We start from the raw sequence: 57,671 nt of genomic DNA, 5'->3' as shown, positions 1-57,671 counted from the left end.
TGGAGCGCGGCGCCGACCCGTTCCTGCGGGGCCAGCGCGGGGAGACGGCGTGGGACTGGGCGCACAGGCAGGGACACGTGCTGGCGATCGCCCGGTTCCGGCGGTGGGCCGCCGAGCGGGGGGTGGACCCGCCCCTCCCCGCCGCGCGGTGGTGACGCCCGCGTCCTGGTGTGGTTCCCGCGCGGGCGCCGGACCGCCCGGCGCGGACCGTGAGCACCCCCGTGCCAGGCCCTCACCGGCCGCCGGGTACGAGGGGCCCGGCGAGCCGGGTCAGTGGTTGGCGTGGTACTGCCAGGAGACCTGCTGGGCGCTCAGGGCGGTGGTGTTCCAGACGGCGACCTCGTCGAGGGAGCCGGTGAGGTACCCGGGTGCGGGCCAGGTGGTGCCCGCCACGTCACCGCCCCAGCGCCACACCCCGCTCCCGGTGGGCACCGCGGTGTGCGTGCCGGTGGCCCTGAGCACGCCGTCCACGTACAGCCGGACCCCGGAGGTCGCCTGCCCGGCGGTGGGGTTCACCGTCACGACGACGTGGTGCCAGGCACCGTCGGCCCAGCCACCGGTGCCGCTGCGGGTGTGCGAGACGGTGTTCGCCGTGCCGCTGTCGGTGCCGAAGACGAGGGCGCCGGTGCCGGAGAGGTGCAGGCGGCGGCTGACCGTCGCCGAGAACCCGTCCGGTTCGCTGCCGAAGCTGACGAGGGTGCCGCCGTTGCCCCCGGTGGCCCGGAACCAGCACGCGACGCTGAACGTCGTGGGCCCGGTGGGGCGGCGCGTGGCGTTGTAGCCGCCGGTGACCGCGGAGTGGGTCGTGCCGGTGTGCGCCTGCAGGCCCTTCTGGGCACCCTGCAGCGCACCGGTGACGCGGTAGGTGGTCCCGGCGTGGGTGGTGGCGCCGGTGGAACCGGTGGTGGAGCCGGCGAGGGCGGTGACCTCGCCCGCGGTGAGGACGCGCTGCCAGGTGCGGACCTGGTCCACGCCGCCGGAGAAGAAGTCCGCCTGCGCGCCCGCGAAGATCCCCTGCCCCACCGTGAGGGGGCCGTCGGCGCGCCAGGGGGTGGCGGGCCGGTCGACCGTCTCGGCGTGGACGCCGTTGCGGTAGAAGGAGATCTTCTTCTGTTCGGCGTCGTACACGCCGACGAGGTGGACCCAGGTGGTGCCGTTGGCGTCGCCGGTGCCCAGGGCCGCGCACGCCCACGCGCCGACCGGGGTGGCGGAGGCGGTGTCGCCGTCGGGCATGGTCAGGCACCACTTGCCCGTACCCGTCCAGTACTGCAGGAAGAACCCGCTGATCCTCGGGCTGCTCTGGCTGACGGCGGTGTAGGTGGCCGCCGTGTCCGTGATCCGCACCCGGGCCGCGACGGTGAAGCTGCGGGTGGTGTCCACGGCGGGCACCCCGCCGCGCACGTGGCCGTTCGCGGTCTTGTTCAGGGTGACCGCGTTGCCGTGGCCGGTGGCGCCGGAGGCGGCGAGGGACGCCCCGGAGCCGAGGGCGCCGGTGTTGCCCGCACCCGAGGAGTCCCCGGTCGCCGTGGTCCCGGCGGCCTCGGAGAAGTCCCAGGCCGTGGACGGGTTCGCCGTCACGCCGGCGTACAGCTCCCGCACCTGCGCGGCCGAGAGGGTGCGCTGGTAGACGCGCACGTCGTCGATCGCCCCCAGCCACTGGTCGACGCGCGTGTTGGCGCCTCCCGTGGGGAACTTCGCCCCGCCGACGACCAGGGAGTTGGGGGCGTTCCAGCCCGCTGCGGTCCGTGCGGTGGTCGCCGCCCAGATCCCGTTGACGTACAGGCTCATCGTGGCCGCGGCGCTGTCGTAGTTCCCCACCAGGTGCACCCACGTGTCGCGGGCGGCGGTGCCGGGGGCGCACGCCTGCTCCGCGAGCGGGGGGTTCGTCGCCGTGTCCACGGGCCGCAGGCTCAGGCACCACTGGTTCAGGAAGGCGTCGTACTGCAGGTAGAAGCCGCTGAGGAACTCCCCGTCCTGGGAGACGGCGGTGCGGTACCCGGTGGCGGCCGAACTGAGGTTGACCCACGCCGAGACCGTGAACGACTGGCTGGTGTTCACCACGGCGCCGCCGGAGGTGTACATGTCGCGGGCGCCGTCGAAGGCGGCCGCGGCACCGCCCGAGCCGGTGCGCCCCGGGGTGACCCAGCCCGCGGCGGGGTAGAAGGCGCCGTTCTGGCGGGTGGTGTCACCGGAGACGTCGTTCACGACGCCGCCGGCGCCCTCGTCGAAGGACGCCATCCACACCGGCTGCACCGCGCTCGCCCCGGCGTGCACGCCCGGGGAGGCGTTCGCGGAGGAGTCCGCCGCCGTCGGCGAGCCGGAGGCGTCCTCGAGGCGGTGGTAGAACGACGGGGAGGCGGCGTTCACCGCAGCGGGGTGGTTCGGGAAGGACGCCGCCACGGTCAGCGGCGAGGAGCTGGCCACGGAAGCGCTGAACGCGGCCCACGCCAGGGGCGGCGCGAGCATCCCGAGCGCGACCAGCACCGCCAGCAGCGCACCCGTCCTGCCCAGCCCTGGCAGGCGGCGTGGTGCGCCCGCCAGGGAGCCGGGACCGGGGGAGCAGGACACGGGCGTTGCGTCGGCCGGTCCGCCGCGGCGCTTGAGCACACGACCCGATCGATGGCACCTGTCCATCACCGGTGCCCGGGGAGCCGCCGCCGGCGGCCGTGACGGGCGAGGTGCAGGTCCGCCCCGCCTCGGACGCACGGCGGCCGCCGCCCCGGCGGGGACGGCGGCCGCAGCGGGGCGGGGCTCAGGAGATGGGCTTGCCGCCGGTGACGCCGAGGACCTCGGCGGTGATGTAGCTGGACTCCTGCGAGGCGAAGAACACGAACGCGGGCGCCAGTTCGGCGGGCTGCCCGGCGCGGCCGAGCGGCACGTCTTCGCCGAAGCTCTCGACCTTCTCCTCGTCCATGGTGGCGGGGATGAGCGGGGTCCAGATCGGGCCGGGGGCCACGGAGTTCACGCGGATGCCCTTCTCGGCGAGCATCTGCCCCAGGCCCTTGGTGAAGTTTACGATGCCGGCCTTGGTGGTGGCGTAGTCCAGCAGCGGGGGCGAGGGCTGGTAGGCCTGCACCGAGGAGGTGTTGATGATGCTGGAGCCCTCCTGCATGTGCGGGACGGCCTTCTTGCACAGCCAGAACATCGCGTACAGGTTCGTCTTGAGGACGCGGTCGAACTGCTCGGTGGTGATGTCCTCGATGCCGCCGGGCTGTGCCATCTGGTAGGCGGCGTTGTTGACGAGCACGTCGATGCGGCCGAACTCCTGCACGGCGCGGTCGACGATCTGCTGGCAGACGTCCTCCTCGCGGATGTCGCCGGGGAAGGCGACGGCCTTGCGCCCGGCCGCCTCGACGAGGCGGACGGTGGCCTGCGCGTCCTCCTCCTCTGCGGGCAGGTAGCTGATGAGGACGTCGGCGCCCTCGCGGGCGAAGGCGATGGCCACGGCGCGGCCGATGCCGGAGTCCCCGCCGGTGATGACGGCCTTCTTGCCCTCCAGGCGGTTGCTGCCCTTGTAGGACTCCTCGCCGTGGTCGGGTTCGTCGCGCATATCCCCGGTGCGGCCGGGGTGCGGGATCTGCTCGCCCTCGCGGTCGGGGTGGTCGTACTGCTGCTGCGGGTCCTGCGGCTCGGTCTGGTCCTGGGGCACGGGTGCTCCTCTTCGGGTCGGCTCCGGCGGATCGGGCGTCGCCCGCCCCCTACCCGCGACCCGCCGGCCCATGCGCGAGGACGCCCCGTCTTGCGCGACGGGCGGGAGTCGGGCACAGTAACCGGATTCTCAGGCCTTACAACGATGTACAGCCTGGGAGGGCCTCCGCGCCGGCAAGCGCACCGGGCCACCCCCACCACTCGACGAGGAGCTGTGGATGACCTCCCGCCCCACCCGCCGCCTGCGCGGCCTGCTCGCCGCCGTCGCGGCAGCCACCCTCTGCCTGGTCAACCCGGGTACCGCCTCCGCCTACCCCGGCCCCGGACACGTCACCGGCGACGTGCGCACCCACGACCCGTCGATGGTGAAGACCGCCGACGGGCGGTACTACGTCTACTCCACGCACAACCTCGTCGAGGTGCGCACCTCCACCGACCGGACGAACTTCACCCGTGGCGCGTCGGCGCTCTCGAAGCCGCTGACGTGGTCGTCGTCCTACGGCACCACCACCGATCTGTGGGCGCCCGACGTCTCCTACCGCGGCGGCAAGTACCTCATGTACTACTCGGTCTCCTCGTTCGGCTCGAACAACTCCGCGATCGGCCTGGCCACCAGCCCCTCCGGTGCCCCGGGAACCTTCACCGACCAGGGCCGCGTCTACTCCTCCAGCACCAGCGACAACTACAACGCCATCGACCCCGCGCTCACCGTCGACGCGAACGGCCGGTGGTGGCTGTCGTTCGGCTCGTTCTGGTCCGGCCTCAAGATGATCCAGATCGACCCGGCCACCGGAAAGCAGCTCGCGAGCAACACCCGCCGCTACGACCTGGCCACCCGCCCCAGCCCCGGCGCGGTCGAGGCGCCCTACATCCACCACGCGAACGGCTGGTACTACCTGACCGCCTCGTTCGACAGGTGCTGCCAGGGTGCGGCCAGCACGTACAAGACGGTCGTCGGCCGCTCGAGGTCCATCACCGGTCCCTACCTCGACAAGGCCGGCGTGGACATGCGCAACGGCGGCGGCTCCGTGATCAACGCCACCCAGGGCAGCGTGCACGGGCCCGGTGGGCAGTCCGTCATGAGGGACGTGGACGGCGACCTGATCGTCTACCACTACTACCAGGACAACGGTGTGGAGAAGCTCGGCGTCAACCGCCTCGCCTACGACTCCGCGGGCTGGCCCTACCTCACCTGAGGCCGTACCCCGTTCCTGCCCGTCCCCCGTTCCCCGCCCGTCTCCCGTTCCCCGCCCGAACCCGGAGATGGGCGGGGAACGGGGTGCCCGGGAGCGCCCGAACCCGGAGATGGGCGGGGAACGGGGTGCCCGGGAGCGCCCGTCAGGCCTCCGGGTCCGGGATCAGCCCGGCGTCGTGCGCGACGATCGCGACCTGCACCCGGTTCGTCGCGTCCAGCTTCGTCAGCAACCGCGACACGTGCGTCTTCACCGTCGCCTCGCTCATGTAGAGCTGCCTGCCGATGTCGGCGTTCGACAGCCCCAGCCCCACCGCGGCCAGCACCTCCGTCTCGCGCTCCGTCAGCAGCCGCAACCGCTCCTGCGCGCGCTGGCGCCGCGGGCTCGCCGAGTCCGCCGCGAAGTGCCCCACCAGCCGCCGCGTCACCGTCGGCGACAGCATCGCCTCGCCGGCGGCCACCACCCGCACCGCCGAGACCAGCTCCCGCGGCGGGGTGTCCTTCAGCAGGAACCCCAGCGCCCCCGCCTGCAGCGCCTGGAACACGTACTCGTCCAGGTCGAACGTCGTCAGCATGATCACCGCCGGGGCGTTGGGGCGTCCCGTGATCTGCCCCGCCGCGGTCAGCCCGTCCATCACGGGCATCCGCACGTCCATGAGGACCACGTCCGGCCGGTGCGCCGCCACGGCCTCCACCGCCTCCGAGCCGTTGCTGGCCTCACCGACCACGTCCAGGTCCTCGGCGCTGGACAGGATCATCCGCAGCCCCGCCCGCACCAGGGCGTCGTCGTCCACCAGCAGCAGCCTCGTCGGCCGCGCCGGTGCCGTGGTGCCCGCCTCGCTCATCCGTCCCCCTCGCTCCGCGTTCACTCGTCGCCCGGCATCGGCCGCAGCGGCGCCACGATCCTGGCATCCGGCGGCGCCCACGTGGGCCGTTCCCCCACCTGGGCCCCGTCGCCGGTCCCCGGGTCCGGCGACGGCCACGGCAGCCGCGCCCGCACCGCGAACCCGCCGTCCGGCTCCGGGCCGCTGACCAGGGTGCCGTCCGCGATGCCCACCCGCTCCGACAGGCCCACCAGGCCCGAGCCGCTGCCCGGCAGCAGGGGCGCCCCGCCCGCGGGCCGGCCGTTGACGACCTCCACGCAGAGGAACGAGCCGGGCCGCCCGCCCAGCGTCACCACCGCCTGCGCCGAGCGGGCGTGCTTGTGCACGTTCGTCAGGGCCTCCTGCACGATCCGGTACACCGTGCGGCCCAGGTCCACGGGGACCTCGGTGTGCAGGCTCACCTCCGTGCGCAGCTCCACCGGGACCCCCGCCGCCCGGGAGTCCGCCACCAGGCGCTGCAGGTCCGCGAGCGTCGGCTGCGGCACCAGCTCCGCCGCCCCCGCCGAGTCCGCGGGGCCGTCGGTGCGCAGCACCCCCAGCACCCGGCGCAGGTCCTCCAGCGCCGCCCGGGACGTCGCGCGGATCGTGGCGGCCGTCGCCTCCACCTGCTCGGGGCCCACGTCCGGGCGCACCTCCAGCCCGCCCGCGTGCAGCGCCACCAGGGAGATGCGGTGCGCCAGCACGTCGTGCATCTCCCGCGCGATCCGGGTGCGCTCGGCGAGCCGGGCCTGGTCCGCGCGCAGCGCCTGCTCCGACTCCGCCCGCTCGGCGCGCTCGCGCAGGCTGTGCACGAGGGCGCGGCGGGCCCCGATGTAGGCGCCGACCGCCACGAAGAGCCCCGCGAAGACGGCGGAGCCCCCCAGGGACAGCCAGAACGACTCACGCCCCAGCAGCCACGTCCCGACGGTCGTGGTGGTCACCGACAGCACCGACACCAGCAGCAGCACCCGGTCGCGGCGGCGCACCGCGAGCGTCATGAGGGCGATGAAGGAGCTGGCCTCGCTGAAGCTGACCAGCGCCAGGAGGGCGGTGACCACCGCGACGGTCACCGGGCGGCGGCGACGCCACCACAGCAGCGGCGCGGACAGCAGCGCGACGACCGCCGACAGGGCGAGGGCCGGCTCCGGCACGTCCGCGAAGCCGGCGTCGCCCTCCAGGTAGGCGCCCGTGGTCACGGCCGTCGTCAGGACGCAGAACAGGATGGCGAGCAGGTCCCGCACGCGCCCCGCCTGTGCGGGGGACATCCCTAGCACCCGTCGCCCCCCGCCGGCCGGCGGCACGGCGGGGTCGGGGGCGCGGTCCGGCAGGGGAGGGTCCGCGCTGGTGCGGTGGGGGAGGGCGGTCGCCACCGGAGCAGGGTAGGCAACCGGTGCACGTCCCGGCGTCGTCCCTTGGTCGGCGCCCGCGCTCCACCCGACGGGTGACGAGCACCGGCGGCGGCCGGGCGGGTGTGCGCAGTCGCTACGGCTGGGCACGTGAACGGCCGATGTTCCCGAGGTGGAGCAGCCTTCCGTGCCGACCGTGGCACAGGTGCGTGCCGCGGGCCCGGAGGAGCTCGCGGCGCTTCTGCTGCGCCTGGAACTGGACCGCTCCCGCACCCTCAGGGCCCAGGGACCCGCGCTGGAGGCCGCCCGCCGCCGGGCCGCCGAGCTGGAGCGGCCGGACCTCGACGTGCGCGCCGAGCTGGCCGACTGCGACCGGCGTGCCGCCGAGGGCGACGTCGCCGGTGCCGCCACCCGCGTCCTGCAGCTCAACGCGTGGGCGCTGGAGCAGGCCCAGCCCCTCGTGCTGGCCCGCAGCCACGCCCTGCTCTCGCTGTTCGCCGCGTCCGACGGCGACATGGCCGACGCCCGCTGGCACGCGCTGCAGGGTGTCGAGGCCCTGCCCGACGACTGCCCGCCCGGCCTGCGCGTGCAGCACCTCATCGCCGCGACCGCCGTCATGGACGGCCTGGCCGACATGCAGCCGGTGTACGAGGAGATCCTGCGGATCACCGCGGACACGGGCGACGTCGCCCAGGAGATGGCCGCCCTCAACAACATGGCCTACGACGCCGTCGAGGCGGGCGACGTGGCGCTGGCCGCCCGCACCGCGCGGCGGCTGCGTGCCCGCAGCATCTCCACGGGACTGCCCCTGCGGGCCGGCCAGCTCGACACCCTCGCGTGCATCGAGGAGGCGCAGGGCCTGCTCGACGCGGCGGAGGCCACCGCCCGCGCCGCCGTGGAGATCGCCCGCAGCGAGCCGTCGCAGCCGCACCAGCTCCCCGAGTGCCTGCTCACCCTCGCGCGCGTCCTCGACGGCCGCGGTGACGAGCTGGGCACGCTGGAGGTGCTGGAGGAGACCGGGAAGCTGTGCGAGGTCTCCGGCATGGACCTCATGCTCGCCGCGGTGCTGGAGCTGCGCGCGAAGGTGCACGCGCGGGCCGGGCGCTGGCGCGAGGCGTACCAGGAGCACGTCTCCTTCCACCGGACCACCGAGGCGCTGTGGAGCGCCGAGCGCGAGGAGCGCGCGCAGCGGGCGCAGGCGCGCTTCGACGCCGAGCGGGCGCGCCGGGACCGCGACCACTACCGCGACCTCGCGCTGCACGACCCCCTGACCGGGCTCGGCAACCGCCGGTACGCCGAGGCCCGGCTCGGGGACCTGCTGACGTCCTTCGCCGCGGGCGGGGACACGCTCGCCGTGGGGCTGCTCGACGTCGACCACTTCAAGCGGATCAACGACACCCTCTCCCACGACGTGGGCGACCAGGTCCTCACGGCCCTCGGCGGCATCCTGCGCCGGGAGCTCACGGGCGGGGCGTTCGCGGCCCGCCTCGGCGGTGAGGAGTTCCTCATGGTGTGGCCCGACACCGAGGGCGACGCGGCGGTGCGGCTGGCGGACGCGCTGCGCCGCTGCGTCGAGACCCACGAGTGGTCGGAGGTCGTCGAGGGGCTGCGGGTGACCGCCAGCATCGGGGTGGCCTCCCCCTCCGCGGAGTGCCTCACCTACCGGCAGGTCATCGCCCTCGCCGACCGCCACCTCTACGCCGCCAAGGACGCCGGGCGCAACAGGGTCGTCGCCGGCTGAGCCACCGCCGGCCCGGCACCCGGGCGCCCCCGGGCACTGCGGGGGCCGGCACGCGCACCGGGCCCGGCGGCGCCATGCTGGGGGGAGCGGGTGAGGGCGCCCGGGCGGGACGGGGGACACGGTGCGGGCCGACGGCGGCGGGTACGCCGGGCGCGAGCGCGGCGCCCTGGGCAGGGAGCTCGACGACGCCGCGGCCGCCGAGCGGGAGCGGGCCGCCGAGGCGGACCCGGAGGTGCTGCTGCGCCGCGCGCGGGCGCTGGCAGCGGTGCGCCGCCGCCGCGCGAGGGTGCTGTGGTCGGCGTTCCTGGTCGTGGTCGTGGGGGTGCCGCTGGCGGTGTCGGCCCTGCGGGGACCGGACCCGGCGCAGGAGCGTGCCGGGGGTGGGACGCCGGCCCCGGCGCGGACCACCGCGGCGCCGCCCGCGGGGGCGGCAACCCCCGGCACCCCCGGCCCGTGGCGTGCCCCGGGGGCCCCGGGGGCCGGCGGTGCCCCGGGGGCGTCGGGTCAGGACTCCCCGCTGCTGCCGGACGCGCAGGTGGCGGTGGTGCTGCCGGGGCTGGTGCCCGTCGGCGAGCCCGTCCGGGAGCCGCCGGGTGCGCCCGTGGAGGGCGGGATCTGCGGCGACGACCCGATCCCCACCGCCGGAGCGCTGCTGGGCGGGCGTCGGCAGGCGTGGCGGGCTCCCGCCGCACGGGGCGGGAAACCCGTGCAGGAGCTGGAGGAGCGGGTCCGCCGCTTCGACGGCGACGGCGCCCACGAGTTCCTGCGGGGGGTCCTCGACCTCTCCCCGAACTGCCTGACCCCGCCCGAGCGGCTCGGGGAGTGGCAGTTCGACGAGGCGCGCGCGTACCGGGCGGAGGAGGTCCTGGCGGCCTGGTCCAGCATCTCCCAGGGTTTCGACGTGTTCGCCACCTCGGCGGTCCTGCGGGAGGGTTCCGTCGTCGTGGAGGTCCGCCTCGTGGTGCACGGCAACCTGAACCACGCCCGCGACGTGACCCGCACCCTCGCGCAGCAGGCCCTGTTCCAGGCGCTGGCCGCGGAGCCGGGCTGGTGACGCGCGCGGGCGCCGGGCGGCAGGCCGGGGAGGAGGCCCCCGCCCGGGGTTTCGACGAGTACGTCCTGCGGCGCGGTCCGGAGCTCGTGGCGCTGGCGCGTGTCCTGCTGCGCGAGCCGGACGCCGCCGAGGACGTCGTGGTCTCGGCCCTGGCGAGGGCGCTGCCGCGGTGGGACCGCCCGGGGGAGGAGGACCCGGAGGTGCTGACCGTGCGCGCCGTGGTCCACGCGTGCACGTCGTGGCGACCTGCGCGGCGCCCGGCCCCGGCGGACCCGGGGGAGGACCCGGGTGAGGACCCTGGTGAGGACCCGCGGGAGGACCGGGGGGTGGTTCCGCGGGTGCAGCCGGCGGTGGACCCCGCGGCGTGGCGGGCACCGGTGGGGACCGGCGACGCCCCGGCGGCCGGCGCGGCGCGGGACGGCTCCCGCGAGGAGCTGCTGGCCCGGGTGCGCCGGCTGCCCGCGCCGCAGCGCGCCGTGCTCGCGCTGCGGCACGTCGCCGGCCTCGACGACCAGGAGATCGCCGAGGTGCTGGAGGAGGACCCGGCCACCGTGGCGCAGCGCGCCGGGCGCGCGGTGGAGACGCTGCACCGGAGCCGGCCGTGAGCCCGGCGGGGGGCGCTGGCCGGCGTCCACCGCGCGTGCGCGCCCCCGCGCTGCAGGGCCGGCGCTGGCTCGGCACCGGCGGCACCGAGCCGTCCCCGTCCTCCCTGCGCGGGCGGTTCGTGCTGCTGGACCTCTGGACGAGCGGCTGCGTGAACTGCCTGCACGTCCTGGCCGAGCTGCGGCCGCTGCAGGAGCGTTTCGCCGACGTCCTCGTCACGGTCGGGGTGCACTCCCCGAAGTTCCCCCACGAGGCCTCCCCCGCCGCGCTCGACGCCGCCGTGGAGCGCCTCGGCATCTCCCACCCCGTTCTCGACGACCCGGAGCTGCGGACCTGGCGGGCGTACGCGGCACGGGCCTGGCCGACGCTCGTGCTGATCGACCCCGAGGGGTACGTCGTGGCGCAGCGTTCCGGGGAGGGGCACGCCACCGGGCTCGCCGCACTGCTGGAGGAGCTGGTCGCCGAGCACGAGGCCCGCGGGACGCTGCGCCGCGGCACCACCCCGGGGCCGGTCCCGGGTCCTCCGGGGCAGGTGCCGGGGCTGCGCTTCCCCGCGCGGGCCCTGCCCCTGCCGGGCGGCACGTTCCTCGTCGCCGAGCCCGGCGCGCACCGCCTCACCGAGCTGGCGCCCGACCTGCGCACGGTCCTGCGCCGCACCGGCTCCGGGGTGCCGGGCCGCGCCGACGGGCAGGGCGGCGCCGCGGCCCTCACCGCCCCGCAGGGCCTGGCCCTGCTGCCGCCGGAGGTGGCCGCCCGCGCCGGCTACGACGTCGTCGTCGCCGACACCGGAGGCCACACCCTGCGCGGGCTGCGCCTGGCCGACGGCGCCGTGCGCACCGTCGCCGGGACGGGCCGGCCCGCGCGGCGGCGCTCCGGCGGGGGACCGGCCCTGGCGGAGGACCTGTCCAGCCCGTGGGACGTCGCCTGGTTCGACGGGCAGCTGGTCGTGGCGATGGCCGGCACCCACCAGCTCTGGGCGTTCGACCCGGCCCCGGACCCGGACCCCGCCGGGGGTCTCGTGCGGGTCCTGGCGGGCACGACGGCCGAGGGGCTGCGCGACGGCCCCGCGGAGGAGGCGTGGCTCGCGCAGCCCTCGGCGCTGGCGGTGGAGCCGGGCGGGCGCCGGCTGTGGTTCGCCGACGCGGAGACCTCCGCCCTGCGCGTGCTGCGGCGCACCGGGTCCGGTCCCCTCCCGCGGGTGGTGCCGGTGGTCGAGGACGGGCGCATGGCCAACGTCGCACCCGTCGCCGCACCCGGGTACGCGGTGGGGACGGCCGTGGGGCTGGGGCTGTTCGACTCCGGCCTGCGCGACGGCCCGGGCCGGCCCGGGCCGCAGGACGGGCAGGAGGCGGCTCTGCTGCAGCACCCCCTCGGGGTGTGCGTGGCGCCGGGGGGAGCGGTGCTCGTCGCGGACACCTACAACGGGGCCGTGCGCCGGTACGACCCCTCCACCGGGCAGGTCACGACGCTGCTGCGGGACCTCGCCGAACCCTCGGACGTCCTCGTCTCCGGCGCGGGGCTCGTCGTGGTGGAGGCCGCCGCGCACCGGCTGTCGTGGTTCCCCCTGCCGCCGGGGCTGGGTCCCGGCGGCGGTGCGTGCGGGCCGCCGGGCGGTTGAGCGGCGTCCCCGGCCCGCGCCCCGCGCCGCTCCCGGTGGCACCCGGCGCGACGAGCGGCCGCTCCCCGTGGTGAGCTACGGGGATGGATGACCGTCGTCACCGGGTCGAGCGCCGCAAGGTCCTCGACCTGACCCGCTCGGAGCGGGGAGAGCCGGAGCGTCGCGCGTTCCCCGGCGTCGAGCGCCGTGACCTCGAGCACCGCGACCCCCCGGCGCCACCCCCCGCCGACGACCTCCCCGCCGACGAGGCGGGCGACGGGCCCGGCACGCCCGGCGGCTGAGCGGCACGCCCGGCGGCCGGGGCGCGGGGCCCCGGTGGCGCCGGGCGCTCAGGTGATCTCGCTGAAGCGCTCCACGTCGCGCGTGGCCCCCGAGACGATGATGACGTCGTCGGGGCCGAGGACGGTGTCCGGCGTGGCGTAGGTGAAGGGCTCCCCGGGGCGGTGGTGCGCCACCACCGTCACCCGGTGGTTGCTGCGCAGCCGCGCCTGCTGGAGCGTCAGTCCCACCAGCGCCGGCGGTGTGGCGGACTTCACCATCGCGAAACCCTCCTCGAACTCGATGAAGTCCTGCATCCGGCCGCGCACCAGGTGCGCCACGCGCCGGCCCGTGTCGTGCTCGGGGCGGATCACGTGGTGCACGCCGATCTGCTTGAGGATCCGCGCGTGGGAGTTGCTCACCGCCTTCGCCCAGATATGCGGCACGCCGAACTCCACGAGGACCGAGGCCGTGAGGATGCTGGCCTCCAGCTTGGAGCCGATCCCCACCACCACCCGGTCGAACTCGTGCACCGACAGCTGCCGCAGCGCCGCGACCTTCGTGGAGTCCGCGACGACGGTGTGCGTGAGCCGGCCCGCCACCTCGTCCACCAGGCCGGGGTCGGAGTCGATGCCGAGGACGTCGATGTCACCGCTGGAGGCGAGCTCCAGGGCGAGGGACCGCCCGAACCGCCCCAGCCCGATCACGGCCACGGCGTGGGGCCGCCGCGTGTCCGTGCGGTTCCTCCAGCTCATCCCTGCTCCTCCTCCGTGCGCAACGGCGCCGTGCCCGGCGGGCACCCGCGGCCACGGGCTCAGCCGATGATCGGCCGGCCCTCGGGGTACTCGTAGAGCCGGTGCCGCTCCCGCAGCGCCAGCGCGGCGCCCAGCGTGATCGGTCCCAGCCGCCCGGTCAGCATGAGCAGCACGAGCAGCGCCTGCCCCGCCTCCGGCAGGTCCGCCGTGATGCCGGTGGACAGCCCCACCGTGCAGAAGGCGGAGATCACCTCGAACAGGACCCGGTCGGTGGTGTAGCCGGTCATCTCGGTGAGCAGCAGCGTGCCCACCGCGATCGCCGCCACGGACAGCAGCGCGACCGTGAGGGCCTGCCGGTGGACGCGCTCGGGCACCCGGCGGCCGAACACGGTGACGTTCGGCTCCCCGCGCAGCTCCGCGATGATCACCATGAGCAGCAGCGCGAACGTCGTGACCTTGATGCCGCCGGCCGTGCCCGCCGAGCCGCCGCCGATGAACATCAGCACGTCCATCGCCAGCCAGGACCCGGTGGTCATCTGCCCGATGTCGATGCTGTTGAACCCCGAGCTGCGGCACGCCGCGGCCTGGAAGAAACCGGCCAGCAGCCGCGCCGGCGCGCTGAGCCTGCCCAGCGTGCCCGGGTTGGTCCACTCGTGGGCGGTGAGGAACACCGTCCCCAGCACGTACAGCGTCACGGTGGTCGACAGGGTGAACTTGGTGTGCAGGCTCCACGTCCGGGGCTTGCGCCAGTGCCGCCGCAGCTCCAGCAGCACCGGGAAGCCCAGCCCGCCGAGGATGCTCGCGAACGCCACCGGCAGGCACATCCACGGGTCGGCGACGAAGTCGACCATGTTCGTGTCGCGCAGGACGAAGCCGGCGTTGTTGAAGGACGACACCGCCAGGAAGACGCCCTCCCACAGCGCCTGCCGCAGCGGCGCGTCGTAGGCGGTGGCCAGCCGCACGCTGAGGAGCACGGCCGTGACCAGCTCCACGACGATGCTGACCCGCACGACGCCCAGCAGGACCTGCCGCACGTCCCCGATGCCGAGGCCGCGGGTCTCCGTCGCGGTCACCAGGCGGGTGCGCAGGCCGAGCCGGCGGAACGCCAGCAACCCCAGCAGCGACGCCGCGCTCATGATCCCGAACCCGCCGATCTGGGCGAGCGCGAGGATCACGACGTGGCCGGCGGTGGACCAGTGCTCCCCGGTGTCGACGACGACGAGACCCGTGACGCACAGGGCGCTGACCGCGGTGAACAGCGCCTCGACGAACGTGGCGGCGCCGGGGCCCTCCCGGGAGAACGGCATCCACAGCAGGGCGGTGCCCACCGCCGCGACGGTGGAGAAGGCGAGGACCACGATGCGCGCCGGGTGCCCGAGCACCACCTGGCGCCGGCCGGACCTCTTCACCAGCCGTCCTCCCGTGCGTCGTGCACCGGGCCGCTCGTGGGCGGTCCCCGGTGCTGGAATGCCCACGGCACAGTAGTCCGCCCGCGGCGCCGGTGCGTGCTCGGCGGCCCGGGAGGGCGGGGAGGGCGGGGAGGGCGGGGACGACGTGGACGAGGGCGCGGGGCTGCCGGAGCCGGACTTCCTGGCGGTGTTCGACGAGACGCCCGCGCCCCTGCTGCTGCTCACTCCGGACCTGCGGATCGTGCACGCCAACAGGGCGCGGCTGGAGGCGACGGCCACCACGTTGCAGGGCACCGTCGGGCGCCACCTCTTCGACGTCTTCCCGATCAACCCGCAGGACCCCGCCGCGGACGGCATGGTGAACCTGCGCGCCTCGCTGGAACGGGTCCGGGACACGGGCCGCGCGGAGACGATGCAGATCCAGAAGTACGACATCCCGATGCCGGGCGGCGGGTACGTGGAGCGGTACTGGAGCCCCCGCAACGTCCCCGTCCTCGACCGGCAGGGCCGCGTGGCGTTCCTGCTGCACCGCGCGGACGACATCACCGACTACGTCCGCGACCGTGACGACGCCCGGCTGGAGGCGGCCCGGGGGGCGCGGTGGCGCGAGCGGGCGCACCAGGTGGAGGCGGACCTGTTCACCCGCACCCGTGAGCTGGAGGCGCTGAACGCGGAGCTGCGCAGCACCGCGGAGCAGGAGCGGCGCACCGCCCGGCGCCTGGCGGGGCTGGCCGCCACGGTGTCCGCCCTGGCCGCGGCCGACACCACGGAGGAGCTGTGCGCGCGGCTGTTCCGGCACGGGTGCCCGGCGATGGGCGCGGACGCGCTGGTGCTGGCGCTGCGGCGCCCGGACCGCGCCGTGCTGGCGCTCACGGACGGCCTCGGGGGGCGCTTCCCCGCCGGGGACGGGTGCCTGCCGGTGGGTTCGCCGCTGCCCGTGGCGGCCGCCGCGCGCGGGGAGCGGCTCCTGGCCCGGGACGAGGCGGAGTCCGCCGCGCACGGCGCCGAGGCCGCCCGGGTGTTCGGCTCGGTGGGCCTGGTGGCGTGGGCGGCGCTACCGCTGCGGGCGGGTGGCCAGCTCCTCGGCTCCCTCACGCCGGGCTGGGCGCAGCCGCGGTCCTTCGACGCGGAGGAGCTGGACGTGCTGGAGGCGTTCGCCGCGCAGTGCGCGCAGGCGGTGGAGCGCACCGGGCGGCTGGAGACCGAGCGCCGCCGCGCCAGCGACACCCGCACCCTCGCCGAGACGCTCCAGCGCTCGATGCTGACGGACGTGCCGCAGCCGGACCACCTGCAGATCGCGGTGCGCTACCGCCCGGCGGCGTCCGGGGCGCACGTCGGCGGCGACTGGTACGACGCGTTCCTCGACCCGGACGGCTGCACCACGCTCGTCGTCGGGGACGTCACCGGCCACGACCGCGCGGCGGCGGGGCTGCGCAGGCTGCGGTGGTCCAACGCCGGGCACCTGCCGCCGCTGCTGCTGGAGCCGGGCGGGCGTGCCTGCTGGAGCAGCCGGGGGACGTGCTGCTGGGCCTGGCGCCGGAGCTGTCGCGCACGGAGCACGTCACGACGCTGCACCCGGGTGGGACGGTCGTCCTGTACACGGACGGCCTGGTGGAGCGGCGGGAGGAGTCCCCGGAGGTGTCGCTGCGGCGGCTGCGCGACACCGCCGCCCGGGTGGCGGAGCTGCCGCTGGAGGCCCTGGGGGATGCGCTGCCGGCGGAGCCGGCGCCCGACCCGGACGACGACATCGCGATCGTGGCGCTGCGCGCCCACCCCGAGGACGCGCCGCGGCCGGACGCACCGCGACCCGGCGCCTGAGGGGCGGCCAGGTCGTCCCGGAGCACGCACGCCGGGTCCGCACTACGGTGAGTGAGTGCACCCCCGCTACTGGGTGACGGCCCTGGTCGCCCTGCCGCCGCTGGCAACGGTGGTGCAGTCCCTCGTGGGGACGCGGTTCCTGTCCCTGTCGGTGTTCGTGCTCGCCCCGCTGATCGCGAGCACGTGGCTGCGCTGGCGGGCCGTCACGGCGCTGGGCCTGTACTCCCTGGCCGTGGCCGCCGCCATGGCGTTCACGGACGCCACCTTCGACACCGCGCTCGACGTCTCCCGCCTGGCCTCGGTGTGTCCCGTGCTCCTCTTCGCGGTCGTCAACAGCCGGGTCCGCGAGCGCCGGGAGACCCAGCTGCGGAGCATCTCGGCGGTGGCGCGGGCCGCGCAGGGCGCCATCCTGCGCGAGCCGCCCGCGGCCGTCTCGGGCCTGCCCACCGTGGCGCGGTACCGCTCCGCGGCCGCCGAGGCGAGCGTCGGCGGCGACCTGTACGAGGTGCTCCCCTGGGACTCCGGTGTGCGGCTCGTGGTGGGCGACGTGCGCGGCAAGGGCCTGGACGCGGTGCGCACCGCCGCCAGGACGGTCGCCGCGTTCCGCGAGGCCGCCGACACCCCGGGCTCGACCCTCGCGGACGTGGTGGCGCGCATCGACCGCAGCACGTCCCAGGAGCTCGGCGAGGAGGACTTCGTCACGGCCGTCGTGGCGGAGCTGAGCGCCGACGGGGTGCTGCGGGTGGCGAACTGCGGCCACGTCCCGCCGGTGCTCGTCGAGGCCGACGGGAGGTGCACCGAGCTCATGGCCGCCCGGCCGAGCCCGCCGCTGGGGCTGCACCCCCACCCGCACGTGGAGGAGTTCGACGTCCCGGTGGGCGCGCGGCTGCTGTTCTACAGCGACGGCCTCGTGGAGGCGAGGAACCGCAGGGGTGAGTTCTTCCCGCTGTCCGCGCACGTCGGCGACCTCGCACGCGGGACCCTCGCCGAGGGCGTCGACCGCCTCCTGGCGGCCCTGGTCCGCTTCAGCCCCGCCCTGTCCGACGACCTCGTGGTGCTGGCGGTGGAGCGCCCCGCGCAGCACGCACCGCAGCACGCACCGCAGCACGCACCGCAGCACGCACCGCAGCACGCACCGCAGCACGCACCGCAGCACGCACCGCAGGGCGCACCCCGGGGGGCGCGGCCGGCGGCCGGTGCGGGGTGGCGGCGGGTGTACCTGCCGGACCTGCCGGCCGGGCGTTTCGCCGGCGCCTGGCTGCACGCGGAGGACCTCGTGCGCGAGCTCACCGCGACCCCCGGTCCCCCGGCCGGCGACCCGCAGCTCGCGGAGCTGGTGCGGCGGGTGTCGGCCCTGGCGGAGGAGTCCGGGGAGTTCCGCGCGGCGGTGCGGGCGCAGGCCGTGGAGGCCGTCGCGGAGGGCGGCGCCACGTTCACGGCCGTGCTGGACCTGCCGGTGGGCTGTGCGCCCGTGGTGGCCGCCCTCCGGGACGCGCTGGCCGAGGCGGACCGGCTGTCCGCGGCGGGGCGCCTGCCCGTGCCGGCCGCCGAGGACGGCGGGGAACTGCTGCGCCACGTGCTGGGCCTGGTGCTCGCCCAGCTGCACGGGGGCGCCGCGGGTGCCGCCGCGGCCGTTCCCGTCCGGGGCGGGCAGGTCCCCGCCGACCGGCGGACCTGAGCACCCGCGCCGGCGGGCCTGAGCACCCGCGCCCGCAGATCTGAGCACCTCGTCGCTCAGGACCGCGCGCCCGGCGCGGCGGAGTCTGGGACGTGCCGGCGGGGAGCGGGAACGCACAGGCCGCTCCCCGGTGGCAGCCACCGGCCCCGCGCCTCCCGGGCGCACGTCCACCAGGAGTTCCCGTGAACCGCTCGACCACCTCCCGCGTCCCGGCCCTCGCCGCCCTCGCCACCGCACTGGTCCCGGCGGTGCTCGCCGTCGGGACCGTCCCGGCCCAGGCGGCACCACCGACCTCCACCCGGATCGAGGCGACCGCGGTGAGCCCGGCCCGGCTGGCCCCCGCCGTCGACGCCTACCGCGCCCTGCTGGGCGGGGTGAACAACGGCAGCACGCCCGGCAGCCAGGCCGGCGGGCGCCGCGAGATCAACTGGGACGGGGTGCGGGACGGCCAGGCCTCGCCGAACTCCATGCCCGCGAACCTCTTCAACACCGCCGTCCCGCGGGGCGCGGTGTTCCACGCCCCCGGCGGCAACCGCTTCCAGGTGAGCGCCGACTCGGCGAACCCCACGAACTCGACGGTGGAGTTCGGCAACATCCGGCCCCAGAACGTCGTGAACTTCACCCCCTTCAGCCGGGAGCGCCTGTTCACCCCGGTCGGCACCACCACGACCCGGGTGCGGTTCTTCGTGCCCGGCTCGAACACCCCCGCGACGGTGAAGGGCTTCGGTGCGGTGTTCACCGACGTCGACCGCGCCGGCAGCACGCGCATCGCCGCGTACGACCGGTGGGGCCAGCACCTGTGGAGCCGGGACGTCCCGAGGGGGCAGCGGGCCGACGGGACCCTGTCCTTCCTGGGGGTGCGGACGAGCGCCCGCATCTTCGAGGTCCGCATCACCTCCGGCAACACGCCGATCGGCCCGCACGTCACCGACGGGGGCCCGCGCGACCTCGTGGCCCTCGACGACCTGATCTACTCCGAGCCGAAGGCGCTGTGAGGAGTTCCGTCCCTCCCCTCGCCGGGGCGGGACGGACCCTTCCGGCGAGAAGCCATGAGGACTACTGTGCGTGACCATCAGCGTTCCGCCGTGGACCCTGCACCGGAGGCCGCCATGCACCGCGACCAGCCCGGTGCGGACCTGCAGGACCTCCTGCACCGTTTCGCCGCCGCACACGCCGCCCTGCCCCCCGGGGACGACGCGCGGTACTTCTGCGGCACGTACCTGCGCAGCACCCTCGCGATGCGCGACGAGCTGGGGCGCGGCGGTTTCGCCGACCCGGACTGGGTGCGGCGCACCACGGTGGCCTTCGCGACCCGCTACCTCGACGCCCTGGCGAACCGGCGGGCCGGCGACACCGGGGCCGTCCCGCCGCCGTGGCGGGCGGCGTTCGGCGTGGCGGCCGGGGCCCCGCCGGTGGTGCACCTGCTCGTCGGCCTGCACGCGCACCTGAACCACGACCTGCCGCTCGTCCTGCTCGACGTGCTGTCCGACGCGGAGTTCCTCGACGGGCGGGTGCTCGCCGCCCGCCACGCGGACTTCCGCCACATCGACACCGTGATGGTGCGGCGGATCCCGCCGGAGTACCGGGAGCTGCGCGCGGCGGCGGGTCCGGGACGCCGCGCACCCGCCCTGCTGCTGTACCCGGTGAACCTCCTGACCAGCAGGCGCTGGCTCGTGCGGGCGCGCCGTTCCGTCTGGGACAACGCCCGTGAGCTGTCCGCCGCCCGCACCCGCGGGCCCGCGCACCTGGCGCTGCGCGTGCGGGAGCTGGAGGACCTGTGCGCCGCGGCGGTCGCCGACCTGGGGCGCCCCGGGCCGGTGCTGCTGCGCGCGGCGGTCCGGGGTTTCGGCGTCCACCTGCCCCCGGGAGAGCGGGACGCGGTGCGGCGGGGCGCGCCGGCACGGGCCGCGGGGATGCCCGGAGGGCACCGTGCGAGCGCCTGAACCGGTCGCCGGCACGCCGCTGGTCCCCGGGGTGCGGGTCCTGCTGCTGGCCTTCGCCGTCCTCACCCTCGCCGCCGCGAACCAGCTGTTCGTCCTCGCCCCGCACACCGCCGCCGGGTGGGCCTGGCCGATCCGGCCGCCGCTCACCGCCGCGTTCCTCGGCGCCGGGTACGCCTCCGGTCTCGTCCTGTCGGTGCTCTCCCTGCGCCGCGGCACGTGGGAGGCGGCGCGGGTGGGTTTCCTCACCGTGTGGCTGTTCACGGCGGTCGCGCTGGCCGCGACGCTCCTGCACCTGGACCGGTTCTCCTTCGGTGCCGACGCCCTCCTGCCCCGGTTCGCCGCCTGGGTCTGGCTCGTGGTCTACGTCGTGGTGCCCGTCGCGATGGGGCTGGCGCTGCGCGCCCAGCTGCGGGTTCCCGGCGCGCCGGCGCACCCGGGGCCGTCCCCGGGGCCCGTGCTGCGCGCCGCCCTGCTGGTGCAGGCGGCGGTGCTCGGGCTCACGGGGGCGGCGCTGTTCGCGCTGCCCGCCGCCCGGCAGGCGTGGCCGTGGGAGCTGACCCCGCTGACGGCCCGGTCGATCGCCTCGTGGCTGCTGGCCCTGGCGCTGGCCGCCGTCCTCGTGGCCCGCGACGGCGACCTGGTCCGGCTGCGGCCCGCCGCCGTCACGTACACGGTGCTGGGCGTCCTGCAGCTGGCCGCGCTGGCCCGCTTCCCCGGGGACGTGGACTGGTCCCGGCCCGCGGCGTGGGTGTACCCGGCGGTCCTGCTCAGCGTCCTCGCCGTCGGCGTCGCGGGTCTCACCACCGGGCGTGCGGCCCGGCGGGCGGGGGCGGCGCGCCCGGCGCAGCCGTCGGCGGCCCGGGGCGGGTGAGCAGGGCCGTGGCGGGCACGGTGCTGCGCGGCTCCCCGTGGCCGCTGACCGGGCGGGCGGAGGTCCTGGAGCGGACCGTGGCCGCCCTGCGCCGGCGGGACTGCGGCGCCGTCGTCCTCACCGGCCCGGAAGGGGTGGGGCGCAGCCGGCTGGCGGCCGAGGCGCTGGCGGGTGCGCAGGCCGCGGGCCTGGCGGTGCGGCGCGCCGGGGGCAGCGCGGCCGCCGTGGGCCTGCCGTTCGCGGCGCTGGCCGACCTGCTGCCCCCGGACCTGCCGCACGCCGCGTCGCCGTTCGAGCTGATGCGCCTGACCGCGCAGCGGCTGCGCGCGGCGGCCCCCCGGCACGGGCTGGTCCTCGCCGTGGACGACGCCCACCTCGTCGACGACGCCTCCGCGGCGCTGCTGGCCCACACCGTGCGCTCGGGTGCGGCCCGGGTCCTGCTCGTCGTGCGCGAGGAGGTGCCCGACGCCCTGCTGCCGCTGCTCAAGGACGTGCCCTGCGAGCGGATCGCCGTGGAGCCCCTGCGGCGCGAGGACGTCGCGGTGCTGTGCGCGGCCGTCCTCGGCGCTCCCGTGGAGGGCGCCACGCTGCACCGCCTCGCGCAGCTGGCCGCCGGGAACCTGCTCCACCTGACCGCGCTGCTGGACTCCTGGCTCGCCGCGGGCGCGCTCACCGAGGAGGGCGGGGTGTGGGTGGCCTCCGGTGCGCCTCCCTCCGGTGGGCACCTGCGGCAGGTGGTGGAGCGGCGCTTCGGCCGCCTGGACGCCGCGCAGCGCGCCGTCGTGGAGCTGACCGCGCTCGCCGGCACCGTGGAGGTCTCCTTCCTGGAGCGCGTGGTGGACGTCGGCGCGGTGCTCGCCGTGGAGCGCGCCGGCCTGCTCCTGCTCGCCGAGGACGGGCGCCGCCTGCGGGCACGGCTGCCGCACCCGTTGTTCGAGGAGGTGCTGCGGGAGGGCACCCCCCGCCTGGCCGCGCGGCTGCTGCGGCGGCGGCTGGCCGCCGAGCTGGAGCGGACCGGGTGCCGCCGCGGGGACGACCTGCTGCGCCTGGCCACCGTGCGCCTGGACGCGGGGCACGTACCGGGCGAGGAGGTGCTCCTCGCGGGGGCGCGCACCGCGGCCCGGCGCTTCGACACCGTCCGCGCGGTGCGGCTGGCCACCGCGGCGGCGGAGGCGACGGGCAGCTTCCCCGCCCGCCTCGCCGCCGCGGAGGCCCTGTACGCGGGTGGCCGCGGACGCGAGGCGGAGGAGGTGCTGCGGGACCTCGCGGAGAACGCCGGCGACCCCGGGAGCCTGGCCGGGGTGGCGCTGCTGCGCGCGGCGAACCTCGTGAGCGCGTTCGGCCGCTCCGCGGACGCCGCGGCCCTGGTCCGCACCGCCGCCACCGGCCTGGGCCCCGGTGAGCTGCGCGACGAGCTGACCGCCCTGGGGGCGATGATCGCGCTGAGCTGCGGCCGGGCCGCGCAGGCGCTGGACGACGTGGCGCCCCTGCTGGCCCGGCCCGCCACCTGCGAGCGTGCGCGGGTGCGCGCGCTGCTGGTGGCGGTGCCCGCCTGGGGTCAGGTCGGCCGCGGGGACACCGCCGCCGCGGTCGCCGCCGCGACCCTCGCCGCCGCCGTCCCCGCCGTGGACGCCGCCGCGGACGCCGCCGCCACCGTGGACGCCGTCGCCGGCGAGGACCCGGCGCGGGAGCTGCCCGCGGTGTTCGAGGCGGTGCTGGTGGGCCTGTGCTACGCCCACGGCGTCACGGGCCGCCTCGCCGCCGCCGAGGAGCTCGCCTCGGTGCGCTACGCCGCCGCGCTGGAGCGGCGGGCCCCCGACCTGCGCACGCTGTGGGCCCTGGCCCTGGGACAGGCGGACGCGCTGCGCGGGGACCTGGTGGGCGCCGCCGCGCACCTGCGGGAGGCGGCGCTGCTGCTGCGGCACGACCAGTCCGTGTTCGGCGTGTACTCCCTCGCCTGGTGCCTGGGCTGCCTGGCCGACGTCGCCGCCGAGGGCGGGGACGCGGCCGGTGCCCGCGCGGCGCTGGACGAGGCCGACGCGGTCACCCCGGAACCCTGCTTCGTGCCGCCGCGGGAGCTGGCCCGCATCTGGGTCGCGTGGGCCGAGGGCTCGGTGGACGCCGCGGCGGAGGTGGCCGCGGACGTGGCGACCGCGGCACGGGGGCTGGGCGTGGAGGCGGTGGAGGCCCTGGCGCTGCACCAGGCCGCGCGCCTGGGACGGCCCCGGGAGGTCGTGGAACGGCTGGCGCAGCTCGCGGGACGGGTCGACGGGGAGCTCGTACCCGCGCACGCCGCGCACGCCGCGGCGCTGCACGCCTCGGACGCCGCCGCGCTGGCCGCCGCGTCGCGGGAGTACGAGCGGCTGGGGATGTGGCTGGACGCCGCCGAGGCCGCCGGGCAGGCGGCGCTGGTGGCCGCGCGCGCGGGCTCCCGGGCCGAGGCGCTGCGGCAGGCCCAGCGCGGCAGCACCCTGGCCGCCCGCTGTGCCGGCGCGCGCACCCCGGGGCTGTCGCTGGGCGTGGGACCGCAGCCGCTCACGGCACGGGAGCGGGAGGTCGCCGCGCTCGCCGCGCGCGGCTGGACGTCGGTGCGGATCGCGGAGTCCCTCGTCGTGTCCGCGCGCACCGTGGACAACCACCTGCACCGCGCCTACGGCAAGCTCGGCGTCTCCTCCCGGCAGGAGCTGGCGCAGTTCCTCGGCCCGGTGCCGTGAGCGCGAGCGGTGGCGCGCGGACGGGTCCGCGGAGGCCGCGCGGCCGGGGGCGGGTCGCCGCGGTCGCCGGTCTGCTGCTGGGCTGGGCGTGCACGCTGCCCGCCCTCGCCACCTCCGCGGCTCCCACGCCCTCCGCGGCGGCTGCGGGGAGCGCCGCGCGGCCGGACCCCCGGCTGAGCTCGGGCCCCTACGACCGGGTGGCCCGCGTGCAGGGCGGGGACCGCGTCGCCACGGCCGTGGACGTCTCGCGGTTCCGCTTCCCCGGGGGCGCCTCCGGGCAGGAACCGCCGGAGGCGGCGGTGCTCGTCCGCTCCGACGACTTCGCCGACGCCCTCGCGGCGGCGCCCCTGGCGGCGGCGGAGGGCCCGCTGCTGCTGACGTCCCGCGACCGGCTGGACCCGGCCACCGCGCAGGAGCTGCGGCGGGTCCTGCCCGCCGGCCGGACCGTCCACCTGCTCGGCGGCCCCGGTGTGCTCGGCGGGGAGGTCGAGCGCGCCGTGCGGGAGCTGGGTTTCCCCGTGCGGCGCCTGGCGGGGGAGGACCGCTACGCCACGGCGGTGGCGGTCGCGCGGTACCTGGCGCCCGCCGCGCCGGGCGGCTGCGAGTTCGTCCTGGCCACGGGCCGGGACTTCCCCGACGCCGTCGTGGGCGCCGGCTGGGCCCGGCCGCAGCGCCCGGTCCTGCTCACCGACGGCGAGCGGGTGCCCGCCGCGACGGCACGGGAGATCGAGCGGTGCGGCGCCGGGGTGGTCCCGGAGCCGGGGCGCCACGCGGTGCGGGTGTCCCTGTTCGGCGATCCCGCGGCCCGCGCGTACTCGCAGGCGCGCGCCGGCTCGCCCGCCCTGCGCACCCTGTCCACCGGTGCGACGCGCTGCTCGGGGCCGGACCGCTACGTCACGGCGACCCTGGTGTGCGACCCGTACTCGCAGTACCCGCCGTTCCCGTCGGGGCGCGACGACCGGGCCGTCGCGCTCGTCTCCGGCCAGGACTGGCCCGACGCGCTCCTGGCCGCCACGCTGACGGAGTCGGTGGACCAGGCCACCGGTGCCGTCACCCCCGTCCGCGTGGTGTTCACCCGGCCCGGATCCCTCCCGGAGTTCGTCGCCGGGTACCTGCACGGGGCGCGCGCCGACATCGGGCGGGGGTTCGTCGTGGGCGGGCCGGGAGCGGTGTCCCCGGACGTCGAGCGACGCTTCGTCGAGCTGATCTCCTGAGCGCCCCGCTCCCGCGCGCCTGAGCTGACACTTCCGCTACACCGCCCGCGTGACACACCGCCCGCGGCGCTGCCCGGGGCGGCGCGCCGCATGGGCGGTGCAGCGGAAGTGTCAGCCGCCCGGCGGGGGGCGGGCAGGGGGTCAGATCCGGAACCGGCCCACGAGGGTGCGCAGCTCCCCGGCGAGTTCGGTGAGCCGCGCCGCCTCGGCCTGCGTGGCGCGGGCCGCGCCCTCGGTGGCACCCGCCGCGTTCTCCACCTCGCTGATGTTGTGCACGATCTCGGCGCCGCCGCGGGCCGCCTCGGAGCTGGCGCGGGTCATCTCCGCCGTCGTGGCGCTCTGCTCCTCCACCGCTCCGGCGATGGAGGTGGAGTAGTCGCTGATCTGCGCCACGACCTGCTGGATGCGGCCGATCTCCTCCGCGGCGCCCTGGGTCCCGGCCTGGATGGCCTCGATGCGGTGGGTGATGTCCTCGGTGGCGCGGGCGGTCTGCTGCGCCAGCTCCTTCACCTCACCGGCGACGACGGCGAAACCCTTGCCCATCTCCCCGGCGCGCGCCGCCTCGATGGTGGCGTTGAGGGCGAGGAGGTTCGTCTGCTCGGCGATGGAGGTGATGAGCTGCACGACGCTGCCGATGTCGGCGCTGGCGGCGTCGAGCTCGGCGACCCTGCGGCCGGCGGACTCGGCGATCCCCACGGCCTCCGCCGCGACCCCCGCGGAGCGGCTGGCGCTGGAGGAGATCTCGGTGATGGACGTGGCCATCTCCCCGGAGCCGGTGGCGAGGCTCTGGATGCCCGAGTTGACCTGCCGCACGGCGGCGGAGACCCCGGAGACGCGGGCGGACGTCCCGGCCGCGCCGTCCTGCAGGGTCGCGGAGATCGAGTTCAGGCCCTGCGAGGCGTCCGCCAGCGCCGCCGAGGAGCCGGCGATGGAGCGCATCGTGTCCGCCACCTTCACGGCGAACCGGTTGAAGGCCGCGCCGAGCTGGCCGACCTCGTCGGTGGAGTTCTCCGCGACCCGCTGCGTCAGGTCGCCGTCGCCGTCGGCGATCTCGGCCATCCGGTCGCGCAGCCGCTCCACGGGGCGCAGCACGGAGCGCGCGACGGCGTAGGCCGCGATCGCCGCTGCCAGCAGCGCGGCGAGCGCGAGCAGGGTGCTGAGCCGGGTGAGGGCGGTGGCCTCGGCGAGCACGGTGTCGGTGGGGATGGTGAGCACCATCGCCCAGGTGTCGGCCTCCCCGAGGGGCAGGGGGGCGGCGACGAGGACGACGTCGCGCCCGGCGGCGGAGGTCTGGCGGCTGACGGGCCGGCCGGCGCGGACGGCCTGCGCGACGAGGTCACCGGCGGCCTGCGCGGGCTTCTCCCCGGGCTCCTCCCCGGCACCGCTGCCGACGACGGCGCCGGCGGTGCTGACGAGGGTGGCGGTGCCGACCCCGTAGGGCCTGACGGCCGCGACCTGCTCCTGGAGGGTCGCCAGGGCCATGTCGATGCCGGCGACGCCGATGGTCCTGCCGTCGACGACGACGGGCGCCCCGACGGACGTGATGAGCGTGGGCTTGCCGGCGACCTCGTAGAGGTAGGGCTCGACGACCTTGTCCTCCCCGGTGGTGAGGGGGACCTGGTAGTAGTCGCCGGCACCGGCCTGGTCGTAGTCGACGAGGGCGGTCTGCTGGACGGTGCCGCCGTCGCGGTACCAGTAGGGGACGTAGCGGCCGCTGGCGTCGTGGCCCGCCGTGCCGGCGAACTCGGCGTCGCGGCCGTCGAAGGCGCCCGGCTCGAAGCCGCTCCACACGCCCAGGTAGTCCGGGTGCGCCTCGAGCAGGCGCCGCTGGACGTCGTCGGCCTGCGCACGCGTGGCGCCGGTGGCGTGCAGGGCGGCGACGGTGGCCGCGAGGTCCCGGGAGGTGGCAAGGCCCGTGCGCAGCGCGGCCCCCGCGTCGTCGGCGCTGCCCGCGGCGAGCTGCTCGGTGTAGCGCAGGGCGTCGGCGCGCGCCATGGCGGCGCTGCGGCTGGCGATGACGCCGACGAGGCCCGCGAGGGCGACGGCGAGCACGGCCACGAGGCTGACGACCATGCGCAGTTTCAGGGTGAGGCGCGGGATGCGCACGGGGGCTCCGATCGGCGGTGAGGGACCTCCTCCTCCATCGGCCACGGCGCGGCACGCTGAACCTCCCGGGCGTGCCGATCCCGTCCAGGGGGAATCCCCCTGGACACCCCGGTCCCGCCCGCGGGGCTGCCGGTCCACCCCGCGGGTTGTCTTGACCCGGACCTCGCGCATCGCACAACGTGGCTCCGTGCACCTGCTGCTCGTGCCGTACCTGGCGGGGAGCCTGCTCCTGCTGGGCGCGGGGTGGGCGAAGCTGCGGCGACCCGACGGCACCGCCCGGGCGCTGCGCACCCAGGGCCTGCCGTCCTCGCGACCGCTGGTGCGCCTGCTCGGCGCGGCGGAGGCCGTCCTCGCCCTCGCCGCCCTGGCCGGTGTCCCGGGCGCGGCGGTGGGCACGGCCGTGGCGTACGCCGCCTTCACCGGTTTCGTGCTGCTCGCCCTGCTGCGGGGTCGCCCCCTGAGCTCGTGCGGCTGTTTCGGCGAGCCCGACCTGCCGCCCACCGCGACGCACGTCGCCGTGACGTCCCTGTTCGCCGCGACGGGCGCGGCCGTCGCCTCGGGGTCCGGCGCCACGGCGTCCGGCGCCCCGGGGCTGCCCGGGCTGCTTGGTGCCGGGGTGGGGCCCGCCCTGGCCGTGCTGGGCGCCACCGCCGTCACCACGTGGCTCGCGCTCGCCGTCCTGACCGCCCTGCCCCGCCTGGCCGCCGCCCGCCGTCCCGTCCCGATCCCCGGAGCCTGACCCGTGACCTCCTTGCTCCTCGCCCTGGTCGCCGGCCTCACCGTGGCCGTCGCGCTGCTCGCCCTGCTGGTGGTGGGTCTGCTGCGCAGCCACGCGGAGATCCTGCGCTCCCTGCACGAGCTGGGCGCGGGCCGGGAGGACACCGCCCCGCGCGGCGCCGCGCCGGGCCCGGTGGACGTCCCGTTCGGCGTCGGCCCGGGCGTGGTGGGCCCGGCGGGGGTGACGGGTTCCGGCGCCCCGGACGTCAGCGGCGAGACCCCCGGCGGGGACAGCGTGCAGGTCGCCGTCACCACCGGGCAGGACACCCTCCTGGCGTTCCTGTCCAGCGGCTGCCTGACCTGCCACGGCTTCTGGGAGAGGTTCCGCGGGCGCGCCCCGCTGGGCCTGCCCGCCGGGACCCGCCTGGTCGTCGTGACCCAGGGCCCGGAACGGGAGAGCACCACCGCGGTGCGGGAGCTCGCCGCCGAGGGTCTGCTCGTCGTCATGTCCACCCCGGCGTGGGAGGGCTACGAGGTGCCGGGCTCGCCGTACTTCGTGCTCGTCGACGGCGCCGCGGGCCGGGTTGCCGGGGAGGGCAGCGCGACGAGCTGGGAGCAGGTGGAACGCCTCGTCACGCAGGCGACGGGGGACCGTGCCGTGGAGAGGGGCAGGCACCGGCACCACCACGGCACGGGTGACGACGCCTACCGGGAGGCCCGCGCCGACGCGGAACTCCTCGCGGCGGGCATCGCGCCGGGGCACCCGAGCCTGGAGCTGACCGCCGACGAGCTCGCCGACGGCCCCGCGCCGAGGACCTGACGGGAACCGGCGGGGTGGTCCTGGACCTGGGCACGTGGGCGCTGCTGGCGGGTGTCCCCACCGCGGCGCTCGCGGCGCTGCGCGCGACGTGGTCGCCTTGAGGCGAGTCGATGCTCTCGAGCATCACCCCGCTCGGGGAGCGGGGACGCGCCAGCCGCTGGCCGGTCACGGTCACGGCGCACCTGATCGGTTCCGCCCTCGGCGGGACGGTGCTCGGCGCGGTGCTGGGCTCCGCGGGGGTCCTGCTGCCGCTGGAGCACGGCGCTGTCGGGACCGCCGCGCTGGTGCTGTTCGCGGTGCTGGCGGCGTGGGCGCTGGCCGTGGAGGTGGGCCGCCTGCCGCAGCCGCCGACGTGGCACCGGCAGGTCGACGAGGACTGGCTGCACCGCTACCGCGGCTGGGTGTACGGGTTCGGCTACGGTGCCCAGCTCGGTGCCGGCCTCGTCACGATCGTCACCTCGCCGCTGCTGTACGCGGCGCTGGCGCTGGCGCTGCTGACGGGCTCCCCGCTCGCGGGGGCCGCGGTGGGGCTGGTGTTCGGGGTGGCGCGGGCCGCGCCGGTGCTGGCGCTGCGGCGGGTGACGACCCCGGCCCGGCTCGTCGCGGTGCACCGGCGGCTGGAGGCGCTGGCCCCCGCGGGCCGCGCCGGTGCGGCGCTCACCTGCGGCGTGCTCGCCGTGGCGGCCGTGGCGCAGCTCGCCCTGGGCGGGGCCGCGTCGTGACACCCGAGCGGACCCCGTCGTGACACCCGAGCGGACCCCCTCGTGACACGGGGACCGGGGACAGGAGGAGACCGGTGAGACTCAGCGCCCACGGCATGGCCGTCGACGCGCCGCGCGGCTGGGAGGTGCGCATCGCCCGCCGCACGTCCGCCGAGCAGGAGTTGCAGGCGGTGCGGCGGCCGGTGCTGCACGCCGCGACCGTCCCGCTGCCGGAGGTCCGCGGGGACTTCGGCGGTGGGGTCACCCCGCTGCTGGGCGAGCAGGACCTGTTCGTCTCGCTGTTCGAGCACGAGCCGGAGGCGTGCGCGACGCCGCTGTTCGCGACCACGGGCAGGCCGCGGCCCACCGCCGCGGACTTCGCGCCGAACCGGTTGCAGCGCAGCATCCCCGGCCAGTCCGGCTGCCAGTGGTTCTTCCAGGAGGGCGGGCGGGCGTTCTGCCTGTACGTGGTCCTCGGCAGCCACGCCCGCCGCGCGGAGCTGGTCAACCGGCTCGGCGCGGTGCTGGCGACCCTCGACCTGGACCCCGCCTGATGGCCGCCCCGGCCACCGCCCCGGCCACCACCCCGACCACCCCGACCACCCCGACCACCCCGACCACCCCGACCACCCCGACCACCCCGACACGAGGAGCGCGCATGGGAACGCTGCTGGAGAAGGCCGCCGGCTCGCTCGTCGAACGCGCCTCGGCGCTGCTCGCGGCGCGCACCGACCGCCGCGGGTTCCTGGCCCGCACGGCGGTGGTGGGCTCGGCGGTGGCCGTCTCGCCGGTGGGTTTCCTCACCCGGCCGGTCAGCGCGTACGCCGCCGTCTGCGGGATCGACTCCACCTGTTCCTCCGGCTACACCGCGTTCTGCGCGACCATCAACGGCGGCGTGAACCGCTGCCCGCCGGGCTCGCTGGTCGGCGGGTGGTGGAAGTCCGACGGGTCGGGCTTCTGCTGCGGCAACGCCCGGTACTACATCGACTGCCACAGCTACTGCAAGTGCGGTTGCGGGGGCCGGAGCAACTTCTGCGGCGAGGGCTGCCGCGACTGCTCCTGCGGGTGCGGGCCGAAGGGGCAGTGCGACCAGCGCAAGGTGTGCTGCAACGAGTTCCGCTACGGCCAGTGCAACCAGGACGTGCGCTGCACGGGGCCGGTGTGGTGCCGGGTGGTGACGTGCACCCCGCCGTGGCGCATCCCGTCCTGGAAGTGCTCCACGACGGTGGCGGTGGACCAGCGCACGAACGCGCACTCCGCACCGTCGCTGCAGGACTGCACCGCGATCGGCGTCAAGCACACCGCCCTCGGCGGGCCCGGGAGCTTCCTCGGGGAGCAGGTGACGCCGGAGCGCTCCACGCCCGGCGGGGCAGGCGTGTTCCAGCACTTCGACGGCGGTTCGGTGTACTGGTCGCGCGCCACGGGGGCGCACGAGGTGCACGGTGCCGTGCGCGGCACGTACGAGCGCCTCGGCTGGGAGGCCGGCCCGCTGGGGTTCCCCACGACGGACGAGCTGCGCACCCCCGACGGGCGGGGCCGCTTCAACCACTTCTCGGGCAGCGGCGGGGCGTCGGTGTACTGGACGCGGGAGACCGGCGCCCACGCCGTGTGGGGGGCGGTCCGGGACACCTGGGAGCGCCTCGGGTGGGAGACGGGCCCGCTGGGCTACCCGGTGACGAGCGAGCTGCGCACCCCGGACGGGCGGGGGCGGTTCAACCACTTCTCGGGCAGCGACGGGTCGTCGGTGTACTGGTCGCCGGAGACGGGGGCGCACGCGGTGCACGGGCGCATCCGGGACCTGTGGGAGCGCCTCGGCTGGGAGGCGGGCCCGCTCGGGTACCCGGTGACCGACGAGCTGGACGCGCCCGGCGGCCGGGCGCGGTTCAACGACTTCGACGGCAGCGGGGGGTCGTCGGTGTACTGGTCGCGCGCCACGGGGGCGGTGAGCGTCTCCGGGCCGATCCGGCGGGCGTGGCTGGACGCGCAGGGCCCGGTGGGCGCCCTGGGCCTGCCGCGCGAGGAGGCCGCGCCGGACGGGCCGGGCCGGGTGCGGCAGGTGTTCGAGGGGGGCACCGCCGTCCTGGACACCGCCACCGGGCAGGTGACGCTGACGCCGGCGTGAGCGCCCGGCCGGGGGGCGCGCCTGACCCGTTCGGGCCATCCTGCGTCGCCGGGGTCGGGAGCGGCGCCCGGCCGGCCGATGCAGGTCCTGGGGGACGGGGCCGCTGCGGCCCGGCCCCGGACCGTGTCCGCAGGGGTGAGGAGTGGGATGAAGACCGTTCTGGAGATCGAGACCACCAGGCCGATCGGCATCCACGAGCTCAACGTCTTCCTGAAGGGCATCACGGGTCACATGCCGGGGTCCTTCGTGTCCCAGGGGCACAGCACCGCCGGGCGGCTGACGGTGATCGTGTTCTCCGCCGCCCCGCTGCTGCTGGAGGTCGCCGAGGAGGTGCTGGAGTCCCTGCCGCACCTGTGCGACTCCATCGCCGGGCTCTCCCTGCACGAGCCGTCCCGCCGCGCCGCCTGACCCCCGCCCGGGTCCGGGCACCCCCTCCGCGCCCGAACCCGGAGACGGGCGCGGCCGGGCGCCCCTGCGCGCCCGAACCCGGAGATGGGCGGGCTCGGGGGGCTCCCTCCGCGCCCGAACCCGGAGATGGGCGCGGGGAGGGTGCCGCCCGACCTCACACCGCGGCGCGCGCCTTCTCCAGCAGCGTGAGCGAGGCCTGGGCCACGGCGAGCCGGGTGGGCACGTCCGCGTCCACGGGCCGCACGGCGACCTTGAGCCCGACGTGGGGGACGTCCCCGGCGGCGCGCAGGGTCTCGGTGGCCTCCTCGGGGCCGAGCAGGGACGGTGCGGACAGCGCCAGGGCGGGGTCGTCACCGCGCGGGGGGATGTGGGTGTCGGCCCACGGCGGGGACCAGGGGGACTCCTCGCCGGTGGCGCCGGAGAAGACCACCGAGCGCAGCAGGCCCTCCGCGGCGAGGGTGCGCACGTGCTCCAGCGCGAGGGCGGGGCCGTGGCCCTCGATCGCGGAGCGGCCCCAGTTGAACCCCGTGCCGAGCCGGTCGGCGGGCAGGCCGAACCCCTGCACGAGGGCGATCTCCTCCTCCAGCCCCCAGAACCCCTTGGCGGGGGTGCGGCCGGGGACGAGGGCGTCGCAGTGCTCCAGGATCACCTCGGCGCCGGCGAGGTCCCAGGACAGGATCTCCTCCAGGGAGCGGGCCAGCGCGTCGCGGGAGCCGGCGCGGGGGCCGGGGGCGCTGTGCAGCTCGATGCCGACGACGCGGCGGCGGCCGGAGCCCTCCGCGAGGGAGAGGGCGAGGTCGCGGGCGCGGGCGACGTCCGCGAGGGCGCGGGCGCGGGAGTCGGGGTCGGTGGAGGACAGGCCGTAGGCGGGGTCGGTGCCGAGCCGGGGCATCATCGTGGGCACGAGCGTGACGAGCAGGTCCCACTCGGGCCGCACGTTCCGCTCGACCCAGCCGGGTTCGAGGCTGCGGGTGCCCTCGACGGGCAGGGCGTACTCCAGGCCGCGGATGCCGAGGCCGGCCAGCCCCGCGAACAGCTCCTCCTCCCCCGCGGGGTCCTCGGGGGCAAGCATGTAGCCGGCGACCAGCAGACCGCGGGCAGGGCCCGGGTCCTGGGCGGGAGCGGAGCCGGGGTCCTGGGTGGTGGGGTCGGTCATCGTTCCTCCGTCGTCGTCGGCGTGGAGCTTGGCGTGGAGCGGCGTGCCGGGACCTCGTGCGCGCCGTGGGGCGCTGCGCCGGGGCAGGACGCCCGCTGGTCAGGGCGAGCGCTCCCAACCCCTTGACGTGATCCCGGACTGTACCTAGCTTTTCCGTCTAGCGGAACAGGGTTCCACCAACGAACCGCCGGGACCACACCGCGAGCGGACACGGACGTCCCGCCACGGCCCCGCAGCACCACCGCCCACCCCCGACCCGGGTGGGCGCCCCGACCAACCAGCTGACGAAGGAGTCACCATGCGGCGGACCACGCGCAGATCGGTCCCGGCCCTCCTCGGGGCGGTCGCGCTCGCGCTCACGGCGTGCAGCGCCGGCAGCGGCAAGCCCGTCGACGCCGGCGCCGCCCCCGGGGCGAGCGCGGCCGGCGCCAAGGCGAAGACCGTGTTCAAGCTCGCCTTCAACCAGGCGGACACCCACCCCCAGGCCGTCTCCCTCAGCGCGATGGGCGAGCGCATCAAGGAGCGGACGAAGGGCGAGTACGACGTCGACGTCTTCCCCAACGAGACCCTCGGCGCGCAGAAGGAGACCATCGAGCTCGTCCAGGCGGGCACCATCCAGTTCGCGATGGTCGCCTCGCCGCTCATGGAGAACTACAACCCCGACTTCGTCGTCTTCAACCTGCCCTTCGTGTTCGACTCCCAGGAGCACCAGCGCAAGACGACGAACGACCCGGCGATCGTCTCCGAGCTCTACTCCTCGCTGGAGGACCAGAACCTGAAGGTGCTCGCCGGGTTCCACGGCGGCGTGCGGTCGATGTACAACTCCGAGAAGCCCATCACCACCCCGGCGGACATGGCGGGCAAGAAGATCCGCGTCATCGAGTCCGACACCAACCTCGAGATGATCCGCCTCATGGGCGGCAACGGCACCCCCATGGGCATGGGCGAGGTCTACACCGCGATCCAGTCCGGCGTCATCGACGGCGCGGAGAACAACGAGCTGACCTACGCGAACTCCAAGCACGCCGAGGTCGCGAAGTTCTACAGCTACACCAGGCACCTCATGCTGCCGGACTACCTCATCACCAACCCCACCGTGCTGGACGGCCTGCCCGAGGACACGCGGAAGATCTTCGAGGAGGAGATCGCCAAGGCCGTCGAGGAGGAGGGCGCGCTCTGGGAGACGGAGATCGTCAAGGCCAAGGAGGCCGCCGAGAAGGCGGGCGCGACGTTCAACGAGGTGGACAAGGCGGCCTTCGACGCGGCCATCGAGCCGCTCACCGAGGCCAAGCTGAACAACGACCTGGTGCGCGGTATCCACGAGAAGGTCCGGGCGGTGGCGGAGTGAGCCCCGGCAACGACGCCGGCACCGGGCAGCTCGACCGGCCCGCCGCGAGCGCGCCCGGTCCCGCACCCCGCCGCAGCGCGCTGACCACCGCGAAGAACACCCTCGACCGGGTCCTGAGCTGGGTGTGCGTGGTGCTGATGGCCGCGCTCGTCGTCGATGTCATGTGGCAGGTCTTCACCCGCCAGGTGCTCGACTCCCCGAGCGCCTGGTCGGAGGAGCTGGCCAAGTACCTGTTCATCTGGCTCGGTCTGCTCGGCTCCGCGCTCGTGTTCGGCGAGCGCGGCCACGTCGGGGTGGAGCTGCTCGTGCAGAAGGCACCACTGGGCGTGCAGCGCGTCCTGTCCCTGGTCGTGCAGGCGACGATCCTGCTGTTCGCCCTCGTGGCGCTGGTGTGGGGCGGCTGGCAGGTCGTGGACATCGCGTGGAACCAGAAGGTCACCGGCCTGCCGTTCAACGTCGGCCAGCTGTACCTCGCGCTGCCGATCTGCGGTGTCCTCACCGCCCTCTACACGCTGTACCACATCGTCCGGATCGCACGCGGTGACGAGCCGCCGTACGAGCCGGACGCCGAGGTCGAGACGGTCTGAGGAGGACGTCCGTGGATCCCGCAGCACTCGCAGGGCTCGTCCTCGTCGGCGGCATCGCCCTGTTCCTCGCGATCGGCGCGCCGATCAGCATCGGCGTCGGCGTCTCCAGCGTCGCCGCGATGTTCGTGATCGTCGGTTCCGCCTCCGGTGCCCTCACCGCCGCGCAGCAGATGTTCCGGGGCATCAACTCCTTCCCCCTGCTGGCCATCCCCTTCTTCGTCCTCGCCGGCGTCATCATGAACAACGGCGGGATCGCGCTGCGGCTCATCAACGCCGGCAAGGTGATGGTGGGCCGGATGCCCGGCTCGCTGGCGCAGACGAACATCGCGGCCAACGCCCTCTTCGGTGCCGTCTCCGGGTCCTCCATCGCGGCCGCCGCCGCGGTCGGCTCGACGCTCGCGCCGCTGCAGGCCAAGGAGGGCTACGACAAGAACTTCGCGGCGGCGGCGAACATCGCCTCCTCGCCCGGCGGGATGCTCATCCCCCCGAGCAACCTGATGATCGTGTACTCGCTGGTGTCGAGCACCTCGGTCGCCGCGCTGTTCGTCGCCGGATACCTGCCGGGGATCCTGTGGACCCTCGCCAGCATGGCCGTCGTGTGGTGGTACGCCCGCAAGCGCCCGGAGCTGAGGGTCACCGAGCAGGCGCCCCTCGCCGAGCGGGCCAGGATCATCCTGGACTCGGTCCCCGCGCTGCTGCTGATCGTCGTGGTCATCGGCGGGATCCTCGTGGGCTGGTTCACCTCCACGGAGGCCGCCGTCATCGCGGTGGCGTACTCCCTCGTCCTGGCGGTGGCCTACCGCAGCCTCAGGGCGCGGGACCTGCCGAAGATCCTGCTCGACTCCACGCGCACGACGGCCGTGGTGATGTTCCTCATCGCCGTCTCGACCGTGATGGGTTTCGTCCTGTCCTTCGCGCAGATCCCCGAGCTGGCCTCCTCGCTGATGTTCGGCATCAGCGACAACCCCGTGGTGATCCTGCTGCTGATCACGGTCATCCTGCTCGCCGTCGGCTGCTTCATGGACGCGACACCGGCCGTGCTGATCTTCACGCCGATCTTCCTGCCGGTCGTGACGGCCTTCGGGGTGGACCCCGTCCACTTCGGGATCATCATGGTCTACAACCTGAGCATCGGGACGATCACGCCGCCGGTGGGCACGGTGCTCTTCGTGGGAGCCAAGATCGCCGGCTGCCGGCTGGAGCCGGTGATCAAACAGCTCATGCCGCACTTCGTCGCCCTGGTGATCACCCTGATCATCGTCACCTTCACCCCGGGCCTGTCCCTCTGGCTGCCGCAGGCCCTGGGCCTGATCGCCGCCCCCTGAGAACCCGCCCGTCCCCGCACCCAGAACCCGCACCCAGAACCCGGGAGGACCCCCCGTGGAACAGCGTTACGCCACCAGCCCCGAGCACGTGCCGGGCATGGACACCGCCGAGCTGCGCCGCCGCTACCTCGTCGAGGACCTCTTCGCCGACGACGCGGTGAACGCCGTCTACTCCCACCACGACCGCGTGGTGCTCGCCGGGATCGTGCCCGTCACCACGAGCGTCGCCCTGCCGACCTTCCCGGAGATCGCCAGCGAGGTGTTCTTCGAGCACCGCGAGGCGGGGATCGTCAACGTCGGCGGCCCCGGCACGGTCACCGTGGACGGGGAGTCCTACAAGCTGGAGCACGGCTCCTGCCTGTACGTCGGCCGGGGTGCCGTCGAGGCGTCCTTCGCCTCCCTCGACGCCACGGGCGAGGCGGGCCCCGCGCGCTTCTACCTGTTCAGCGCGCCCGCGCACACCGCGTACCCGACCACGCTGGTGGAGGCCGGCGGCGGCACGGTCCGGGAGCTGGGCGACCAGCTCACCTCCAACCGGCGCACCCTCAACCAGTACATCCACGCCGGGGGCGTGCGGAGCTGCCAGGTCGTCATGGGCGTCACCACCCTGCACCCGGGCAGCATGTGGAACACGATGCCCGCGCACACCCACGACCGCCGGATGGAGGCCTACCTCTACTTCGACCTGCCCGCCGAGGCCCGCGTCGTGCACCTGATGGGGGAGCCCACCGAGACCCGGCACCTGCTCGTCGCCGACGGCCAGGCGGTCATCTCGCCCAGCTGGTCCGTCCACTCCGGGGTCGGCACGGCGTCGTACAGCTTCGTCTGGGCCATGGCGGGGGAGAATCAGGCGTTCGACGACATGGATGGCTTCGCCATCACACAGATGCGCTGAGCGCGGCACCGCTCGGCGGACGACGAGGACGGGGTGGGGATCATGGCCATCGAGACGGTGCGCACCGCACAGGACGGTGCGGAGGTCCCCTCCTCGGCGGCCAACGCCAGCGAGAAGACGCTCCTGGTGCTGGAGGCGGTGCTGACGCACCCCCGCTTCACGGACATCGTGGAGGCGACCGGGCTGGCCAAGGCCACCACCCACCGCATCCTCGCGACCCTGCTGAACCGGCAGTTCGTGACCCTCGCCCCGGACGGCACCTACCTGCCGGGGCCGAAGGTCCTCGCCCTGGCGGGCCGGGCCCTGCAGCGCATCGACATCTCGGCGATCGCGCAGCCGTTCGTCGACGAGCTCGTCGAGCAGGTCCAGTGCACCGTGCACGTCGGGGTGGCCAACGGCGACGAGATCGTCTACCTGATCCGCGCCGACTCCGACAAGCCGTACCGGATGCCGTCGCGGCCGGGCCTGGCCATCCCCATGCACACCTCGGGCATCGGCAAGACCGTCCTGTCCGGCTACACCGACGACGGCCTGGCCCACTACGCCGCCCGCACCGGCCTGCCGGGGCGCACCCCGAACACCCTGACCACCCTGGAGGACCTGCGCGCCGAGATCGCGCAGGTCCGGGCCGTGGGCTACGCGCTGGACCGCGAGGAGAACGTGCCGGGCGTGGCGTGCGTCGCCGCCCCGGTCCGCGACCACACCGGCACCATCCGCTACGGCCTGAGCAGTTCCACCCTGACCCTCGAGCACACCCTGGCCGAGGTCGAGGCGATGGCGCCCCTCGTCGTCGCCGCCGCGGAGAAGATCTCCGCCGCCCTCGGCGCCACCACCTGACGGCGGGTCCGGGCCGCCGGCCTGCACGGCCGCGCACCCGGACCGCCCCCACCCGCGAGCACGGAGAGAGCACCCACATGACGACTGCCACCACCGGACCCACGGCCTACGTCGGGAGCCTCTTCGGACTGGAGGGCAGGCTCGCCGTCGTGACGGGCGCCAGCAAGGGCATCGGCCTGGCGATCGCCGGCTCGCTGGCCTGCGCGGGCGCGGACGTCATCGGCGTGAGCCACTCCCTGCCCGACGGCGACAGCGATGTCCGCTCCGCCGTGGAGGCCGCCGGGCGCCGCTTCACGCCCCTGCGGGCCGACCTGGCCGACCGCGCCCAGGTGAGCGCCCTCGCCGCCGACCTCGCCGCGCGCGGGGTGGACATCCTGGTCAACAACGGCGGCACGATCCGCCGCCGGCCCGCCGCGGAGCACCCGGACGAGGACTTCGACCACGTCGTCGACGTGAACCTGCGCGCCGCGTTCGTCCTCTCCCGCGAGGTGGGCCGCGCGATGATCGCCCGCGGCGGCGGGAAGATCGTGAACACGGCGTCGATGCTGAGCTTCCAGGGCGGGGTGTTCGTCCCCGGCTACACGGCCTCCAAGTCGGCGCTGGCGGGCCTGACGAAGGCGCTGGCCAACGAGTGGGCCGAGCACGGCGTCAACGTCAACGCCGTCGCGCCCGGCTACGTCGCCACGGACAACACCTCCGACCTGCGCGCCGACGGGGAGCGCAACGCCGCGATCCTGGCCCGCATCCCCGCGGCGCGCTGGGCGGACCCCTCCGACATCTCCGGGGCCGTGCTCTTCCTGTGCTCCCGCGCCGCCGACTACGTCCACGGCACCGTCCTGCCCGTCGACGGGGGCTGGCTGGCCCGCTGAGCGGGGTGGCGCAGCGGCGCGACCTGCCGCCGGTGCTCGTGGTGCTCGCGCCGTCCTCCGACGGCGCGGGAGCTCCCCCGGCGGTCCCTGCGCCGTCGTGCGCTCGCCGTGGGCGTCGTCGCCCACGGCGAGCGCGGAGGACCGGCATGTCGCGGCGCACGCCCACGTCGAGCTCCGGCACCGTGCGCACCGGGTGCCGCCGGGACCGTGCGTGTCCGGGCGCGGAGGGTCGCCACCGCGACAACCTGGGCGCCCCCTGTTCCCGGAGGCGGGTGACCCCGGCCGGATCCGGGGAACTCCACGCGTGTACTTCACGGATACGGCTGTACACCGTCACCCTCTGCACCTAGTTTGTGGCTCTGAGGGCACGCGCACACCGCCTCAGCACCGACGGCGGTCGCCCGGCACACCCTGAGGCGACCCGTCCTCACGACTCCATGGCACCCGCACCCGATCCAGAGGCGCTCGCGCGTGCACCCGGACACCCGGGTGTGCCCCGTGCGCGTGCCCGTCCTCCCGGTGCGCCTGCCACGACCGTCGCGGCGTGTGCCCCCGGCTAGGACGCCCGTCGCCGGCGACCAGGTACGCCACCTCCCGACAGGAGCGAGCCCACCGTGAAGAGATCGCCCACGACCGTCCTCGTACTCGTCCTGACCCTGCTCGCCGGAACGGTGAGCGCCGTAGCGGTCGCGCCCTCCGCGCAAGCCGCCCCGCTGTTCCAGCTCCCGTTCCCGTGTTCGCAGACCTGGCACGGGAACTCCAGCCGTTCTTCGGCGCACCGCTCCCACGAGATCGACTTCAACCGCGGTTCCTCCGCTACCGCCGACCTCGGCGACACCGTCGTCGCGGCCGCCGGTGGCAGGGTCCGCTCGGCCGGGTACCAGACCGGGAACGGCTACGGAAACCTCGTCACCCTCGACCACGGTGGCGGCTGGGTGACCTACTACGCCCACCTGAAGACGATGGCCGTGAAGACCGGTGAGCGCGTCCTCGCCGGTCAGGCGATCGGCGCACTCGGCAAGACCTCCGCCAAGAACCCGGGCATCACCCCGCACCTGCACTACGAGGTGCGGGCCTCGGGGGTCATCCAGAAGGCCACCTTCGCCGGTTCCACCTTCCGCTACCCCGATGCCTCCGTGAGGTCCGGCAACTGCGCCACCAGGCAGGATCCGCAGGAGCTCTGCGGAGAGGGCTTCGAGCAGATCGACTCCCGCGCCCTCGGCTCCCTGGGAACCGTGAACCTCGGATGGAAGGCGTCGACCAGGCAGAACTGCGTCACGACCCTGAAGTTCACCGGCACCGGTACCCGCTCATTCGCGCGCGCTTACCTGAAGCCCGCCGGGAGCGGTGCGGTCGAGCAGCGCGGGGACGTCCTCACCCATGCCGGACCCGTGCGGGCGAAGGCGCCGTCCTGTGTCGTCTGGGGCGGGACGATCGGTTCCACCGCCTGGACCAGCCCTTCCGAGCACTGCTGACAGCGCGCCCGAAGCGGCCCCGCCCCGCCCCGGTCAGCCGGGGCGGGGCGGGGCCGGTGTCAGGCGAACGCGCCGGCGAAGCGCGGGGTGAGCCCGGGGAACACCTCCGGCAGCTTCGAGGTGGACAGACCCGTCCGCTTCACGAGGATCTCCGCGAGCACGTTGCGGTAGTCCGTCGTGCCCCGCAGGTCGCCGTTGTCGAGGGCCGCGTCGGTCAGGCCCGGCCAGGTGCCGTGGACCTTCCCGCCGTTCAGGCCACCGCCGAGCAGCAGCACCGCGTTGCCGTGCCCGTGGTCGACACCGCCGGAGCCGTTCTCCTTGGCGCGGCGCCCGAACTCGCTCATGGTGACGACGGTGACGCGGTCGAACAGCGCCCCGAGGTCCCGCGCGAACGCCGCGAGGGCGGTGGACAGGTCGGTGACCTTGTCGGCCATCCAGCCGGTCCCGGCCCGTCCCAGCCCCGAGTGCATGTCCCAGTCGCCGACGTCGACGGTCAGCGCCTGCAGGCCGACGTTCGCGCGGATCAGCAGGGCCGCATCGGCGAGCACCCTGCCGAGGTCGCTCGTGGGGTACACGGCGCCGTTCTGCGGGCCGGTGCTGCTCCTCGCCACCGACGCGGCGGTGTCCAGCGCGGACAGGGTGAGCAGCGCCGTGGGCGCGGTGGGGAGGTTCGCCCCGGTGTGCAGCGCCTTCAGGGCGGTGTTCATGCGCGGGCCCACCCAGTCCGAGCCGGCCAGGCTGAAACCCTTCAGCGAGCGCATCGCCGTACCGCGCGCCGGACCCGCGAGGAGCGCGGCGGGGTTGCCCCTGCCGAGCTGCACGGCCTCGAACGCGGTGCCGGTGCCGGCGGCGCCGAGGACGCGGTTCAGCCAGCCGGTGCGGATGCCCGTGCCGGGTGCCGCGCGCTCCAGCTCTTCCGTCGCGCGGAAGTGGCTGCGCGAGCCGTCGGGGGTCCCCACGGCGTGGATCGCGGACATCTTCCCGGCCTTCCACAGCCCCGCCAGCGGCGCCATCGCGGGGTGCAGGCCGAAGCGGCGGTCGCCCGTGGGCAGGGCCGTGGTCCCGGGGACGGCGATGCCGGGGCGCAGCCGCGCGTAGTCCGGGTCGCCGACGGGGGCGACGACGCTGAGCCCGTCCATCCCACCGCGCAGCGACAGCACCAGCAGCACCGGCCCGTTCCACGTCCCCGTCGCGGCGTACGCGGCCTGGGTGGAGACCAGGGGCGCACCGGCGGCCGCGGCCGCGCCGAGGCCGCCGAGGCCCTTGAGGAAACCGCGCCGGCGCAGGCCCTCGTTCTCGGGGCAGCCGCAGCGCTGCTCGTCGGTGGTGTTCATCGCACGCTCCAGTGGGGGCTGTCGAGGACGAGGGCCACGAGGATCGGGAACATCCACGTGAGGTCGCCGGTGCTGCTGCTGACGGGTCCGCTGCCGCCGAGGAACGTCACCAGGGCGCCCCGGTGCGCGGCCGGGACCGCGATGCCCGGCAGCAGCCGCGCGACGAGCGCGTCGACGAGCGCGGCCCGGGTGGTGGGCTTGACCGGGCCCAGCAGGTGGTCGGCCAGCACCGGTGTGCGGACGCCGTCCTTCCACCACCCCTGCGCGAGACCGACGTGCAGGTTCCAGCGCCCGAGCGTCATCCCGGTGCCCTGCCAGGCGGCCGCCACGTCCGGGTAGCCGTTCGGCGGGGCCCAGCCGAGGGGCGCGTTGCCGAGGCCCTCCAGCGCCCACACGAACTGCGCCACGGCTCCGGCGTCACCGGTGTACGCGGTCACGGGGGCGATGCCGAGGGCGCGGACGGTGGCGACCAGGTCCTCGGCGGGCCGGCGCACCTTCTGCCCCGTGCTCGCGGCGAACTCGGAGGAGGAGAACAGGGCGCGCAGCACCGGCACGGTCGCGGTGCCGTTGTCCAGGTAGACCTTCGCGAGGCGGTCCACGAGCGCAGCGGGCGGGGTGTCCGAGACGAACCGGACCGCGAGCTTGGTGGCGATGCGGCGGGCGGTGGCGGGGTGGCGCGCGAGGTACCGGGCGAGGGACCTCGCCACGTCGAGGCCGCCCGCGGCGGTGGAGTTCGCGTGCGTCCAGCCCAGCACCTTGAGCGGGCCGACGTGGTGCCACTCGGGGCGGTACCGGAACGTGCCGAGGTTCGCGGCCGTGCCCCCGGTCCACGGGAACCACACGGTCAGGCCGCTGAAGGCGCGGGCCGCGTCCAGCACGTCGGCCTGGGTGTACCCGGCGTCGACGCCGACGGTGTGCAGCTCCAGGAACTCCCGCCCGTAGTTCTCGTTGGGCGCCTTGCCCTGCGAGGTCGCGTTGTCCAGGTACATCAGCATCGCCGGGGAGGTGACGCTGGCGAGGAGCATGTCCTCGAACCGGCCGAGGGCGTGGGCGCGGACGACGCGCTGGTCGTCGTCGGCCTTGGTGGCCCAGACGTCGCTGCTCGGGCAGGTGATGTTCAGGTGGTTGGACCAGAAGTCGGCCATGACCTCCAGGAGCTGGCGCCGGGACCACATCTGCCGGGCCAGGGTGGCGCGCACGACCTGCACCATCGAGTCCCAGTTGCCGTGGTTGCCGCGCGCGTGCAGCGCGGGCGGCGACGCCACCGCGAGGGGGTAGCGCTTCAGCACGGCGTCGCACGCGGCGTCCGCCACCGAGGCCGGCTGGAACTGCTGGTCCAGCCACCTCGAGGCACCCCCCGCGGCCCGCACGTCGGCGAGGAGCTCGGGGGTGGTGCCGAAGGTCGCACGGCGCAGCAGGTGCAGGGTCGCCGCGTCCGCCGTCGTCGAGGCGGAGGCGTCATCGGTCCCGAGCACGCCGCCCAGGCCGATCCCGGTCGCGGCCGCCAGTGCCACCCGCACGAGGCTGCGGCGGGGCGTCCCGGGCTGCGGGGCCGCCTCGGCGCCGGGGGCGGTGGTCTCGGTCATGCAGGTCCATCGGTGCCGCGGCCGCGGGACTGGAACCCCCTCACCCGCACGGAGCAGGGACGGGCAGGCGCCACGGTCCCCGGCGCCGACCCGGGCGATCCTCCGCACGATGTGGCGCGATCCCCGCCCGAACCCGGAGATGGGCGGGAGCGGGAGGCTCCTCTCCCGCCCGAACCCGGAGATGGGCGGGAATGGGAGGTCCACTTTCCGCCGAAACCCGGAGATGGGCAGGGATGGGAGGGTCATCTTCCGCCCAGACCTGGAGATGGGCGGGGTGGGGGTGGCGGGTCCGCGCCGGGACCCGGAGGAGGGCGGGCTCCGGTGTGCCCGGAACCCGCCCTCCTCGGGGTGCAGCCGTCGTGTGTCAGCCCGTGGTGCAGCTCACCGCGGGGCGGGCGGTGGAGTTGCCGTTGTGCATGACGGTGAACCCGAAGGTGTTGCCGCTGCCGTTGGGGCGCACGGTCATGACCTGCCCGGTGCTGTCCCAGGTGGCGGTGCCGTTCCAGACGGAGGACACCTTCTGCGGGGAGGTGAGCCGGACGGTGGCGACCCAGGAGTTCGTGCCGCTGACGGTCACCGAGCCGTTGTAGCGGTCCCCGTACGTCGCCGAGGTGGTGTAGGCCGCCGAGCAGGTGCCCGTGCCGGGCGGGGGCGTGGTGCCGCCGCTGGTCGTCCCGCCGAGGGCGCTCATGACGCCGAAGTACGCCGGCTTCTTGTTGCCGGAGCCGTCGAAGAGGAGCGGCGTGCCGCTCGCGCGCCACGAATCGGTGTCACGCACGCCCCACACCGAGATGCCGGTGCACCGCGTCACGGCGAGGCAGGCCTGGACGACGCCCTTGTACTGGTCGGACTGGCTGGTGCCGGAGCCCTCGATGTCCAGCTCCGTGATCTGCACGTCCACGCCGAGCGCGGCGAAGTTCGACAGGGTGGTGTGGTAGTTCGAGGGCACCGGGTTACCGCTGTTGAAGTGCGCCTGGAAGCCGACGCAGTCGATCGGGACACCGCGGGCCTTGAAGTCCCTGACCATGGTATAGACGGCCTGGGTCTTGGCGTGCGCCCAGTTGTCGGTGTTGTAGTCGTTGTAGCAGAGCTTGGCCCCGGGGTCGGCGGCGCGTGCGGCGCGGAACGCGGCCTCGATCCAGTCGTTGCCGGTGCGCTGGAGGTTGGAGTCGCGGCGGGCTCCGGTGCTGCCGTCGGCGAACGCCTCGTTCACCACGTCCCACGAGTGGATCTTGCCGCGGTAGTGCGTGGCGACCTTGGTGACGTGGTTGAGCATGGCGTTGCGCAGCGCGGTGCCGCCCATGTTCGCCATCCACGCCGGCTGCTGGGAGTGCCACGCCAGGGTGTGGCCGCGCACCTTCTTGCCGCGGGTGGTGGCCCAGTTCACGATCTGGTCACCCTGGGTGAAGGTGAACACGTTCTGCTGCGGCTCGGTGGCGTCGAGCTTCATCTCGTTCTCGGCGGTGACCATGTTGAACTCGCGGTTCGCGATGGTGGTGTAGGTCGCGTCGTTGAGCTTGCCGGCGGTCAGGGCGGTGCCGAAGTAGCGGCCCTTGTTGTCGGCGGCCCCCCACAGCACGGAGGCGTCGGCGGCGGAGGCTGTGGGGGCGGCCGCCACGAGCAGCGCACCGGCGAGGGGGAGGGTGAGCGCGCCGGTGAGCGCGGCGCTCAGCCGGCGCCGGGCGCCCCGTCGGACGCCGCGTCCCTCGTGCGCGCCCTCGGGCCGGTGTGCTCGCTGGATCGTCAAGGTCATCGTCTCCTCGTCATCGAGAAAGGCGGTCGGCCGCTGCGCCGGCGAGCGGCGCTGTGCACGGCTGTGGGCGCCGGACCTGCCCGGGGACGGGGATGCGGAGGCCTCCCCCGTGCCCCGTGAGCAGCGCGTCACCGCTGGTCCGGGTGCCGGAACGCTAATCCGCAGGTTCCGGAAGCGTCAAGCCCAGATTCCGGAACACTTCCGGGAGAACGCTCCCACGGAGTGGGTCGAGGTGACGCACGGTGGGGAGGAACGGGTTGCTGATGCTTCAACGACCACCCAGCGTCGCGGGGGGTTCAGGGGTGCTCAGGGTGAGCTGAAGATCTTCCGGAATCGCGCGCCAGCCTGCGCGGCGCGGCCCGGTGCGTACGGGCGGGCCGGCGGCCACGGGCCGGGCCGCCGTCACCGGACGCAGAACCGCCCGCCACCCCGGATGGCGGGGTGACGGGCGGTTCCGGAGAGCGGGGGTCGTCAGACGCGGCTGACCTGGCTGGCCTGGGGGCCCTTCTGGCCCGCCGTCACCGTGAACTCGACGCGGTCGTTCTCGTCGAGGCTGCGGTAGCCGCTACCGGTGATCTCGCTGAAGTGCACGAACACGTCCGCGCTGCCGTCGTCGGGGGAGATGAAGCCGAAGCCCTTCTCGCCGTTGAACCACTTCACAGTTCCCTGAGCCATGTGTCCTCCTGGATCGATGCTCCGAGCGGAGCTTGCCGCCGAGAGGCCGGCCGGATCGGCGGGCGATTTCTCTCGTGAAGATCCCGCGGCATTTCCGCACATCGAGAACTGCGACTCACCACAACAGTAGCACGGTGACCGCCCCTGACCACCAGGGCGGTTTCGCGGGACGTCAGCTGCGGAGCTGGGAGACCAGCGGGCAGCGGAAGGGGTGGCGCGCCTTGAGGCCCACCTCGTTGAGGTACCGCACGATCGCCCGGTAGGAGCCGAACAGCGTCGTCTCCGTGTACTGGATGCCGTGCTCGGCGCAGAACGCCCGCACGAACGGCTGGGCGCGGCGCAGGTTCGGGCGCGGCATGCTCGGGAAGAGGTGGTGCTCCACCTGGTAGTTCAGCCCGCCCATGAACAGGTTCACGAGCCAGCCGCCGGAGACGTTGCGGGAGGTGAGGACCTGGCGCCGGATGAAGTCGACCTTGGCGGTCCGCGGGACGATCGGCATACCCGTGTGGTTCGGCGCGAACGCGCCGCCCATGGCGAGCCCGAAGACGGCCATGTGGACGCCGAAGAACGCGGCGGCCCGGCCCGGCCCGAGCAGCGCGAGCAGGCCCGTGACGTAGACGGCCCAGTGCACCAGGATGAACGAGATGTCGATCCAGCGACCCTTCACGGGGCCCTTGGCGGCCAGTTTCTGGGTGCTGGCGACGTGCAGGTTCAGCCCCTCGAACGCCAGCAGCGGGAAGAAGAACCACCCCTGGCGGCGGGTGAACCAGGCCAGCAGGCCGCGGCGGCTCTCGGCGGCCTCCTCGTGGAAGGACAGCACCTCGGACTCGATGTCGCTGTCGATGCCGCGCTGGTTCGGCGCCTGGTGGTGGCGGTTGTGCTTGCCCATCCACCAGCCGTAGCTCAACCCGGCCACGAGCGCGGCGAAGATCCGCGCGGTGACCTCGTTGGTGCCGTGCGAGGCGAACACCTGGCGGTGGGCCGCGTCGTGCCCGAGGAACGCGAACTGCGTGAGCACCAGGCCCAGCGGGAGCCCGAGGAGCAGGACGAGCCAGGAGTCCGCCAGCAGCACGACGCCCGCGATCGTGGCGGCGAGGGCGGCGGTGGTCGCGGCGATGCGGACGACGTAGTGCCCGGTGCGCCGCTGCATCAGGCCGGCCGCCTGGACCTCCGCCGTCAGCCGGGCGTACGGGGTGCTCCGCCGCTCCCGCGCCGGCGGGCTGGTGGGGGCTGGGGAAGTGGTGGTGCTCAAGCGGTCCTCCTGGGTCCTGCGCTCGTTCGGTGCCGGTCTGGACGTGGAACCTGGTGCCGCGCGCAGAGCGGGGCCGCAGGAGCAGGCCGTTGCTGTCGCCGCGAGCCTCTCCACTGTACGTCTCCACTGTACGTATACAGTGTATGTGAACGCATGTCGGGAACAGGACGTTCCCGGTGCGTCGAACCGGAGGAGTATCCCGTGGTCCCAGCGGACAGGCACGGCCTACCGGGACAGCCATCCCCTGGACCGGCCGGCCGGCGCCGCTCCCCGCTGACCCGCCGCGACGTGATGGTCAAGGCCCTGGAGCTCATCGACGCCGACGGCGTGGACTCCCTGTCCCTGCGCAGGCTCGGGCAGGCGCTCGACCGCACCCCCATGACCCTCTACCGGCACGCCGAGAGCAAGAGCGACCTGCTCGACGGCGTCGTGGAGCTGCTGCTCGAGCAGGTGGTCCTGTACGCCGACGCCCCCGACTGGCGGGAGGAGCTGCGCTCCGCGGCCCACCGCTACCGCACCCTCGCGATGGACCACCCGCATGCCGTGCCCCTGCTCGTCACGCGCCCGCTGTCCACCCCGCTGGGGCTGCGGCCCCGGGGCACGCTGCGCCCGCTGGAGGCGTTCCTGCAGCTCATGACGCGCGCCGGCATGCCGGACGCGTCGGCGCTGGCCGCCTACCGCTCCTTCACCGCGATGCTGCACGGGCACGTGCTCGACGAGCTGCAGGAGGTCGTCGCCGACCCCGACGAGCACGACGACCTGCTGCGCCTCGGCCTGCACCGCCTGCCGCTGCACGAGTTCCCCAAGGTCCGCGGCCTGGCCCCGGCCTTCAGCGGCTACGACGGCACCGCCCAGCTCGACCGGGGCCTCGACATGCTGCTGGAGTCCATCGGCCGCTCGCTGCCGGAGGGCGCCTCCCGCTGAGCGGACCCGGCGGCGCACCTCACGCACGCAGGCCCGACGGCGCACCTCACGCACGCAGGCGGAACCAGGTGGTCTTGCCCCCGCCCGTGACGTCCACGCCCCACCGGTCGCTGAGCAGGTCGACCAGGGCGATGCCGCGCCCGGAGACGGCGTCCCTGCCCGACTCGCGCCGCAGCGGTGGCTGCGGGCTGCCGTCGCTGACCGCCACGACCAGCTCCGCCCCGCCGTCGCACTCCACGCGCAGCGCCACCGGCGGCGCGCCGTGCACCACCGCGTTGGTCACCAGCTCGCTGACCAGGAGCATCGCCTCGTCCTGGAGCGTGGAGTGGTGGTCGCCGCACCACACGCGGTCCAGGAAGGACCGGGCCTGCCGCGCCGCCTGCAGGTCCATCGGCAGCACCACCTGCGCCGCGGGGGTGGAGTCGCACACGGGGGCCTCGTCTCCGGATCGCTGGCGGCACCGGCAACGACGGACGTGCCGTCCGGCGGAACCGCCCCGGTGCCGCCAGTGTCGCACCCGCCGGGACCCGGCACGGCCGCTTCGCCGCTGCGGCCACCCGTGCGGGGCGGGCCCGTCAGCGGGCGGGCCGGGCGCCCGGTGGTCCCGCGACGGCCCGCACGATGCCCTGGGCGATCTCGCGCAGCTTCACGTTGCGCCCCTGCGAGGCCCGCGCGAGGATCTCGAAGGCCGCCTCCGCGTCGCACCGGTTCTGCGCCATGACCACCCCCAGCGCCTGGTCGATGACCGCCCGGCTGTCCATCGCCGCCCGCATGTCCTCGGCGAGCCGCGCCACGTCGGTGTAGGCCACCGCGTTGCCCACGGCCACGGCGAGGTGGGAGGCCAGCTCCGCGCCCAGCTCCACCGTGCCCGCGTCGAACGCCCCGGCGGTGCGGGAGTAGCAGTTCAGGGCGCCGACCACCGCGGTCTGCACGGGCAGCGGCACCGACAGCGAGCTGAGCACGCCGCGGGGCACCACGGTGGCGGCGTAGTCCGGCCAGCGGGTCTCCGTCCGCATGTCCTCCACGAGCAGCACCGTGCCGGTGGTCGCCGCCTCGATGCAGGGGCCGTACCCGCGCTCGTACTGCATCTCGTCGGCGTCCAGTGCGAGCTGCCCGGTGTACGCGGCCGTCCAGGCCTTGTCCCCGCGGACCAGGGTGCTCGACACCTCGTCCGCGCCCGGCAGCGCGTCCCGCGAGATCTCCACGAGGCGGTGCAGGACGTCGTCCAGGGAGCCGTCCCCGATCCGCACACCCAGCAGTGCGGTGGTCGTCGCAGCAGACAGTGCGGTCACGGCGGTCAGGCTACGGGGGCGGCAGCCGCCGCGCCGGGCACCCGGGGAAGATCCCCGTTCCGGTCGCGGGGGAGCTCACGCCCGCTCCCCCAGGAGCACGCCGGCGCCGCAGAGCCGCGCGACGCGCTCCAGGAAGGGGCTCGGGCGCAGGAGGGTCAGCTCGCCCCCGGCCGCCCGCAGGCGCTGCTGTGCGGCCACCATCGCGTCCAGCCCCCGCACGCCGCAGAAGATCAGGCCCGACACGTCCAGCCGGATGTCGACGTGACCCTGCTGGAGCTGCCCCTCCACCACCGCCTCCAGCAGCGGCGCGGTCTCGGCGTCCAGCTCACCCGTCAGGCACACCGTGCTGCGGGTGGTGTCCATGTCGACCGAGCACCGCAGCGCCGGCTCCACCGGGACGGTCCAGCCGACGGACGGCACGGTCTTCGGGTCCACGCCAGGCTCCTCCGCTCCCGCTCCGATGGCGGCAGGGGGTCCCGCGCCGGGCGAAGCAGACGTCACCCGGCGGCGGACGCCGGCGGGTGGAGGCTGCTGCCCAACCTGCGGACATCGTAACCGCCGCACGGGTGGACCCGGCCCGGGAGGAGCGCTTCGACGTGCGCGACGCGGCGACCTGACGTTGGGTGGGGCGAGCCGGCCGCCGAACGACACCACGACCAGGGAGGCCGCATGGACGACGACGGCCCCCGCGGATCCGGGCCGCCGGTCCGCGTCGACCTCGACGCGGACCTGTCCGCCGCCCGCACCGCCCGCGGCGTGCTGCGCCGCTGGTGCGAGCACCTCCGCCTCCCCCCGGACACCCGCGACGTCGTCCTGCTCGTGGGCAGCGAGCTCGTCACGAACGCGGTCGTGCACGGCAGCGGCCCCGTCCTGCTCCGCATCGGGGCCGACGCCGGGGCGCTGCTGCTGGAGGTCGGCGACTCCAGCCCCGCGGCCCCCCGGGCCAGGGCCGCCGGTCCCGGCGCCGTCGACGGCAGGGGCATCCACCTGCTGGCGCTCCTCAGCTCCGCGTGGGGCGTGCGCCCGGATGCGCCCGGCAAGACCGTGTGGTGCCGCATCCCCTTCGCCACCCCACCCCTCGCCCCCTGATCCCTCGTCCCTGACCCCTCGCCCCCCGGCCGCGCCGGCGCGCCGGGCCCGTGCGGGGCGCCCGTGCACCACCACGCGGCGGAACTGGGAGCATCGGGGCATGGGACTGGGCGGCGGGCCGAGCGAGTGGGACGAGTACGAGTGGGTCCGCCTCGCCGACCTGCCCGCCGAGGAGGGACCCCGGCGGGCCGGCAGGCGGGTTGCCCCCGAGCTGGTGACCGAGGGGCCCGACCCCTTCGCCGAGGCGCTGCGCGGCCTCGTGCGCGACTACCCCGTCTGGTCCGGCGGCGGGTCCGCGCGCGTGCTCCTCGTGGACCTGGACAACCTGCGCGCCTCGCCCGGCAGGCTGCGGGCGCGCCTCGGGGTCGTCGTCGAGCTGGCCCGTCAGGCCGACCACGTCGCCCTCGCGGGCCAGGTGGGGGCCGTCGAGAGGTCCCGGCCCTGGCTCGCCGAGTTCGCCGACCGCGCCCTGGCCGTGCCCGACGGCGCCGACGTCGCCGACCTGGTCCTGCTGCAGGCCGCCGCGGCCGTCCCCGGCGCGGTGGAGGTGCTCGTCGTGAGCAACGACGGGATCTTCGCCGAGCTGGCCGACCGGGGGGAGCTGACCGTGCTGTCGCCGGGCGTCGACGCCCTCAGCGACCGCCTGTACGGGGCGGCCGACCTGCTCGTGGACCTCGCCGCGCTGGAGAAGGAGGCCGCGGCCCTCGTGCCCGCGTGAGCCCGCCCCCGCCCGGCGCCGGGCGGGGACACCCCCGCGGGGCCCGCGGTGCTGCCCGCCCTACCGTGCTGCCCGTGGCGGGTGCGCGGGAGAGGCCGGTCCTGGGGCTGTCGTGCAGCGCGGCCGGCGGGGTGGAGGGTGTGCGGGCCGGGCTCGTCGAGCCGCTGCTGGCCGCGGGCTGGACGGTGACCGTCACCGCGACGCCCGCGGCGGCGGCCTGGCTCGCCGACCTCGGGGAGGACCGGCGCCTGGAGGAGGTCACCGGCCACCCGGTGCGCAGCACCCCCCGCCTGCCGCGGGAGCCGCGCCCGCACCCGGACCCCGACGTCCGGCTCGTCGCGCCGGCCACCGCGGGCACCGTCGCCAAGCTCGCGCTGGGCCTGGCCGACAACCAGGCCCTCACCCCGGTGTGCGAGGCGATCGGCGGGGGCGAGGTGCCGGTCGTGGTGTTCCCCTGCGTCAACGCCTGGCACGCCGGTCACCCCGCGTGGCAGGGGCACCTCGCGGCGCTGCGCTCGGCCGGGGTGCACCTGGTGTACGGCGGGGACGTGTGGCCGCTGCGCCGGCCGGGTGCGGCGCCGGTGGACCTGCCGTGGGGTGCGGTCCTGCGGGCGGTGCAGGCTGCTGCGCCCTCCACCTGAACCCCCCGCACCGCCGCCGGGGGCGGGGAGCGGGGGGTTCCGTGCGCGTCGTCCGCGCGCGCTCAGCCGGCGAAGGTCAGCCAGTTGAGGTTCACGAAGTCGGCCGGCTGCCCGGAGCGGAAGCTCAGGTACACCGTCCGCCTGCCCGTGACGGGGGCCACGTCCGCCGGCACGGTCCGCCACGTCTGCCAGCCGCCGGTGCCGCCGACGGAGGCGCTGCCCAGCAGCGTGCCGGTGGGGGAGTCGAGCCGGACCTCGACGGTGCCGCTCACGCCCGCCGCGGCGCCCGAGGCGACGCGCAGGTCCACCCGCCGGGGCGCGGTGGTGCCGAAGTCGACGCCGTCGAAGCGCAGCCAGTCACCGTTGCCGATCCAGGCGACGTTCTCCCCGCCGCCGGTGTCGGCCGTCGGCTCCCGCCCGGTGCCCGTCTGGGCGCTCGCGGCCTCGGCCTGGATCACCGAGCGCGCCGGGAGACCCCCCGGCGTGGGGGTGGGCGTCGGGGTCGGGGTCGGGGTGGGGGTCGGGGTGGGCGTCGGGGTGGGCGTCGGGTCGGTCCCCGTGCCGCTCCCGCCGCTCCACGAGTGGGCCCCGGTGGCCGCCGTCCGGCCCGGCTGCACCGTCAGCGTCGTGCCGTCCGAGAACCGCACCGTGCGGGCCGTGGCCCCCGTGTTCGCCGCGACGTACGTCCGCCGGCCGTCCTTGGTGAACACCGAGTACAGCGGGGTGTCCGCGGTCACGGTGGTGTCCACCCGCCCGAGCGCGTCGAGGCTGCGGATCCAGTGGAAGGTGTGCGCCTTCGACTCGCCCTCCTCGGGCGTGTAGCCGGCGTCCCGGCGGAAGGCCGCCAGGGCCAGGTCCGGGCGGGAGAGGGCCTGGAACGACCAGATCACGTCCTTCCACACCTGCGCCGGGCCGCCGTTGACGCGCTCCATCTCGGCGATGTTGCGGTCGACGTACGCCGGGTCGTAGCCCAGGTAGAGCGACCCGCCGGTGATGGGCAGCATGTTGATGCCCTGGATCATCTCCGGCTCCGCGGTGAACCAGGTGGAGTACGCACCGCCGTCGCCCCACACCATGCCGACGGTGTCGTGCCCGAAGGCGGCCGGGTAGTTCTCGTTGCGGGAGTCGAACCAGTACTCCTGGATCGCCGCCGCCTGCGTCGTCCAGATGTGCAGGCCCGCGTCGCGCATCGCCGTGTTGCCCGTGGCCTGCCCGAACTGGATGAGCGCGGCGGCGAAGTTCTGCCCCTCCGAGGAGGACTCCTGGTTGTTGCCCGAGCCGAACGCCGCGTGGCCCGACGCCCAGTCGTGACCCGCGAAGATGTCGAAGTCGCGCAGGAACGGGAACCGGGTGTCGTTGCGGTCGTAGTTGTTCGCGTCCCGCACGAGGGTGTCCACCATGCCGCCGTAGGCGGTGCCCGACGCCCACGCCGGGTCGAACTTCGCCACGACCGCAGCCGCGGCGACGAAGTAGCCGTAGTGGAAGTGGTGGTCGTTGAGCTCCTGGTCCGAGCCGTAGGAGGCCGGGTACCCGATGAGGGTCTTCCAGTTCGGGTCGTAGGCGAACAGCCGCTGCGCCTCGCCGGGGGAGGCGGTGAACCAGTCGGTGAGCCGGGTCCGCATCGCGGCGACCAGGTTGTCCCGCACGTCCCTGCGGCCCAGCTGGTCGGCGATCTCGGCGACGCGCGCCGCGCGTCCCAGCGCCTTGCCCTGCCAGTACGTGTCCGGGCCGAAACCCGCCAGCGGGTCGCCCGTCGCGAACTGGTCGAGGTAGCCGTCGAGGGTGGCGCCGTCGGCCGAGGACAGCCCGACGGCGGGCAGCTCGGGCAGCACGCCGGTGTAGCGGATGGCCGTGGTGAAGGAGCCGACCCCCGTGAGGGTGCGCATCTGCCCGCGCGGGGAGACGTAGGCCGGGGTGGCCGCCGTCGCGCCGCTGAGGTTGCGCCACTGGTGGGGGTACAGCGCCACGGCGGTGCCGGTGCCGGTGCCCTCCATCGCCTGGGTGGTGAAGGCGTACGTGGCGCGCACCGTGCTGGAGGGCTGGTCGAACGCCCAGCTCACCCGGGTGCCCGTGACGTGGTTGTGGGCGTAGGGCGCCAGCCGCTGCAGGGCGGCCACCCGCTCGGCCGCGGTGGAGGAGGGGGTGGTGGGCAGGACGGCGACGGAGAAGTAGCCCCTGCCCGCGAGGTTGGAGGTCAGCGCGGTGGCACCGACGTTCCAGGCCGACCCGGACGGCGCGAAGGCCACGTAGTCGTGCCCGCGCACGGTGAAACCCACGGTCGGGCCGTTGTTCGACCAGACGGTGGGCGTGCCCGCCAGCGCGATCCGGGCGTCCCCGCCGGTGGCCCGCGCGTGGACGAAGGGCAGGCCGTGCCCGATGGTCGTGCGCAGCGTGCGGGTGCCGTCCGACCAGAGGGGGGTGACCGTCCAGTCCGTCCAGCCGTCCACCTTCGTGTCGGGGGAGTTGAGGCCCGCCACGCCGATGGTGAGGTCGGTGCTGTGGGAGTAGTGGAACTCGCTCGGCCCGCCGGCGCTGCCGCTGATGCTGGGCGTCGTGGTGTAGGAGACGTCGAGGCCCCCGGCGACCGCGTCGAAGGACATGGGGTGCGCCGCCAGCGGCTGGGAGTAGGCGCAGTCCGTCCGCTTGAACAGCAGCGAGGACCACCAGTCGTTGGTGGGGACGGGTCCGGCGGGAGCGTTGGCCGTGACGTGCTGGCGGGGGTTGGCGGTGAGGCCGGCGCAGGGGGAGGTGGGACCGCTGGCTCCCGCCGGCAGGGTGTCGGCGTAGCTGCCGCGCCCGACGGTGGCCGCGCCCGCGGGGGTGGAGGCCAGGCCGACCAGCCCGGCGAGGCCGATCGAGAGGGTCATCGCCGCGGCGGCGGTGCTGCGCGCCGCTCGGTGGCACGCATCGTCGCGTGTGGGGGACACGTGTGCTCCAGGGGAGTGCGGAGAGGGGGGACGCGGCCGCTGCCTGCGTCGGGAGAGCTTCATCGTGAGGACGCCGGTACGGGTTGTCAACGCGGGGGCGACGTGTCGGTCACATCCTCGTAAACGTTTCCGGGGTTGCGGGACAGCGTATCCGCGAGACGAGCTACCGGCGGGGGCGTCGTGGGCGACCGGGGCGGCCCATGTGCCGGTCACGAACAGGTAACGATGCGCCGCCCCCTTGTGGGACCGGTCTCACCAGGCTTACCGTCCCTCCAGGAAACGTTTCCGAGGCATCGTGGCCCGGACCGGATGGAGGCACGCCGCAGTGATCCCCTCGACCGACCCCCTCCGCGGTGCAGGCACCGCGACCCGGCGCACCGTCCTCGCGGGTGCCCTCGCCCTCGGGAGCGCCCTCGGTGCCGGCGCCGCACCGGCCGCGGGGGCGGCCCCCGCCGCGGGGCCCGCCCGGCCGCTGCCGCCGGGCCGCTCCGTGGACGCCGCCTACGCCTTCCTCGACCGCATGAGCGGGGCGTACGCCCCGGCGGGGGAGCCGCGCCTGGCGCAGAGCTACGCGGACCAGCTCGGGTTGTTCTCCACGGCGTTCGTCTACGACAACGCCCTGGCCGTCTGCGCCTACCTCTCCGGCCCCTCCGCGGCGCACCGCGCCCGCGCCGTCGAGCTGGGCGACGGCCTGCTGTACGCGATGGACCACGACCCCGTGCACGACGACGGCCGTCTGCGCCAGGGCTACAACGTCGGGCCGTACACGTTCTACGACGGCACGCCCCAGCCGCACCGACTCGTGCTGCCGAACGGGGACGCCAACGTCGGCTCCCAGTTCGGCTTCCTGGGCACGGCGGTGGGGGACATGGCCTGGCCCGGTATTGCGCTGGCCCAGCTCGCCGTGCACACACGTGCCGAGCGCTTCCTCGACGGCGCGCTGCGCATCGCGCGGTGGATCCTCGACAACGCGGTCAACCCCGGGACCCTCGGCGGGTACTCCTTCGGTGTGGACGCCGCGAACCGTCGTGTGCCGAACGTGTCCACCGAGCACAACATCGACGTGTACGGCTTCTTCCGCATCCTCGCCCGCCTCACCGGCGACGACGCCTGGAGCGCCCGCGCCGAGCGCGCCCTCGACTTCGTGGAGCGGATGTGGGAGCCGGCCGAGGGGTTCTTCTTCACGGGCAGCAACGACGGCTCGACCGTCAACCGCAGCCCGCGGCCCCTCGACCCGCAGACGTGGGGGTGGCTCGCCCTGCGCGACGCGCGGTTCGCCGGTGCGCTCGACTGGGCGGCGACCGCCCTGGCCACGACCGACACCCCCACCTCGCCGAACAGCCAGCTCCCGGCCGGGTTCACGGTGAGCGGGGTGACGTTCAGCGACGTCAGCAAGGTGTCGACGGCGAGCTACAACGGCCGGCAGGTGGACCCGCACGGGGTCTGGCTGGAGGGCACCGGTCAGCTCGCCGCCGCGTGGCGGGACCGGGGCGCACCGGGCGACGCAGCCCGGGCCGGGGACCAGCTCGCCCAGATGCGCTCGGTGCAGGCCGTCCTGGGGCAGGGGCAGACCGTGGGCGGGGTGGAGCTCCCCCCGGCGTCGGGTCTCGTGGCCGCCAGCAGCCTGATCGACACGGGGTTCGGCTTCGGCTACTTCCAGGTCCAGCACGTCGGCGCGACGGCCTGGTACCTCATGGCCGCCCGCGGGAAGAACCCGTACCAGTTCTCCGGGCTCTGACCCGCGGGGGCACGGGCCCCGGCACCTGATCGACGGCCGCCCGGCGGCGGGGAGAGCTCCCCGCCGCCGGGCGTTCAGGCGTGCCCGCTCCCGGTCGTGATCCGCTGTGCCGCAGCGGGTCAGCGAGGTTCGTCTCGATCCGGCAACGGGGTTTGACAGCGGCCCACCGGCGGGTCGATGCTCACGACACCGCGGTGAGACCGGTCCCATTCCTGGGTCGGGAGGCGCCGGCCCGCAAATGGGACCGGTTCCATCGCGCGGACCACCCCGCTCAGCCCGCCCCGGAACCCGGGTCGCCGGCAGCGGTGACAGGCGGCACCGCAGCCGCCCACGAGTCGAAGGAGTCGACGTGCGCAACACCAGGAAGCCGTGGCTGGCCCTCGTCGCGGGGATCGCGAGCACCGCACTCCTCGCCGCCTGCGGCGGGAACGACGCCGCAGGGACCGGCGCCGGGGACGGGAAGACCACGCTCACCATCGCCACGTTCAACGAGTTCGGGTACGAGGCGCTCCTCGAGGAGTACCAGGCGGCCCACCCCGGCATCACCATCGAGCACCGCAAGGCCGCCACGACCAACGAGGCGCGCGACAACATGAACACCCGCATCGCGGCGGGTGGCTCCGGCCTGGCCGACGTCGAGGCCATCGAGGTCGACTGGCTCCCCGAGCTCATGCAGTACCCGCAGCACTTCGCCGACCTCACCGACCCCGGGGTCGAGGGCCGCTGGCTGGACTGGAAGCGGGAGCAGGCCACCACGGAGGACGGCAAGCTCATCGGCTACGGCACCGACATCGGCCCCCAGGGCATCTGCTACCGCTCCGACCTGTTCGCCGCCGCAGGCCTGCCCACCGACCGCACCGCCGTCGCGGAGTTCCTCGGGAGCACCTGGGAGGACTACTTCAGGGCCGGCGAGCAGTTCGTCGCGAAGTCCGACGCCGCGTGGTTCGACTCCGCCGGCGCCACCTACCAGGGCATGGTCAACCAGGTCGAGGCCGCGTACGAGAAGCCGGACGGCACGCCCGTCCCCCTGGACCAGAACGCCGAGGTGAAGAAGCTCTACGAGACCGTCCTCGACGCCTCCGTGGACCGCGGCCTGTCCGCCGGTCTCACCCAGTGGAGCGAGGACTGGACCAACGCCTTCCAGAACGACGGCTTCGCCACCATGCTCTGCCCCGGCTGGATGCTCGGCGTCATCGAGGGCAACGCCGCCGGCGTGGAGGGCTGGGACATCGCCGACACCTTCCCCGGCGGCGGCGGGAACTGGGGCGGCTCGTTCCTGACCGTGCCCGCGGCCGGGAAGAACGTCGACGCGGCGAAGGAGCTCGCCGCGTGGCTCACCGCCCCGGAGCAGCAGCTCAAGGCCTTCAAGGCCAAGGGCACCTTCCCGAGCCAGGCCGAGGCGCTGGAGAGCCCGGAGCTGCTGGCCGGGACGGACGAGTTCTTCAATGGTGCCCCGACCGGGCAGATCCTCGTCAACCGCGCCAACGCGGTGACGGTCACGCCGTTCAAGGGCCCGAACTACTTCGCCATCCACGAGACCGTCTCCGACGCGCTCACCCGCGTCGACACCGAGAAGACCGACGACGCGGCCGGCTCCTGGGCCAAGGCCGTCCAGGCCTACGGCGAGCTCGGCCTGAGCTGACCCGGACCG

General features: G+C 75.2%; 50 protein-coding genes and 1 pseudogene (1 of these 51 running past the window's edge). 34 read left to right on the top strand and 17 right to left on the bottom strand.

Annotation, left to right across the window (positions count from 1 at the left end):
- Nucleotides 1–155: the 3' end of an ankyrin repeat domain-containing protein gene (locus tag ACYQBY_RS19655; protein ID WP_459645579.1), read on the top strand. 193 nt of this gene lie to the left of the window's left edge; 155 of the gene's 348 nt are visible here — the last part of the coding sequence; its start codon lies beyond the left edge, outside the window; it ends in the stop codon at nt 153–155.
- Between the two features lie 115 nt (nt 156–270).
- On the opposite strand, the gene ACYQBY_RS19650 is transcribed toward ACYQBY_RS19655, so the two are convergent.
- Together ACYQBY_RS19650 and ACYQBY_RS19645 are read right to left on the bottom strand one after the other, a co-directional pair.
- Entirely contained in the window at nt 271–2,568 is a 2,298-nt protein-coding gene (locus ACYQBY_RS19650) for a LamG domain-containing protein (RefSeq protein ID WP_459645578.1), read from the bottom strand.
- Between the two features lie 184 nt (nt 2,569–2,752).
- On the bottom strand, nt 2,753–3,649 hold the full coding sequence (locus ACYQBY_RS19645; protein WP_459645577.1) for an SDR family oxidoreductase: 897 nt from the start codon (nt 3,647–3,649) through the stop codon (nt 2,753–2,755).
- Between the two features lie 217 nt (nt 3,650–3,866).
- Between ACYQBY_RS19645 and ACYQBY_RS19640 the strand changes: the two genes are divergently transcribed.
- Nucleotides 3,867–4,844 (top strand): arabinan endo-1,5-alpha-L-arabinosidase, encoded by a 978-nt coding sequence (locus ACYQBY_RS19640; RefSeq protein WP_459645576.1) that lies wholly within the window; start codon nt 3,867–3,869, stop codon nt 4,842–4,844.
- Between the two features lie 142 nt (nt 4,845–4,986).
- Here ACYQBY_RS19640 and ACYQBY_RS19635 read toward each other — a convergent pair whose 3' ends face one another.
- Entirely contained in the window at nt 4,987–5,685 is a 699-nt protein-coding gene (locus ACYQBY_RS19635; RefSeq protein WP_459645575.1) for a response regulator, read from the bottom strand.
- A gap of 20 nt (nt 5,686–5,705) precedes the next feature.
- Nucleotides 5,706–7,073 carry a sensor histidine kinase gene (locus ACYQBY_RS19630; RefSeq protein WP_459645574.1) on the bottom strand — a complete coding sequence of 456 codons (1,368 nt, stop codon included), beginning with the start codon at nt 7,071–7,073 and terminating at the stop codon, nt 5,706–5,708.
- A gap of 172 nt (nt 7,074–7,245) precedes the next feature.
- On the opposite strand from ACYQBY_RS19630, the gene ACYQBY_RS19625 reads away from it, so the two are divergent.
- The 5 genes from ACYQBY_RS19625 (at nt 7,246) to ACYQBY_RS19605 (ending at nt 12,346) form a co-directional block, all read left to right on the top strand.
- Complete coding sequence (locus ACYQBY_RS19625; RefSeq protein WP_459645573.1) at nt 7,246–8,790, top strand: GGDEF domain-containing protein; 1,545 nt, start codon at nt 7,246–7,248, stop codon at nt 8,788–8,790.
- Between the two features lie 121 nt (nt 8,791–8,911).
- A complete protein-coding gene (locus tag ACYQBY_RS19620; RefSeq protein ID WP_459645572.1) occupies nt 8,912–9,844 on the top strand; it encodes a hypothetical protein in 933 nt (310 codons plus the stop codon).
- Nucleotides 9,841–10,449, top strand: coding sequence for an RNA polymerase sigma factor (locus ACYQBY_RS19615; protein WP_459645571.1), 609 nt, complete (start codon nt 9,841–9,843; stop codon nt 10,447–10,449). Before ACYQBY_RS19620 ends, ACYQBY_RS19615 begins: the two co-directional genes overlap by 4 nt.
- Nucleotides 10,450–10,484: 35 nt before the next feature.
- Nucleotides 10,485–12,065, top strand: a complete 1,581-nt coding sequence (locus ACYQBY_RS19610) for a thioredoxin-like domain-containing protein (protein ID WP_459645570.1) — start codon at nt 10,485–10,487, stop codon at nt 12,063–12,065.
- Between the two features lie 83 nt (nt 12,066–12,148).
- Entirely contained in the window at nt 12,149–12,346 is a 198-nt protein-coding gene (locus ACYQBY_RS19605; protein ID WP_459645569.1) for a hypothetical protein, read from the top strand.
- A gap of 48 nt (nt 12,347–12,394) precedes the next feature.
- Here ACYQBY_RS19605 and ACYQBY_RS19600 read toward each other — a convergent pair whose 3' ends face one another.
- Entirely contained in the window at nt 12,395–13,078 is a 684-nt protein-coding gene (locus ACYQBY_RS19600; RefSeq protein ID WP_459645568.1) for a potassium channel family protein, read from the bottom strand.
- A gap of 59 nt (nt 13,079–13,137) precedes the next feature.
- Nucleotides 13,138–14,487 (bottom strand): TrkH family potassium uptake protein, encoded by a 1,350-nt coding sequence (locus ACYQBY_RS19595; RefSeq protein WP_459645567.1) that lies wholly within the window; start codon nt 14,485–14,487, stop codon nt 13,138–13,140.
- Nucleotides 14,488–14,632: 145 nt separating this feature from the next.
- Here ACYQBY_RS19595 and ACYQBY_RS19590 point away from each other — a divergent pair.
- The 8 genes and pseudogenes from ACYQBY_RS19590 to ACYQBY_RS19555 all read left to right on the top strand — a co-directional run.
- Nucleotides 14,633–15,610, top strand: a pseudogene (locus tag ACYQBY_RS19590) (PAS domain-containing protein); the annotation flags it as partial.
- Nucleotides 15,532–16,305, top strand: coding sequence for a SpoIIE family protein phosphatase (locus ACYQBY_RS19585; protein WP_459645623.1), 774 nt, complete (start codon nt 15,532–15,534; stop codon nt 16,303–16,305). The pseudogene ACYQBY_RS19590 and the gene ACYQBY_RS19585, both read left to right, overlap by 79 nt.
- A gap of 55 nt (nt 16,306–16,360) precedes the next feature.
- Nucleotides 16,361–17,983 (top strand): PP2C family protein-serine/threonine phosphatase, encoded by a 1,623-nt coding sequence (locus ACYQBY_RS19580; protein WP_459645566.1) that lies wholly within the window; start codon nt 16,361–16,363, stop codon nt 17,981–17,983.
- A 182-nt stretch (nt 17,984–18,165) separates the two neighbouring features.
- Nucleotides 18,166–18,978, top strand: a complete 813-nt coding sequence (locus ACYQBY_RS19575; protein WP_459645565.1) for a hypothetical protein — start codon at nt 18,166–18,168, stop codon at nt 18,976–18,978.
- A gap of 90 nt (nt 18,979–19,068) precedes the next feature.
- Entirely contained in the window at nt 19,069–19,926 is an 858-nt protein-coding gene (locus tag ACYQBY_RS19570; protein WP_459645564.1) for a DUF5995 family protein, read from the top strand.
- Nucleotides 19,913–20,797, top strand: a complete 885-nt coding sequence (locus tag ACYQBY_RS19565) for a hypothetical protein (RefSeq protein WP_459645563.1) — start codon at nt 19,913–19,915, stop codon at nt 20,795–20,797. Before ACYQBY_RS19570 ends, ACYQBY_RS19565 begins: the two co-directional genes overlap by 14 nt.
- 8 nt (nt 20,798–20,805) lie before the next feature.
- Nucleotides 20,806–23,511 (top strand): LuxR C-terminal-related transcriptional regulator, encoded by a 2,706-nt coding sequence (locus tag ACYQBY_RS19560; protein WP_459645562.1) that lies wholly within the window; start codon nt 20,806–20,808, stop codon nt 23,509–23,511.
- Nucleotides 23,508–24,725: a cell wall-binding repeat-containing protein gene (locus ACYQBY_RS19555; protein WP_459645561.1), complete on the top strand. Its 1,218-nt coding sequence runs from the start codon at nt 23,508–23,510 to the stop codon at nt 24,723–24,725. Before ACYQBY_RS19560 ends, ACYQBY_RS19555 begins: the two co-directional genes overlap by 4 nt.
- 141 nt (nt 24,726–24,866) lie before the next feature.
- Here the strand turns inward: ACYQBY_RS19555 and ACYQBY_RS19550 are convergent, their stop codons facing one another.
- Complete coding sequence (locus ACYQBY_RS19550; protein WP_459645560.1) at nt 24,867–26,831, bottom strand: methyl-accepting chemotaxis protein; 1,965 nt, start codon at nt 26,829–26,831, stop codon at nt 24,867–24,869.
- A 187-nt stretch (nt 26,832–27,018) separates the two neighbouring features.
- On the opposite strand from ACYQBY_RS19550, the gene ACYQBY_RS19545 reads away from it, so the two are divergent.
- The 6 genes from ACYQBY_RS19545 to ACYQBY_RS19520 all read left to right on the top strand — a co-directional run bounded on the left by ACYQBY_RS19545 (nt 27,019) and on the right by ACYQBY_RS19520 (nt 31,599).
- Nucleotides 27,019–27,570, top strand: a complete 552-nt coding sequence (locus ACYQBY_RS19545; protein WP_459645559.1) for a MauE/DoxX family redox-associated membrane protein — start codon at nt 27,019–27,021, stop codon at nt 27,568–27,570.
- A 3-nt stretch (nt 27,571–27,573) separates the two neighbouring features.
- Entirely contained in the window at nt 27,574–28,368 is a 795-nt protein-coding gene (locus ACYQBY_RS19540; RefSeq protein ID WP_459645558.1) for a thioredoxin domain-containing protein, read from the top strand.
- Nucleotides 28,369–28,478: 110 nt separating this feature from the next.
- The gene (locus tag ACYQBY_RS19535; RefSeq protein ID WP_459645557.1) at nt 28,479–29,090 is read left to right on the top strand and encodes an urease accessory protein UreH domain-containing protein; all 612 of its coding nucleotides are present in this window, start codon (nt 28,479–28,481) and stop codon (nt 29,088–29,090) included.
- Nucleotides 29,091–29,164: 74 nt separating this feature from the next.
- Nucleotides 29,165–29,623, top strand: a complete 459-nt coding sequence (locus ACYQBY_RS19530) for a hypothetical protein (RefSeq protein ID WP_459645556.1) — start codon at nt 29,165–29,167, stop codon at nt 29,621–29,623.
- Nucleotides 29,624–29,727: 104 nt separating this feature from the next.
- Nucleotides 29,728–31,191 carry an LGFP repeat-containing protein gene (locus ACYQBY_RS19525; RefSeq protein WP_459645555.1) on the top strand — a complete coding sequence of 488 codons (1,464 nt, stop codon included), beginning with the start codon at nt 29,728–29,730 and terminating at the stop codon, nt 31,189–31,191.
- Nucleotides 31,192–31,338: 147 nt separating this feature from the next.
- On the top strand, nt 31,339–31,599 hold the full coding sequence (locus ACYQBY_RS19520; protein WP_459645554.1) for a hypothetical protein: 261 nt from the start codon (nt 31,339–31,341) through the stop codon (nt 31,597–31,599).
- A gap of 154 nt (nt 31,600–31,753) precedes the next feature.
- On the opposite strand, the gene ACYQBY_RS19515 is transcribed toward ACYQBY_RS19520, so the two are convergent.
- Complete coding sequence (locus ACYQBY_RS19515) at nt 31,754–32,755, bottom strand: DUF4862 family protein (RefSeq protein WP_459645553.1); 1,002 nt, start codon at nt 32,753–32,755, stop codon at nt 31,754–31,756.
- 298 nt (nt 32,756–33,053) lie between these two features.
- On the opposite strand from ACYQBY_RS19515, the gene ACYQBY_RS19510 reads away from it, so the two are divergent.
- The 7 genes from ACYQBY_RS19510 to ACYQBY_RS19480 all read left to right on the top strand — a co-directional run bounded on the left by ACYQBY_RS19510 (nt 33,054) and on the right by ACYQBY_RS19480 (nt 40,091).
- Nucleotides 33,054–34,103, top strand: coding sequence for a TRAP transporter substrate-binding protein (locus tag ACYQBY_RS19510; RefSeq protein WP_459645552.1), 1,050 nt, complete (start codon nt 33,054–33,056; stop codon nt 34,101–34,103).
- Nucleotides 34,100–34,690 (top strand): TRAP transporter small permease, encoded by a 591-nt coding sequence (locus tag ACYQBY_RS19505; protein ID WP_459645551.1) that lies wholly within the window; start codon nt 34,100–34,102, stop codon nt 34,688–34,690. The genes ACYQBY_RS19510 and ACYQBY_RS19505 overlap by 4 nt, the downstream gene beginning before the upstream one ends.
- Before the next feature lie 11 nt (nt 34,691–34,701).
- Nucleotides 34,702–36,015, top strand: a complete 1,314-nt coding sequence (locus tag ACYQBY_RS19500; protein WP_459645550.1) for a TRAP transporter large permease — start codon at nt 34,702–34,704, stop codon at nt 36,013–36,015.
- Between the two features lie 55 nt (nt 36,016–36,070).
- The gene (gene kduI / locus ACYQBY_RS19495; protein ID WP_459645549.1) at nt 36,071–36,910 is read left to right on the top strand and encodes a 5-dehydro-4-deoxy-D-glucuronate isomerase; all 840 of its coding nucleotides are present in this window, start codon (nt 36,071–36,073) and stop codon (nt 36,908–36,910) included.
- A gap of 42 nt (nt 36,911–36,952) precedes the next feature.
- Nucleotides 36,953–37,747: an IclR family transcriptional regulator gene (locus ACYQBY_RS19490; protein ID WP_459645548.1), complete on the top strand. Its 795-nt coding sequence runs from the start codon at nt 36,953–36,955 to the stop codon at nt 37,745–37,747.
- A gap of 77 nt (nt 37,748–37,824) precedes the next feature.
- Complete coding sequence (locus ACYQBY_RS19485; protein WP_459645547.1) at nt 37,825–38,616, top strand: SDR family oxidoreductase; 792 nt, start codon at nt 37,825–37,827, stop codon at nt 38,614–38,616.
- A 614-nt stretch (nt 38,617–39,230) separates the two neighbouring features.
- The gene (locus ACYQBY_RS19480) at nt 39,231–40,091 is read left to right on the top strand and encodes a M23 family metallopeptidase (protein WP_459645546.1); all 861 of its coding nucleotides are present in this window, start codon (nt 39,231–39,233) and stop codon (nt 40,089–40,091) included.
- Between the two features lie 59 nt (nt 40,092–40,150).
- Here the strand turns inward: ACYQBY_RS19480 and ACYQBY_RS19475 are convergent, their stop codons facing one another.
- The 5 genes from ACYQBY_RS19475 to ACYQBY_RS19455 all read right to left on the bottom strand — a co-directional run bounded on the left by ACYQBY_RS19475 (nt 40,151) and on the right by ACYQBY_RS19455 (nt 46,691).
- Nucleotides 40,151–41,425 carry a DUF1501 domain-containing protein gene (locus tag ACYQBY_RS19475; protein WP_459645545.1) on the bottom strand — a complete coding sequence of 425 codons (1,275 nt, stop codon included), beginning with the start codon at nt 41,423–41,425 and terminating at the stop codon, nt 40,151–40,153.
- Entirely contained in the window at nt 41,422–43,011 is a 1,590-nt protein-coding gene (locus ACYQBY_RS19470) for a DUF1800 domain-containing protein (protein WP_459645544.1), read from the bottom strand. Before ACYQBY_RS19470 ends, ACYQBY_RS19475 begins: the two co-directional genes overlap by 4 nt.
- 364 nt (nt 43,012–43,375) lie before the next feature.
- A complete protein-coding gene (locus ACYQBY_RS19465; protein WP_459645543.1) occupies nt 43,376–44,764 on the bottom strand; it encodes an endo-1,4-beta-xylanase in 1,389 nt (462 codons plus the stop codon).
- 471 nt (nt 44,765–45,235) lie between these two features.
- Entirely contained in the window at nt 45,236–45,439 is a 204-nt protein-coding gene (locus tag ACYQBY_RS19460) for a cold-shock protein (protein ID WP_459645542.1), read from the bottom strand.
- Nucleotides 45,440–45,611: 172 nt separating this feature from the next.
- Nucleotides 45,612–46,691 (bottom strand): fatty acid desaturase family protein, encoded by a 1,080-nt coding sequence (locus ACYQBY_RS19455; RefSeq protein ID WP_459645541.1) that lies wholly within the window; start codon nt 46,689–46,691, stop codon nt 45,612–45,614.
- 291 nt (nt 46,692–46,982) lie between these two features.
- On the opposite strand from ACYQBY_RS19455, the gene ACYQBY_RS19450 reads away from it, so the two are divergent.
- Nucleotides 46,983–47,615: a TetR/AcrR family transcriptional regulator gene (locus tag ACYQBY_RS19450; RefSeq protein ID WP_459645622.1), complete on the top strand. Its 633-nt coding sequence runs from the start codon at nt 46,983–46,985 to the stop codon at nt 47,613–47,615.
- Nucleotides 47,616–47,661: 46 nt separating this feature from the next.
- Here the strand turns inward: ACYQBY_RS19450 and ACYQBY_RS19445 are convergent, their stop codons facing one another.
- The 3 genes from ACYQBY_RS19445 to ACYQBY_RS19435 form a co-directional block, all read right to left on the bottom strand.
- Nucleotides 47,662–48,045 (bottom strand): ATP-binding protein, encoded by a 384-nt coding sequence (locus ACYQBY_RS19445; protein ID WP_459645540.1) that lies wholly within the window; start codon nt 48,043–48,045, stop codon nt 47,662–47,664.
- 145 nt (nt 48,046–48,190) lie between these two features.
- Nucleotides 48,191–48,907: a GAF and ANTAR domain-containing protein gene (locus tag ACYQBY_RS19440; protein WP_459645539.1), complete on the bottom strand. Its 717-nt coding sequence runs from the start codon at nt 48,905–48,907 to the stop codon at nt 48,191–48,193.
- Between the two features lie 75 nt (nt 48,908–48,982).
- Complete coding sequence (locus ACYQBY_RS19435) at nt 48,983–49,342, bottom strand: STAS domain-containing protein (RefSeq protein WP_459645538.1); 360 nt, start codon at nt 49,340–49,342, stop codon at nt 48,983–48,985.
- Nucleotides 49,343–49,576: 234 nt separating this feature from the next.
- Here ACYQBY_RS19435 and ACYQBY_RS19430 point away from each other — a divergent pair, with 234 nt between their 5' ends.
- The 3 genes from ACYQBY_RS19430 to ACYQBY_RS19420 all read left to right on the top strand — a co-directional run bounded on the left by ACYQBY_RS19430 (nt 49,577) and on the right by ACYQBY_RS19420 (nt 51,355).
- A complete protein-coding gene (locus tag ACYQBY_RS19430) occupies nt 49,577–49,996 on the top strand; it encodes an ATP-binding protein (RefSeq protein ID WP_459645537.1) in 420 nt (139 codons plus the stop codon).
- A gap of 100 nt (nt 49,997–50,096) precedes the next feature.
- A complete protein-coding gene (locus ACYQBY_RS19425) occupies nt 50,097–50,714 on the top strand; it encodes a hypothetical protein (protein WP_459645536.1) in 618 nt (205 codons plus the stop codon).
- Between the two features lie 74 nt (nt 50,715–50,788).
- A complete protein-coding gene (locus tag ACYQBY_RS19420; RefSeq protein WP_459645535.1) occupies nt 50,789–51,355 on the top strand; it encodes a flavoprotein in 567 nt (188 codons plus the stop codon).
- Nucleotides 51,356–51,417: 62 nt separating this feature from the next.
- Here ACYQBY_RS19420 and ACYQBY_RS19415 read toward each other — a convergent pair whose 3' ends face one another.
- Entirely contained in the window at nt 51,418–54,345 is a 2,928-nt protein-coding gene (locus tag ACYQBY_RS19415; RefSeq protein ID WP_459645534.1) for a glycosyl hydrolase, read from the bottom strand.
- A gap of 262 nt (nt 54,346–54,607) precedes the next feature.
- On the opposite strand from ACYQBY_RS19415, the gene ACYQBY_RS19410 reads away from it, so the two are divergent.
- Together ACYQBY_RS19410 and ACYQBY_RS19405 are read left to right on the top strand one after the other, a co-directional pair.
- Nucleotides 54,608–56,020, top strand: coding sequence for a Tat pathway signal sequence domain protein (locus ACYQBY_RS19410; protein WP_459645533.1), 1,413 nt, complete (start codon nt 54,608–54,610; stop codon nt 56,018–56,020).
- Nucleotides 56,021–56,369: 349 nt separating this feature from the next.
- Nucleotides 56,370–57,662, top strand: coding sequence for an ABC transporter substrate-binding protein (locus ACYQBY_RS19405; RefSeq protein ID WP_459645532.1), 1,293 nt, complete (start codon nt 56,370–56,372; stop codon nt 57,660–57,662).
- Nucleotides 57,663–57,671 lie beyond the last annotated feature (9 nt).

The sequence above is a fragment of the Kineococcus anabasis genome (assembly GCF_054590795.1).
This window is presented reverse-complemented; position numbering and strand designations above follow the sequence as displayed.

Excerpts from the sequence above, each read along its gene's own strand:
- ACYQBY_RS19605 (WP_459645569.1), top strand. The coding sequence starts at position 12,149 with ATGGATGACCGTCGTCACCGGGTCGAGCGCCGCAAGGTCCTCGACCTG.
- ACYQBY_RS19515 (WP_459645553.1), bottom strand. The coding sequence starts at position 32,755 with ATGACCGACCCCACCACCCAGGACCCCGGCTCCGCTCCCGCCCAGGAC.
- ACYQBY_RS19460 (WP_459645542.1), bottom strand. The coding sequence starts at position 45,439 with ATGGCTCAGGGAACTGTGAAGTGGTTCAACGGCGAGAAGGGCTTCGGC.
- ACYQBY_RS19635 (WP_459645575.1), bottom strand. The coding sequence starts at position 5,685 with ATGAGCGAGGCGGGCACCACGGCACCGGCGCGGCCGACGAGGCTGCTG.
- ACYQBY_RS19475 (WP_459645545.1), bottom strand. The coding sequence starts at position 41,425 with ATGAACACCACCGACGAGCAGCGCTGCGGCTGCCCCGAGAACGAGGGC.
- ACYQBY_RS19535 (WP_459645557.1), top strand. The coding sequence starts at position 28,479 with ATGCTCTCGAGCATCACCCCGCTCGGGGAGCGGGGACGCGCCAGCCGC.
- ACYQBY_RS19510 (WP_459645552.1), top strand. The coding sequence starts at position 33,054 with ATGCGGCGGACCACGCGCAGATCGGTCCCGGCCCTCCTCGGGGCGGTC.
- ACYQBY_RS19600 (WP_459645568.1), bottom strand. The coding sequence starts at position 13,078 with ATGAGCTGGAGGAACCGCACGGACACGCGGCGGCCCCACGCCGTGGCC.
- ACYQBY_RS19525 (WP_459645555.1), top strand. The coding sequence starts at position 29,728 with ATGGGAACGCTGCTGGAGAAGGCCGCCGGCTCGCTCGTCGAACGCGCC.
- ACYQBY_RS19415 (WP_459645534.1), bottom strand. The coding sequence starts at position 54,345 with ATGAAGCTCTCCCGACGCAGGCAGCGGCCGCGTCCCCCCTCTCCGCAC.
- ACYQBY_RS19425 (WP_459645536.1), top strand. The coding sequence starts at position 50,097 with ATGGGACTGGGCGGCGGGCCGAGCGAGTGGGACGAGTACGAGTGGGTC.
- ACYQBY_RS19640 (WP_459645576.1), top strand. The coding sequence starts at position 3,867 with ATGACCTCCCGCCCCACCCGCCGCCTGCGCGGCCTGCTCGCCGCCGTC.
- ACYQBY_RS19520 (WP_459645554.1), top strand. The coding sequence starts at position 31,339 with ATGAAGACCGTTCTGGAGATCGAGACCACCAGGCCGATCGGCATCCAC.
- ACYQBY_RS19430 (WP_459645537.1), top strand. The coding sequence starts at position 49,577 with ATGGACGACGACGGCCCCCGCGGATCCGGGCCGCCGGTCCGCGTCGAC.
- ACYQBY_RS19465 (WP_459645543.1), bottom strand. The coding sequence starts at position 44,764 with ATGACCTTGACGATCCAGCGAGCACACCGGCCCGAGGGCGCGCACGAG.
- ACYQBY_RS19450 (WP_459645622.1), top strand. The coding sequence starts at position 46,983 with ATGGTCAAGGCCCTGGAGCTCATCGACGCCGACGGCGTGGACTCCCTG.
- ACYQBY_RS19490 (WP_459645548.1), top strand. The coding sequence starts at position 36,953 with ATGGCCATCGAGACGGTGCGCACCGCACAGGACGGTGCGGAGGTCCCC.
- ACYQBY_RS19470 (WP_459645544.1), bottom strand. The coding sequence starts at position 43,011 with ATGACCGAGACCACCGCCCCCGGCGCCGAGGCGGCCCCGCAGCCCGGG.
- ACYQBY_RS19485 (WP_459645547.1), top strand. The coding sequence starts at position 37,825 with ATGACGACTGCCACCACCGGACCCACGGCCTACGTCGGGAGCCTCTTC.